The 53,693-nt window shown below is 69.9% G+C and carries 58 protein-coding genes and 1 tRNA gene (2 of these 59 cut by a window edge); 36 read left to right on the top strand and 23 right to left on the bottom strand.

The genetic code is table 11. The features are described from left to right. The 3 genes in view from ACO06I_RS08540 to ACO06I_RS08530 are tightly spaced (each overlapping or abutting the next) and all read right to left on the bottom strand, a layout consistent with a single transcriptional unit that may run on beyond the window. Nucleotides 1-239, bottom strand: the beginning of a protein-coding gene (locus ACO06I_RS08540) for an MlaD family protein (protein ID WP_421932152.1). The gene continues 700 nt to the left of window position 1, outside the view; the window shows 239 of its 939 coding nt (coding positions 1-239); the start codon lies at nt 237-239; its stop codon lies beyond the left edge, outside the window. Next, a complete protein-coding gene (locus ACO06I_RS08535) occupies nt 239-1,075 on the bottom strand; it encodes an ABC transporter ATP-binding protein (RefSeq protein WP_421932151.1) in 837 nt (278 codons plus the stop codon). The genes ACO06I_RS08540 and ACO06I_RS08535 overlap by 1 nt, the downstream gene beginning before the upstream one ends. Continuing rightward, nucleotides 1,072-2,187, bottom strand: a complete 1,116-nt coding sequence (locus tag ACO06I_RS08530; RefSeq protein ID WP_421932150.1) for an MlaE family lipid ABC transporter permease subunit — start codon at nt 2,185-2,187, stop codon at nt 1,072-1,074. The genes ACO06I_RS08535 and ACO06I_RS08530 overlap by 4 nt, the downstream gene beginning before the upstream one ends. 247 nt (nt 2,188-2,434) lie before the next feature. Here ACO06I_RS08530 and ACO06I_RS08525 point away from each other — a divergent pair, with 247 nt between their 5' ends. Both ACO06I_RS08525 and ACO06I_RS08520 read left to right on the top strand, forming a co-directional pair. Further along, complete coding sequence (locus ACO06I_RS08525) at nt 2,435-2,749, top strand: hypothetical protein (protein ID WP_304700541.1); 315 nt, start codon at nt 2,435-2,437, stop codon at nt 2,747-2,749. A 32-nt stretch (nt 2,750-2,781) separates the two neighbouring features. Then, on the top strand, nt 2,782-3,294 hold the full coding sequence (locus tag ACO06I_RS08520; RefSeq protein ID WP_421932149.1) for a YdcF family protein: 513 nt from the start codon (nt 2,782-2,784) through the stop codon (nt 3,292-3,294). 9 nt (nt 3,295-3,303) lie between these two features. Here ACO06I_RS08520 and ACO06I_RS08515 read toward each other — a convergent pair whose 3' ends face one another. Then, nucleotides 3,304-3,930 (bottom strand): HAD hydrolase-like protein, encoded by a 627-nt coding sequence (locus ACO06I_RS08515; protein ID WP_421932148.1) that lies wholly within the window; start codon nt 3,928-3,930, stop codon nt 3,304-3,306. A gap of 142 nt (nt 3,931-4,072) precedes the next feature. On the opposite strand from ACO06I_RS08515, the gene ACO06I_RS08510 reads away from it, so the two are divergent. Beyond that, entirely contained in the window at nt 4,073-4,723 is a 651-nt protein-coding gene (locus ACO06I_RS08510; RefSeq protein WP_421932147.1) for a class I SAM-dependent methyltransferase, read from the top strand. On the opposite strand, the gene ACO06I_RS08505 is transcribed toward ACO06I_RS08510, so the two are convergent. The 3 genes from ACO06I_RS08505 to gph form a co-directional block, all read right to left on the bottom strand. Continuing rightward, nucleotides 4,720-5,655 carry a phosphotransferase family protein gene (locus ACO06I_RS08505; protein WP_421932146.1) on the bottom strand — a complete coding sequence of 312 codons (936 nt, stop codon included), beginning with the start codon at nt 5,653-5,655 and terminating at the stop codon, nt 4,720-4,722. The two genes, ACO06I_RS08510 and ACO06I_RS08505, sit on opposite strands and share 4 nt — an antisense overlap. A 42-nt stretch (nt 5,656-5,697) precedes the next feature. Next, nucleotides 5,698-5,772: transfer RNA gene (locus tag ACO06I_RS08500), tRNA-Val, on the bottom strand. 16 nt (nt 5,773-5,788) lie between these two features. Next, nucleotides 5,789-6,502 carry a phosphoglycolate phosphatase gene (gene gph / locus ACO06I_RS08495; protein WP_421932145.1) on the bottom strand — a complete coding sequence of 238 codons (714 nt, stop codon included), beginning with the start codon at nt 6,500-6,502 and terminating at the stop codon, nt 5,789-5,791. 85 nt (nt 6,503-6,587) lie between these two features. On the opposite strand from gph, the gene glmU reads away from it, so the two are divergent. From glmU to ACO06I_RS08470, 5 genes are all read left to right on the top strand, one after another. Beyond that, nucleotides 6,588-7,937 carry a bifunctional UDP-N-acetylglucosamine diphosphorylase/glucosamine-1-phosphate N-acetyltransferase GlmU gene (glmU, locus tag ACO06I_RS08490; protein WP_421932144.1) on the top strand — a complete coding sequence of 450 codons (1,350 nt, stop codon included), beginning with the start codon at nt 6,588-6,590 and terminating at the stop codon, nt 7,935-7,937. 38 nt (nt 7,938-7,975) lie between these two features. Then, the gene (gene rpiA / locus ACO06I_RS08485; protein WP_421932143.1) at nt 7,976-8,665 is read left to right on the top strand and encodes a ribose-5-phosphate isomerase RpiA; all 690 of its coding nucleotides are present in this window, start codon (nt 7,976-7,978) and stop codon (nt 8,663-8,665) included. Between the two features lie 93 nt (nt 8,666-8,758). Beyond that, nucleotides 8,759-10,138 (top strand): glutathione-disulfide reductase, encoded by a 1,380-nt coding sequence (gene gor / locus ACO06I_RS08480; RefSeq protein WP_421932142.1) that lies wholly within the window; start codon nt 8,759-8,761, stop codon nt 10,136-10,138. Then, a complete protein-coding gene (locus ACO06I_RS08475; protein WP_421932141.1) occupies nt 10,135-11,379 on the top strand; it encodes an O-antigen ligase family protein in 1,245 nt (414 codons plus the stop codon). Before gor ends, ACO06I_RS08475 begins: the two co-directional genes overlap by 4 nt. 44 nt (nt 11,380-11,423) lie before the next feature. Then, complete coding sequence (locus tag ACO06I_RS08470) at nt 11,424-12,803, top strand: class II 3-deoxy-7-phosphoheptulonate synthase (protein ID WP_421932140.1); 1,380 nt, start codon at nt 11,424-11,426, stop codon at nt 12,801-12,803. A 10-nt stretch (nt 12,804-12,813) separates the two neighbouring features. Here the strand turns inward: ACO06I_RS08470 and ACO06I_RS08465 are convergent, their stop codons facing one another. Next, the gene (locus ACO06I_RS08465) at nt 12,814-14,241 is read right to left on the bottom strand and encodes a hypothetical protein (RefSeq protein WP_421932139.1); all 1,428 of its coding nucleotides are present in this window, start codon (nt 14,239-14,241) and stop codon (nt 12,814-12,816) included. 214 nt (nt 14,242-14,455) lie between these two features. Between ACO06I_RS08465 and ACO06I_RS08460 the strand changes: the two genes are divergently transcribed. From ACO06I_RS08460 to ACO06I_RS08450, 3 genes are all read left to right on the top strand, one after another. Then, nucleotides 14,456-14,950: a hypothetical protein gene (locus tag ACO06I_RS08460; protein ID WP_421932138.1), complete on the top strand. Its 495-nt coding sequence runs from the start codon at nt 14,456-14,458 to the stop codon at nt 14,948-14,950. A gap of 125 nt (nt 14,951-15,075) precedes the next feature. Beyond that, nucleotides 15,076-16,452 carry an MATE family efflux transporter gene (locus tag ACO06I_RS08455; RefSeq protein ID WP_421932137.1) on the top strand — a complete coding sequence of 459 codons (1,377 nt, stop codon included), beginning with the start codon at nt 15,076-15,078 and terminating at the stop codon, nt 16,450-16,452. 38 nt (nt 16,453-16,490) lie between these two features. After that, nucleotides 16,491-16,910, top strand: a complete 420-nt coding sequence (locus tag ACO06I_RS08450; protein ID WP_421932136.1) for a VanZ family protein — start codon at nt 16,491-16,493, stop codon at nt 16,908-16,910. Here the strand turns inward: ACO06I_RS08450 and ACO06I_RS08445 are convergent. Beyond that, nucleotides 16,907-17,809 (bottom strand): cobalamin biosynthesis protein CbiG, encoded by a 903-nt coding sequence (locus ACO06I_RS08445; RefSeq protein ID WP_421932135.1) that lies wholly within the window; start codon nt 17,807-17,809, stop codon nt 16,907-16,909. The genes ACO06I_RS08450 and ACO06I_RS08445 overlap by 4 nt on opposite strands. A gap of 184 nt (nt 17,810-17,993) precedes the next feature. On the opposite strand from ACO06I_RS08445, the gene ACO06I_RS08440 reads away from it, so the two are divergent. Genes ACO06I_RS08440 through ACO06I_RS08430 form a run of 3 tightly spaced genes read left to right on the top strand, consistent with a single transcriptional unit; the run spans nt 17,994 to nt 21,353 of the window. Beyond that, complete coding sequence (locus tag ACO06I_RS08440; RefSeq protein WP_421932134.1) at nt 17,994-18,920, top strand: Gfo/Idh/MocA family protein; 927 nt, start codon at nt 17,994-17,996, stop codon at nt 18,918-18,920. A gap of 38 nt (nt 18,921-18,958) precedes the next feature. Further along, nucleotides 18,959-19,435, top strand: coding sequence for a glutathione peroxidase (locus ACO06I_RS08435; RefSeq protein WP_421932133.1), 477 nt, complete (start codon nt 18,959-18,961; stop codon nt 19,433-19,435). Nucleotides 19,436-19,442: 7 nt separating this feature from the next. Continuing rightward, entirely contained in the window at nt 19,443-21,353 is a 1,911-nt protein-coding gene (locus tag ACO06I_RS08430) for a tetratricopeptide repeat protein (RefSeq protein ID WP_421932132.1), read from the top strand. On the opposite strand, the gene ACO06I_RS08425 is transcribed toward ACO06I_RS08430, so the two are convergent. Continuing rightward, complete coding sequence (locus ACO06I_RS08425; protein WP_421932131.1) at nt 21,350-22,654, bottom strand: MFS transporter; 1,305 nt, start codon at nt 22,652-22,654, stop codon at nt 21,350-21,352. The two genes, ACO06I_RS08430 and ACO06I_RS08425, sit on opposite strands and share 4 nt — an antisense overlap. A gap of 60 nt (nt 22,655-22,714) precedes the next feature. Then, the gene (locus tag ACO06I_RS08420) at nt 22,715-24,406 is read right to left on the bottom strand and encodes an AMP-binding protein (protein WP_421932130.1); all 1,692 of its coding nucleotides are present in this window, start codon (nt 24,404-24,406) and stop codon (nt 22,715-22,717) included. Between the two features lie 122 nt (nt 24,407-24,528). Here ACO06I_RS08420 and ilvD point away from each other — a divergent pair, with 122 nt between their 5' ends. Both ilvD and ACO06I_RS08410 read left to right on the top strand, forming a co-directional pair. Next, complete coding sequence (gene ilvD, locus ACO06I_RS08415; RefSeq protein WP_421932129.1) at nt 24,529-26,265, top strand: dihydroxy-acid dehydratase; 1,737 nt, start codon at nt 24,529-24,531, stop codon at nt 26,263-26,265. Between the two features lie 4 nt (nt 26,266-26,269). Continuing rightward, on the top strand, nt 26,270-26,953 hold the full coding sequence (locus ACO06I_RS08410) for an aspartate/glutamate racemase family protein (protein WP_421932128.1): 684 nt from the start codon (nt 26,270-26,272) through the stop codon (nt 26,951-26,953). A 197-nt stretch (nt 26,954-27,150) separates the two neighbouring features. Here the strand turns inward: ACO06I_RS08410 and ACO06I_RS08405 are convergent, their stop codons facing one another. From ACO06I_RS08405 to xth, 7 genes are all read right to left on the bottom strand, one after another. Further along, nucleotides 27,151-27,477 carry a hypothetical protein gene (locus ACO06I_RS08405; RefSeq protein ID WP_421932127.1) on the bottom strand — a complete coding sequence of 109 codons (327 nt, stop codon included), beginning with the start codon at nt 27,475-27,477 and terminating at the stop codon, nt 27,151-27,153. Nucleotides 27,478-27,528: 51 nt separating this feature from the next. Then, entirely contained in the window at nt 27,529-28,221 is a 693-nt protein-coding gene (locus ACO06I_RS08400) for an NnrU family protein (RefSeq protein ID WP_421932126.1), read from the bottom strand. An 84-nt stretch (nt 28,222-28,305) separates the two neighbouring features. Next, the gene (locus ACO06I_RS08395; RefSeq protein ID WP_421932125.1) at nt 28,306-28,995 is read right to left on the bottom strand and encodes a hypothetical protein; all 690 of its coding nucleotides are present in this window, start codon (nt 28,993-28,995) and stop codon (nt 28,306-28,308) included. 43 nt (nt 28,996-29,038) lie between these two features. Then, a complete protein-coding gene (locus ACO06I_RS08390; RefSeq protein WP_421932124.1) occupies nt 29,039-29,848 on the bottom strand; it encodes a DUF2145 domain-containing protein in 810 nt (269 codons plus the stop codon). Continuing rightward, a complete protein-coding gene (locus ACO06I_RS08385; protein WP_421932123.1) occupies nt 29,845-30,204 on the bottom strand; it encodes a hypothetical protein in 360 nt (119 codons plus the stop codon). The genes ACO06I_RS08390 and ACO06I_RS08385 overlap by 4 nt, the downstream gene beginning before the upstream one ends. 96 nt (nt 30,205-30,300) lie before the next feature. Then, a complete protein-coding gene (locus ACO06I_RS08380) occupies nt 30,301-31,287 on the bottom strand; it encodes an NAD-dependent epimerase/dehydratase family protein (RefSeq protein WP_421932122.1) in 987 nt (328 codons plus the stop codon). A gap of 4 nt (nt 31,288-31,291) precedes the next feature. Then, nucleotides 31,292-32,071, bottom strand: a complete 780-nt coding sequence (gene xth / locus ACO06I_RS08375) for an exodeoxyribonuclease III (protein ID WP_421932121.1) — start codon at nt 32,069-32,071, stop codon at nt 31,292-31,294. A gap of 157 nt (nt 32,072-32,228) precedes the next feature. Here xth and ACO06I_RS08370 point away from each other — a divergent pair, with 157 nt between their 5' ends. After that, nucleotides 32,229-32,567: a hypothetical protein gene (locus tag ACO06I_RS08370; protein ID WP_421932120.1), complete on the top strand. Its 339-nt coding sequence runs from the start codon at nt 32,229-32,231 to the stop codon at nt 32,565-32,567. On the opposite strand, the gene ACO06I_RS08365 is transcribed toward ACO06I_RS08370, so the two are convergent. Next, a complete protein-coding gene (locus ACO06I_RS08365) occupies nt 32,554-32,979 on the bottom strand; it encodes an SRPBCC family protein (protein ID WP_421932119.1) in 426 nt (141 codons plus the stop codon). The two genes, ACO06I_RS08370 and ACO06I_RS08365, sit on opposite strands and share 14 nt — an antisense overlap. Continuing rightward, nucleotides 32,976-33,311 carry an ArsR/SmtB family transcription factor gene (locus ACO06I_RS08360; protein WP_421932118.1) on the bottom strand — a complete coding sequence of 112 codons (336 nt, stop codon included), beginning with the start codon at nt 33,309-33,311 and terminating at the stop codon, nt 32,976-32,978. The genes ACO06I_RS08365 and ACO06I_RS08360 overlap by 4 nt, the downstream gene beginning before the upstream one ends. Nucleotides 33,312-33,425: 114 nt before the next feature. Here ACO06I_RS08360 and ACO06I_RS08355 point away from each other — a divergent pair, with 114 nt between their 5' ends. Further along, entirely contained in the window at nt 33,426-35,549 is a 2,124-nt protein-coding gene (locus ACO06I_RS08355; protein ID WP_421932117.1) for a TonB-dependent receptor, read from the top strand. After that, on the top strand, nt 35,549-36,595 hold the full coding sequence (locus ACO06I_RS08350) for a PepSY-associated TM helix domain-containing protein (protein ID WP_421932116.1): 1,047 nt from the start codon (nt 35,549-35,551) through the stop codon (nt 36,593-36,595). Before ACO06I_RS08355 ends, ACO06I_RS08350 begins: the two co-directional genes overlap by 1 nt. A 44-nt stretch (nt 36,596-36,639) precedes the next feature. On the opposite strand, the gene erpA is transcribed toward ACO06I_RS08350, so the two are convergent. Next, nucleotides 36,640-36,972, bottom strand: coding sequence for an iron-sulfur cluster insertion protein ErpA (gene erpA / locus ACO06I_RS08345; protein WP_421932115.1), 333 nt, complete (start codon nt 36,970-36,972; stop codon nt 36,640-36,642). A 79-nt stretch (nt 36,973-37,051) separates the two neighbouring features. Between erpA and ACO06I_RS08340 the strand changes: the two genes are divergently transcribed. The 8 genes from ACO06I_RS08340 (at nt 37,052) to tatC (ending at nt 43,442) form a co-directional block, all read left to right on the top strand. After that, nucleotides 37,052-38,230 (top strand): deoxyguanosinetriphosphate triphosphohydrolase, encoded by a 1,179-nt coding sequence (locus ACO06I_RS08340; RefSeq protein ID WP_421932114.1) that lies wholly within the window; start codon nt 37,052-37,054, stop codon nt 38,228-38,230. A gap of 100 nt (nt 38,231-38,330) precedes the next feature. After that, entirely contained in the window at nt 38,331-39,104 is a 774-nt protein-coding gene (locus ACO06I_RS08335) for an SPOR domain-containing protein (RefSeq protein ID WP_421932113.1), read from the top strand. Next, on the top strand, nt 39,101-40,123 hold the full coding sequence (gene nagZ, locus ACO06I_RS08330) for a beta-N-acetylhexosaminidase (RefSeq protein ID WP_421932112.1): 1,023 nt from the start codon (nt 39,101-39,103) through the stop codon (nt 40,121-40,123). Before ACO06I_RS08335 ends, nagZ begins: the two co-directional genes overlap by 4 nt. Beyond that, nucleotides 40,120-40,929 (top strand): segregation and condensation protein A, encoded by an 810-nt coding sequence (locus tag ACO06I_RS08325; protein ID WP_421932111.1) that lies wholly within the window; start codon nt 40,120-40,122, stop codon nt 40,927-40,929. The genes nagZ and ACO06I_RS08325 overlap by 4 nt, the downstream gene beginning before the upstream one ends. Further along, nucleotides 40,926-41,567, top strand: coding sequence for an SMC-Scp complex subunit ScpB (gene scpB, locus ACO06I_RS08320; RefSeq protein WP_421932110.1), 642 nt, complete (start codon nt 40,926-40,928; stop codon nt 41,565-41,567). The genes ACO06I_RS08325 and scpB overlap by 4 nt, the downstream gene beginning before the upstream one ends. 117 nt (nt 41,568-41,684) lie before the next feature. Further along, on the top strand, nt 41,685-41,888 hold the full coding sequence (gene tatA, locus ACO06I_RS08315; RefSeq protein WP_421932109.1) for a twin-arginine translocase TatA/TatE family subunit: 204 nt from the start codon (nt 41,685-41,687) through the stop codon (nt 41,886-41,888). 73 nt (nt 41,889-41,961) lie between these two features. Then, nucleotides 41,962-42,477: a Sec-independent protein translocase protein TatB gene (gene tatB, locus ACO06I_RS08310; protein ID WP_421932108.1), complete on the top strand. Its 516-nt coding sequence runs from the start codon at nt 41,962-41,964 to the stop codon at nt 42,475-42,477. Next, a complete protein-coding gene (gene tatC, locus ACO06I_RS08305) occupies nt 42,474-43,442 on the top strand; it encodes a twin-arginine translocase subunit TatC (RefSeq protein WP_421932107.1) in 969 nt (322 codons plus the stop codon). The genes tatB and tatC overlap by 4 nt, the downstream gene beginning before the upstream one ends. On the opposite strand, the gene ACO06I_RS08300 is transcribed toward tatC, so the two are convergent. Beyond that, nucleotides 43,439-44,164, bottom strand: coding sequence for a hypothetical protein (locus ACO06I_RS08300; RefSeq protein ID WP_421932106.1), 726 nt, complete (start codon nt 44,162-44,164; stop codon nt 43,439-43,441). The two genes, tatC and ACO06I_RS08300, sit on opposite strands and share 4 nt — an antisense overlap. 134 nt (nt 44,165-44,298) lie before the next feature. Here ACO06I_RS08300 and serS point away from each other — a divergent pair, with 134 nt between their 5' ends. The 4 genes from serS to ACO06I_RS08280 all read left to right on the top strand — a co-directional run bounded on the left by serS (nt 44,299) and on the right by ACO06I_RS08280 (nt 49,069). Further along, nucleotides 44,299-45,633 carry a serine--tRNA ligase gene (serS, locus tag ACO06I_RS08295; RefSeq protein ID WP_421932105.1) on the top strand — a complete coding sequence of 445 codons (1,335 nt, stop codon included), beginning with the start codon at nt 44,299-44,301 and terminating at the stop codon, nt 45,631-45,633. Further along, complete coding sequence (surE, locus tag ACO06I_RS08290; protein WP_421932104.1) at nt 45,630-46,406, top strand: 5'/3'-nucleotidase SurE; 777 nt, start codon at nt 45,630-45,632, stop codon at nt 46,404-46,406. Before serS ends, surE begins: the two co-directional genes overlap by 4 nt. After that, entirely contained in the window at nt 46,407-47,078 is a 672-nt protein-coding gene (locus ACO06I_RS08285) for a protein-L-isoaspartate(D-aspartate) O-methyltransferase (RefSeq protein ID WP_421932103.1), read from the top strand. 104 nt (nt 47,079-47,182) lie between these two features. Beyond that, nucleotides 47,183-49,069, top strand: a complete 1,887-nt coding sequence (locus tag ACO06I_RS08280; RefSeq protein ID WP_421932102.1) for a LysM peptidoglycan-binding domain-containing protein — start codon at nt 47,183-47,185, stop codon at nt 49,067-49,069. 144 nt (nt 49,070-49,213) lie between these two features. On the opposite strand, the gene ACO06I_RS08275 is transcribed toward ACO06I_RS08280, so the two are convergent. Further along, a complete protein-coding gene (locus ACO06I_RS08275) occupies nt 49,214-50,053 on the bottom strand; it encodes an ATP-binding protein (RefSeq protein ID WP_421932101.1) in 840 nt (279 codons plus the stop codon). Between the two features lie 118 nt (nt 50,054-50,171). Here ACO06I_RS08275 and yajC point away from each other — a divergent pair, with 118 nt between their 5' ends. The 5 genes in view from yajC to ACO06I_RS08250 are tightly spaced (at most 25 nt apart) and all read left to right on the top strand, a layout consistent with a single transcriptional unit that may run on beyond the window. Continuing rightward, nucleotides 50,172-50,522, top strand: coding sequence for a preprotein translocase subunit YajC (gene yajC / locus ACO06I_RS08270; RefSeq protein WP_421932100.1), 351 nt, complete (start codon nt 50,172-50,174; stop codon nt 50,520-50,522). Nucleotides 50,523-50,533: 11 nt separating this feature from the next. After that, nucleotides 50,534-52,132, top strand: coding sequence for a protein translocase subunit SecD (secD, locus tag ACO06I_RS08265; RefSeq protein WP_421932099.1), 1,599 nt, complete (start codon nt 50,534-50,536; stop codon nt 52,130-52,132). Nucleotides 52,133-52,143: 11 nt separating this feature from the next. Continuing rightward, entirely contained in the window at nt 52,144-53,088 is a 945-nt protein-coding gene (secF, locus tag ACO06I_RS08260) for a protein translocase subunit SecF (protein ID WP_421932098.1), read from the top strand. A 3-nt stretch (nt 53,089-53,091) separates the two neighbouring features. Further along, on the top strand, nt 53,092-53,451 hold the full coding sequence (locus ACO06I_RS08255) for an Mth938-like domain-containing protein (protein ID WP_421932097.1): 360 nt from the start codon (nt 53,092-53,094) through the stop codon (nt 53,449-53,451). Between the two features lie 25 nt (nt 53,452-53,476). Beyond that, nucleotides 53,477-53,693 carry the start of an aldo/keto reductase gene (locus ACO06I_RS08250; protein WP_421932096.1) on the top strand. The gene runs 737 nt beyond the window's last position, so the window shows 217 of its 954 coding nt (coding positions 1-217); it begins with the start codon at nt 53,477-53,479; the stop codon falls past the right edge of the window.

Below are 53,693 nucleotides of genomic sequence, written 5' to 3'. Positions count from 1 at the left end.
ACGTTCTTGGGGTTGTCGCGGGCCAGCTCGATCTTGGTGACCTCGCCCACCTTGATGCCGTTGAACCGCACCTCGCCGCCTTGGGTCAGGCCGTTGATCGGGCCCTGGAAGACGATGTCGTAGAGCTGGTAGTCGCGGCTGAACTGGACCTTGGCCAGCCACACGCCGAAGATCACCAGACCCAGGAACAGGATCAGGGTCGAAAGGCCCACCAGGGCGTAATTGGCGTCTTTTTCCATTAGCCCACTGTCTCGGCTTTTGTCGCTGAACGCACGGCGGCCCGGCCGCGCGGCCCCAGGAAATACTCACGAATCCACGGATGCTTGGACTTTTCCAGCGTCCGCACCGGCGCGTTGGCCACCACCTTCTTGTCGGCCACCACGGCCACCCGATCGGTGATCGCATAGAGGGTGTCGAGGTCGTGGGTGATCATGAAGACGGTCAGGTCCAGGCTGTCGGAGAGGTCCTTGATCAGCTCGTCGAAGGCCGCGGCGCCGATGGGGTCGAGGCCGGCGGTCGGCTCGTCGAGGAACAGCAGCTCGGGGTCGAGGGCCAGGGCGCGGGCCAGGCCGGCGCGCTTGCGCATGCCCCCCGACAGCTCCGAGGGCTTCAGGTGGGCGGCGTTGGCCGGCAGGCCCACGAGGGCGATCTTCAGCTCCGCCAGCTCCATCACCACCCGCTTGGGCATGTTGGTGTGCTCGTACATGGGGGCCGCGACGTTCTCGCGGACCGTCAGGTTGGAGAACAGGGCGCCCTGCTGGAACAGCACCCCCCAATGGCGTTCGATGGCCGACCACTTGCGGCGGGAGGCCTGCTGGATGTCCTGGCCGAACACCTGGACCGTGCCGCCGTCCGGGGTCTTCAGGCCGATGATGGTGTTGAGCAGCACCGACTTGCCGCTGCCCGATCCGCCCACCACGCCCTGGACCTCGCCGCGCTTGACCACCAGGTCCAGGCCATCGTGGATGACCTTCTCGCCGAACCGGGAGACCAGGCCCTTCACCTCGATGGCGGGGCCCGTGGTCGGCAGCTCGTCCTCGGTCAGTTCGATGGCGTCCGGCGTCTCGAGGCTCACAGGTCGAGCTCCATGTAGATCAGGGCGAAGATCGCATCGATCAGGATGATGGCGAAGATCGCGTGCACCACCGCGGCCGTCACCCGGCGGCCGAGGGACTCCACGTCGCCGCCGACCTCCAGGCCCTGCCGGCAGCCGATCCCGGCCACCACAGCGGCCATGACCGGCGCCTTGGAGAGCGCGATCCAGAAGTGGGTCGCCCCCACATTGTCGACGATCCGCTGCAGGAAGAAGGAGGGGCCCAGGTTCAGCACTGACCAGGTGATCATCAGGCCGCCCGCCAGGCCCGCCAGGGTGGCCACGAAGGTCAGCAGAGGGATGGTCACCAGCAGGGCCACGAAGCGCGGCAGCACCAGCGCCTCGAAGGGATCGACCCCCATCACCTTCATGGCGTCGATCTCCTGGCTCATCTTCATCGAGCCGATCTCGGCGGCGAAGGACGAGGCTGAGCGGCCGGCCAGCAGGATGGCGGTGATCAGGATGTTGAATTCGCGGGTCACGGCGATGCCGATCAGCTCGACGGCGAACACCTCGGCGCCGAACTGCCGCAGCATGTTGGCGCCCAGCAGGCCCACCACCGCGCCGATGAAGAAGGAGGTGGTGACCACGATCGGGATGGCGTCCAGCCCCGCCCGCTCGGCCAGCGACACGCAGGCCGCCCAGCGGATACGGCGGGGATCGAGGATCGCCCGGAACAGCACCACCAGCAGGTGGCCGGCGAAGGCCAGGGTGTCGATGATCTCCTTTGAGAGGTCCACCACGCCCTTGCCGATGCGGATGGTCAGTTCGTGGAAGCCGCGCGGCTTGGGCTTGGGGGGCGGCTTGACCACGGCGGCCTGGCTGACCAGCTCGATCAGTCGCTGCGTCTCCGGGCGCGCCTTGACGCTGGCGGCCTCGAACCGGTCGCCGGCCGCCTGGATGACCGCATAGGCGCCCGCGGTGTCCATGCGCCCGACCTGGGTGAGGTCCAGATGCACGGAACTGCGTCCGGCCAGCTCGTCGCGCAGGCCGCTGGCGGCGGGCCCGATGAGCGCGGCGGTCCAGTCGCCGGTGAGTTCGATGACCCCCTGATCGCGGGCGTCCTTGACGGTGAAATCGGCGGGTCGTTCCATCGGCTCGCGCGTCTTCGCCTTCCTGGAGAGGGGTGGCTCGTTCGAGTCGAGCCTGGGAGCGAACCTACCAGAGCTCGCTCCCCACGCCGAACGCCTTATGGCGCCGGTTGTTCCGTGCCCCGTGGCTTATCGGCGGCCATGCTCGCGCTCTGGTGATCGCTGATTGTCGACATAGCCTATCTTTCGCCCAATTCCCTCGGGTATCAGAGGCCCCATGTTCAGTCGTCCAACTGCCGGGAGCGTCCCGTTGACCCGCCAGATCGATTTCGCCGGCAAGTCCGGATCGGTTTACCGCTATTCCGCCCTCGAGGAGGAGCGGACCCTTCCGCCCGTCGGGGCCAACTATGTCATCGCCCAGGTGACCCCCAAGGGCGCCAGCATCCTGTTCGCCGGCGAGACCGAGTGCCTGTCGGCCCGCGACTGGCAGGCGGCCCTGGACGAGGCCCACGCCCGCTACGGCGCGACCGAGGTCCTGATGCGCCTCAACGTCCGCGGCGCGGTGCGCAAGGCCGAGCGCGAGGACATCATCGAGGAACACAGCCCGCCGATGAACGCGGGCTAGCCGCGAACGGTCGCGCCCGCCATCATGGCTCCATGGCCTGGGCGATCGTGATCTTCGGGGCGGCGGTCTGGCCGGACGGCGGACCCAGCCCCACCCTGCGCCGGCGCGTCGCCTATGGCCGCCAGGCCGCCGCTGATCATCCCGACGCCCTGGTCTTCTGCTCTGGCGGCGTCGGCCGCCACGGAGCCTCCGAGGCCTCCCTGATGGCCGATCTGCTGATCGGACACGGGGTCGATCCCGCCCGCCTGATCCTGGACGAGCTCAGCCGCGACACACTTGAAAACGTCGCCGCCGCCGCCCGCTTCATCCGCGCCGAGGGGCTGGAGGGCGCGGTGGTCTGCACCGACGGTTATCACGTCCCTCGCGCCCGCATGCTGTTCCGCGCCCTGGGGGTTCCCAGTCGCCCGGGCCCGCTGCGCCGGGGTCCCGCCGGATCACGCGTCTACTGGTTGAAGATGCTGGCCCGCGAGACCCTGGCCTATCCCTACGACCTGGCCCTGGCCGTCGCGTCGCGCCGCAGACTTCTGCGCGATCTCGAACCTTGAGGGCGCAACCTAGCCGGCGATCCCGGCGATGTCGTCCACCGTGGCGAAGGTGAGCTTGGGATTGTGGGCGATCAGGCTCTCTGGGGTCGAATAGCCCCATGTGACCGCGCCGAAGTCGATGCCGGCCTTGGCCGCCGCCCGGGCGTCCCGGTCCTCGTCGCCGATGCAGATGGTCTGGGTCCGGGTCATGGAGAGCTTGCGCAGCACGCGGCGGAACTTCCGCGCCTTGCCGAACAGCGAGGCGCCGCAATCGAAGTGGACAAACAGGGCCGACAGCTCCGGTCCCAGGCCGATCCGCACGCTGGCCTCGGTGTCGGAGGACACCAGGGCCAGGACCACCCCGCGCTCGTGCAACTCGCGCAGCATCTCCGGGATGCCGGGGAACAGCGGGATGCCGGAGGAGGCGTCCTTCTTCATGGCCCGGAAGTCCTTGGCGATCCGCGCCAGCTTCCAGGTCGAGACCCCCATGGTCTTCATGATGACGCGCGCGCTCGCGCCGCGCAGCGATTCCCGCTCCTCGGCGTCGATGGCGCGGAAGTTGTGCCGCGCGGCCATGTGATCGAGGACGCTGGTGAACCACGGATAGGAGTCCGCCAGGGTGCCGTCGAAGTCGAAGATCGCGAGTCGATAAGCCACGGAAGTTTCGTAGCCCGTGGCGGCCCCGGCTGGAAGGGACCGATTGCGGGGCACGACCCTGCGTCGAAGTTGCCGCCTTGCCGAATCAATCGCGGGCACGTCGTCTCTCCGCGCGTCCGCCTTCCGCCGCCGAGACACCGCCATGACCCCGCAAGAGTTCCTCTCCCAGCTCACGCAGAACATCGAGCGGTTCGAGAAGGTTGCGGCCTTCCTCAGCGTTCCCGGCTACCTCTCCTGGCACGAGGGCTTCACCCTGCTGAGCCTGGCCGAGGTCTGGCCGGTGGAGGGCGACATCGTCGAGATCGGCAGCTTCAAGGGCAAGTCCACCTGTTTCCTGGCCCAGGGCCTGCTGCGCTCGGGCCGCGGCAAGGTCCACGCCGTCGACCACTTCCAGGGCTCCCCGGAGCACCAGAAGGGCGGGCACGAGGAGACCGCCGAGATCGTCGAGTCCGGCTCCACCTACGAGCAGTTCCGCGCCAATCTGGCCGCCTTCGGCCTGAGCGGCGTGGTGGAGGCCATCGTCTCGGGCTCCCAGGAGGCCGCGGCGGCCTGGAGGGGATCGGCGCGGATGATCTTCATCGACGGCGACCATTCCTACCAAGGGACCAAGAGCGACTTCGAGGCCTGGTTCCCCCACGTGGCCGAGACCGGCCTGATCTGCTTCCACGACTACCAGAACAGCCACTACCTCGACGGCGTGACCAAGTTCATCGAGGAGGAGGTCAATGTTCACCCCAACATGCGCTTCCTGCACCGGGCCAACAGCCTGATGACCTACATGAAGGTGGCCTAGAGGCCCACCTCGTCCAGGCGCCGGGTGACTTGGGCGATCAGGGCCGCGGCCTCGTAGTCGGGTTCACCCCTTAGGGCCAGGACGAGGCGGCTGGCGGCGTAGCGGATGAAGGCCCATCGCGAGCGCTCCAGGAACCCCTCCGGATCGTCCACCGGCCCGTAGGCGGCCATGGCGAAGGGCGCCGCCCAATCGGCCAGGCCCCAGAAGAAGGTGAAGTCGTAGGCTGGGTCGCCGTGGACCGCGTCGCCGAAGTCTATGATCCCCGCCATCCGGTCGGCGTCGGCCGCCAGCAGCAGGTGAGCCTCGCGGAAATCGCCGTGGATCACGGCGCCGCGCCGCCAGCCGATCTCGGGATAGCGCTCATGGGCCCGGTCCAGGCGGCCGATTAGGTCCGGGGCCAGGGCGCCCACCAGCTTGGGACGGCGGCGTTCACGATAGCTGCGCGCGTCGGTGGCGGCCCAGCCTTCGTCCGTGCGGACCGCGCCGTCCTGTCCGCGCATCAGCTCTGGGGACAGGCCGTGCAGGTCGCGCAGGAAGCCCGCCAGCTCGGTGAGAATCTGTTCCTGGGCCGGCCTGTCCATCCGCGCGAACACCGGCGCGGTCAGCGCCCGGCCCTGGATCAGGCGATAACCCCCGAAGTCCGGGGCCACCCGCGAATAGTCGGGGACCTCCAGGGTCGTCAGCGGCTTCAGGGCGGCCAGCAGCCGAAGCTCGACGGGAAAGGAGGCGACATAGTCCGCCTGCCGCGGAAACCGGAACACCCACGCGCCGTCCAGCACCACCACGGCGTGGTCGTAGCCCTCCTCGATCAGCTCGACCTGATCGAAGGCGAGGTCCGGAAAGGCCGCGCGGAGGCGGGCCAGCAGCTGGCCGAGGTCAGCCTTGGGCGCGGGGCCGCCCCACGGGGCGCCGGTCGGCTCGGGCGATGACATGGAAACTCCCCGGTCAGCGTCTCACGACGGGCGGGAAGGAAATGGTGGATGCGACAGGGATTGAACCTGTGACCCCCTCGGTGTGAACGAGGTGCTCTCCCGCTGAGCTACGCATCCTCCGGAAGGGATGCGCCTATAGCTCGCCGCTTCCCGCCGGGCAAGCGGTGAGAAGCCGCAGACACGCATCCGTCAACTGATCGAAGTGATCGATGAGGATGTCGGCCCCCAGTTCGGCCACCGGGATCTGGGTGTAGCCGAAGCTCACCAGCACCAGGGGAACCCCCGCGGCGCGGGCCGCCCCGGCGTCCGGCGCGGCGTCGCCCACCATCACCGCCCGGTCGATCCGGCCCCCGGCGGCGGCGATGGCCGTGGTCAGGTGGCTGGCGTCGGGCTTCTGTTTCGGCGCCAGGTCGCCGCCGATCACCGCGTCGAAGAAGGGGCGCAACTCCAGGGCCTCAAGGATGGGAATCGACAGGCCCGTGGGCTTGTTGGTGCAGACCGCCAGCTTCGCCCCGGCGGCCTTCAGGGTGGTGAGGCACGCGATGACCCCCGGAAAGGGCCGCGTGTGGTCGGCGCAGTGGGCGCCGTAGTGGGTGATGAAGCGGTCGAACAGGGCCGGCATGCGCTCGGCGGGGACCGGGTGGCCCTGGGCGGTGAAGCCGCGCTCGATCAGCCACCTGGCGCCGTGGCCGATGAAGGGGCGGGCCTCGGCCAGGGGCAGGGGGGCGACCCCTTCCTCGGCCAGCAGGACGTTGAGCGTGCCGATCAGGTCGGCGGCGGAATCCACCAGGGTCCCGTCCAGATCGAAGGCCATGGTGGCGCCGGCAAGCACGGTAAGGTCGGACACGGGCGCACGCTCCATCGAAAGCGCTCGCCGTTTCGGCTAAACGCCGCGAGATTGCAATGTCTTCGCCGATTCCAGGACCACGCCCATGACCGCACGCGCCGCCGTTATCCTCGCCGCCGGCCAAGGCACGCGCATGAAGTCGCCGGTTCCCAAGCTGCTGCACAAGGTAGGGGGGCGCACCCTGCTGGACCGGGTGATCGACACCGTCCAGGCCTCGGGCTGCGAGCGGATCGTCGTCGTGGTGGGAAACCATAGCCCGGGCGTCCGCGAGCTGGTGGTCAAGCGCCTGGGGGAGGGCGCGGTGGCGGTGCAGGACCCGCCGCTCGGCACCGCCCACGCGGTGTTGGCGGCCAAGCAGGCCCTGGCCGACTTCAATGGCGACGTGCTGGTGACCAATGGCGACTGCCCGCTGCTGCAGGCCGCCGACCTCGATCCGCTGTTCGCCCTGCGCGCGTCGGGCACGGACCTGGCCATCATGGGCTTCAAGCCGGTGGACGGCCTGCTCTATGGCCGGCTGATCCTGGGGGCCGACGGCCACGTGATCCGGGTCGTCGAGCCCAAGGACGCCACGGCCGAGGAGTTGGCGGTGAAGGCCTGCAACGCCGGCATGTACTGCGCCGACCGCGCGGCCCTGTTCGCCTGGCTCGACCGGGTCGACAACAACAACGCCAAGCAGGAATTCTACATCACCTCGATCGTCGGCCTGGCCACCGCCGAGGAGAAGAAGGTGCGGGTCAATTTCGCGCCGGAGAACGCGGTGATGGGCGCCGACACGCCGGCGCAGCTCTCCCAGGCCGAGGCCATCTTCCAGGCCCGGGCCCGCGCCCACTTCCTGGCCGAAGGCGTGGCCATGGCGGCGCCGGAGACCGTCCACTTCAGCTGGGACACGCAGCTCCAGCCGGGGGTGCAGGTGGAGCCGTTCGTGGTCTTCGCGCCAGGGGTCATGGTCGAGACGGGCGCGGTGATCCGCGCCTTCAGCCATCTGGAGGGTTGTGTGGTCCATTCTGGGGCCCTGATCGGCCCCTATGCCCGGCTGCGGCCCGGGGCCGACATCGGCGAGGAGGCCCACATCGGCAACTTCGTCGAGGTCAAGAAGGTCAAGGTGGGCGCCGGCGCCAAGGCCAATCACCTGTCCTATCTGGGGGATGGCACGGTGGGGGCGAAGGCCAACATCGGGGCTGGCACCATCTTCTGCAACTACGACGGCTTCGACAAATACGAGACCCATATCGGCGAGAACGCCTTCATCGGCTCCAACACCGCCCTGGTGGCGCCGGTGAAGGTCGGCGCCGGGGGCATGACCGGCTCCGGATCGGTGGTCACCGCCGACGTCCCGGCCGACGCCCTGGCCCTGGCCCGCCCGCCCCAGCAGATCAAGGAAGGCTGGGCGGCGAAGTTCCGGGCCATGAAGATGGCCGGTCGCGCGAAGAAATAGCGTCGCGGGCGAGGCGAGCTTCGCCTATGTCAGGACCCATGAGCGCAAATCCCGACGATCAGAAACGCGCCGCGGGCGAGGCCGCCGCGGCCCTTGTCGAAGCCGGCATGACCGTGGGCCTGGGCACGGGCTCCACCGCGGCCTGGTTCGTGAAGGCGCTCGCCGCCCGCAAGCTGGACGTGGTGGGGGTGGCGACCTCGGTGGCCACGGCCGAACTGGCCGCCAGCCTGGGCATGAAGCTCAAGGAGCTGGGGGAGGCCAAGTCCATCGACCTCACGGTCGACGGCGCCGACGAGATCGGCCCGGCCCTGTCCCTGATCAAGGGCGGCGGGGCGGCCCTGCTGCGGGAGAAGCTGGTCTGGGAGGCCTCCCGGCGTTGCGTGGTCATCGCCGACGCCGCCAAGCGGACGCCGTTCCTGGGTAAGTTCCCCCTACCGATCGAGGTGGTGGCCTTCGGTCACGAGACCACCATGCTGCGGATCTGCGACGCGCTCACCGAATGCGACCTGGGCATCGCCCCGCGCCTGCGGATGAAGGACGGCGCGCCGGTCCGCACCGACGGCGGCAACGTGATCTATGACGCCGCCTGCGGACGTATCGAGGAGCCGGCCCTGCTGGCCGCGGCCCTGAAGAGCGTCACCGGCGTCGTGGACCATGGCCTGTTCCTGGACCTGGCCGACCTGGCCCTGGTGGGGACGGCCGATGGCGTGGTGAGGGTGGAGCCCTAGGCCCCGCTAAGGCCCAGGTTTATTTGATCTGACGTGTTCCCGCCGGACGGCCCGAGGGCCATTTCCAGTGGAAACGCTTCGAAGGAGTTTCACTTGGCGAGCTACGACTACGATCTCTTCGTCATCGGCGCGGGTTCGGGCGGCGTGCGCGCCGCGCGGCTGGCGGCCATGTCCGGGGCCAAGGTGGCGGTGGCCGAGGAGCACCGCGTCGGCGGCACCTGCGTCATCCGCGGCTGCGTGCCCAAGAAGTTCATGGTCTACGCCTCGGAGTTCGCCAGCTACGCCAAGGTGGCCGAGGGCTATGGCTGGTCCCCCAGCCAGTCGACCTTCGACTGGCCCAAGTTCCTGGAGGCCAAGGACCGCGAGATCGCCCGGCTGTCGGGGATCTACGTCACCAACCTCAGCAACGCCGGCGCTGAGCTGGTCCATGCCAGGGCAACCCTGAAGGACGCCCACACCGTCGAGATCGTCGGCAAGGGGACCGTGACCGCCGACAAGATCCTGGTGGCCACCGGCGGCCGGCCCTGGATGCCCGCCGATCTGCCGGGCGTCGAGCACGCCATCACCTCTGAAGAGGCCTTCCACCTGCCGGAGCTGCCAAAGTCGATCCTGATCGTCGGCGGTGGCTATATCGCCGTGGAGTTCGCCGGCATCTTCGCGGGCCTGGGGGTGGACACCACCCTGATCTATCGCGGCGCCAACATCCTGCGCGGCTTCGACGACGACGTCCGTTCCCACCTGGCCGAGGAGATGAAGAAGCGCGGCATCAAGGTGATCCTGGGCTGCAGCCACGTCAGCATCGAGAAGACCGACGCCGGCCTGGTGAGCCACCTCTCCAGCGGCCACGACGTCGTCACCGACCAGGTGATGCTGGCCACCGGGCGGACGCCCCATACCAAGGGCCTGGGCCTGGAGGCCGCCGGGGTGAAGCTGGCCGAGAGCGGCGCGGTGGCGGTGGACAGGTTCTCCAAGACCAATGTGGACAACATCTGGGCCGTCGGCGACGTCACCGACCGCATCAACCTGACCCCGGTGGCGATCCGCGAGGGGGCGGCCTTCTCCCAGACCGAGTTCTACAACAACCCCACGACCTTCGATCACGACATGGTGGCCTCGGCGGTCTTCTCCCAGCCGCCCGTCGGTTCGGTGGGGCAGTCGGAAGCCCAGGCGCGGCATGAGCACGGCAAGGTCGATATCTACCTGTCCCGCTTCCGGCCGATGAAGACCACCTTCTATGGCGGCGACGACCGCTGCCTGATCAAGCTGGTGGTGGCCCAGGACAGCCAGAAGATCGTCGGCTGTCACGTGGTGGGGCCCGACGCGCCGGAGATCATCCAGATGGCCGCCATCGCGCTCAAGATGGGGGTCACCAAGGCCCAGTGGGACTCCACCTGCGCCGTCCACCCGACGCTGGCCGAGGAACTGGTGACCATGCGCGACAAGCACGCGCCGGCGGGCCTGAGCGCGGCATGAGCCCCACCCCCGCCCGGCCGGGCGCCAAGCTCGCCGCCTGGTGCGGCTGGGTGCTGGCGGGCGGTTTCGTCCTGACCCCGATCATCGGCTGGTTGGCGCCCCTGACCTTCGCGCCCCTGCTGACCCTGATGGGCCTGCTGACCCTGCCGGCGGTGCGGGTCGAGGACGAGGACCGGCCCGTGGGCATCGCCGTGGTGACCCTGGTGCTGTGGGCGGCCGGCTCCTCGGTCTGGAGCCCCTTCACCGCCAAGGGCCTGGGCGACTCCACCGCCGCCAAGCTGATCGCCGAGACTGTGGTCTACTTCGCCGCCGTCTGCGCCGCCCGCGCGGCCGCCCCGGGCGGGCGAACCGTGGCCCTCAACATCCTGGCCTACGGGACGGCCCTGCTCGGGGTGCTGATGCTGGTGGAGGGGCTGACCGGCGCCATGCTCTATCGCGCCGTCCGCGACGCCATCCACGATCCGATCCGGCCCGACCTGGGGATCAAGAACGCCGCCCAGGGCCTGTTCATCCTGGCCATGCTCGCCCCGCCCGCCGCCCTGGCGGCCGTGCGGGTGGCTCGGGCGCCCTGGCTGATCGCCCCCATGCTGACCGGTCTGGTGGTGACCTGCGTCACCTTCGGCTACGACGCCCCGCTGATCGCCCTGGCGGCCTGCCTGCTGGCGGGTCTGGCCGTCTGGCGCTGGCCGGGGGGAGCGCCCAAGGTCCTGGCGGCGGTGGCCGCGACCTTCTTCCTCACCGCCCCGGCCATCGTCTGGGCCGTGCGGCGGTCGGGCTGGTACGCGGTGCTGGAGCGCGACGTGCCGCTCTCCTGGTCGCAGCGCATGGGCTACTGGCGCCACGCCGCCGACTGGATCAGCGACCACCCCCTGCGCGGCTGGGGCCTGGACGCCAGCCGGATGTTCAATCCCGGCATCAAGCTGCACCCCCATGACGCGGCCCTGCAGATCTGGCTGGAGCTGGGCCTGATCGGCGCCATGGCCGCCGCGGTCTTCTGGGTGGCCCTGCTGGCGGGCATGAGCCGCAAGGTCCGCGACCCGGCCCTGGCGGTCTCGGCGGCCACCGCGACGGCCTACCTGACCTTCAACGCCTTCTCCTTCGGGGTCTGGCAGGAATGGTGGCTGGCCACCGGGGCCCTGGCCGCCGTGGCCTGCGCGGCCCTGCAGCGCCAGCCGGCCGTGGCGAAAGCCCGCGCCCCTGTGGCCGCGCGGCCATCGACGCCGGCGGTGTTCTCGGAGTAAGAACGCCGCGCCCGCCTGACCAAGCGGGAGCGGAGCGTGGATTTATGACCGAACACTGGACGCCGGCCTCCTGGAGAGCCAAGCCGGCCAAGCACCTGCCGACCGATTATCCGGATCCCGCGGCCCTGGCCGCGGTGGAGCAGACCCTGCGCGGCATGCCGCCCCTGGTGTTCGCCGGCGAGGCCCGGCGCCTGAAGACCCTGCTGGGGGAGGTGGCCGAGGGCCGCGCCTTCCTGTTGCAGGGCGGCGACTGCGCCGAGAGCTTCAAGGAATTCCACGCCGACAACATCCGCGACACCTTCCGGCTGATCCTGCAGATGGCCGTGGTCCTGACCTTCGCCGGCGGCAAGCCGGTGGTGAAGGTGGGCCGCATGGCCGGCCAGTTCGCCAAGCCGCGCTCGTCGCCCACCGAGACCATCGGCGGGGTGGAGCTGCCCTCCTATCGGGGCGACATCATCAACGGCATGGACTTCGACGCCGCCTCGCGGATCCCCGATCCCCAGCGGCTGCTGCAGGCCTATTCCCAGTCGGCCTCGACCCTGAACCTGCTGCGCGCCTTCGCCGGCGGCGGCTATGCCGACCTCTACAACATCCACCGCTGGACCCTGGGCTTCGTCGCCGACAGCCCGCAGGGCGCGCGCTACCGCGAACTGTCGGAGAAGATCAGCGAGGCCCTGACCTTCATGGCCGCCATCGGGGTCACCCCCGAGAGCCAGCCTGATCTGCACCGCGTGGAGTTCTTCACCGCCCACGAGGCCCTGCTGCTGGGCTTCGAGGAGGCCATGACCCGCGTCGATTCGACCTCGGGCGAATGGTACGACACCTCGGCCCACCTGCTGTGGATCGGCGAGCGCACCCGCCAGCTGGACGGCGCCCACGTGGAGTACTTCCGCGGCATCAAGAACCCCATCGGCGTCAAGGTCGGCCCCACGGTGGAGCCCGACGAACTGCTGCGCCTCATCGACGTGCTCAACCCCAAGAACGAGCCCGGCCGCCTGACCCTCTACGGCCGCTTCGGCTCCGACAAGATCGCCGACCGCCTGCCGCGCCTGATGGAGGCCACCAAGCGCTCGGGCCGCAGCCTGGTCTGGGCCATCGACCCGATGCACGGCAACACGCTGACCGCCGCCAATGGCTACAAGACCCGGCCCTTCGACCGCATCCTGTCGGAGGTGAAGAGCTTCGTGGAGATCGCCAAGGCGGAGGGCGTGCACCCCGGCGGCGTGCACCTGGAGATGACCGGCCAGAACGTCACCGAGTGCCTGGGCGGCGCGCGCGCGCTGAGCGAGGGTGACCTGGCCGACCGCTACCACACCCATTGCGACCCGCGGCTCAACGGCGAACAGGCCCTGGAACTGGCCTTCCTGGTGGCCGAAAAGCTGAAGGAAGACCGGGTCGACGCGGCGTTGCGCGCCGCGGTCTGACCCCAAGCCCCTAGCCCGAAACCGGGTCTCGGGTCGCGGCGAACTTGCGCAGGGCCTCGGCCGCGCGTTTGGCGGCGGGGCCCGGGGGCGCGGTCTTGCCCTCGGCCATGGCCTGGAGCGCGGCCAGCTTCCTGGCCCTGGGCATCAGCCCGTCGGTCAGGCCGCGAACCACGGCGCCCTCGGTTTCCAGGGCGCCGCCCACCTCGCTGAGACGTTCGAGGAGCGGCTCGATCCCGACTAGGCCGGAGCCCTTGTGGGTGAGCTTCCCATAGGCGCGGGCAAGGGCCTCCAGCGCGGCTTCCGGGCTTCCGGTGGCGTCGAGCAGGTCGGTCTTGAACTGGGGCGGGGTCACCGTCGCCTCGATGAAGCGCAGGGCGCGCCGGCGATTGGCGTCGCCGGTGACGTTCTTGAGCACCGTCAGCAGCCCGTCGAGGCCCGCCACCAGGGAGACCTGCTCGTGCAGCAGGGTGGCGATGAAGTTCGGCTCCACCAGCCGCTGCGAGCGAAGCAGGATGGCTTCGGCGACATCCTCGGCCGGCAGGCAGGGGCCGCTGGCGGCGGTCAGGGCGACGGCGAGCCCGCGCACGGCGGTGATCTCGCCCATGGCGCTGCCGGGCGACAGGCGGCGCTTGGTGTCGAGCTCGGTCAGGATGCGGCGGCTCAGGGCCAGCTGGAGATTCGGGAAGTCCCCCCGGTCGATGCGACGCGCCAGCCGGGCGCCGGCGGCGGGCAGGGGCGAGGCCAGGGGCCGCAGGGAGGCGTGGGCCTGGAAGACCGCGTCGATGATCCCGCCGTGGGCCAGGCGCGTCACCCCCAGCAGGAAGGCGCCGAGATCGAGGTCCGGGCCCAGCAGTTCGGCCATCCCAAGGGGGGAGCGGCAGACGTCCTCCAGCGCCTGTTCCAGGACGGTGAGGGCGAGGGTCCGGGCGGGGCCGTCGGCGGGCGCGGCCTCCGCGAGGTCCATGAGCAGGGCCACCTTGCCGCCCCAGCTGTCGGCGGTGGCGATGAAGCCCGCGACGCCCGCCGCCAGGCGGTAGCTGTGTTCGGGGTCCGCCGGGCCGGCCGCGCAGGCCGGGGCGAAGGTCGCGCCGTCGATCCGTGGCAACAGCCCCTGGCGCTCGTCGCGGAGCATGCGGGCGATCGCCTGGTCGGCGACGCCGTGCAGGCTGCGCATCACCTCGTGGACGCTGGCGCGGCGCGCCAGGGCCATGGGGACGGCCACCTTCTGGAAGGCGTGCTGAAGATCGCGGCTGGAGGCCTCCAGCTTCTTGATGAGGTCGGGTCGATGCAGCAGTTCGAAGGGGGTGGCCAGGTTGTGGGCCAGCCAGCTGTCGAGGACCTCGCCGATCTGCGCGCGCGCCGGGGCGGTGTACAGGTCCGCGGCGTTCGAGCAGAGCGGTTCGAGACTGCGCCTGGGGGGGGGCGTTTTCGAAGTCACTGATTCTTCGGGTGGGCCGGATCGCTTCGGCGCGCCCTATGCCTTTTCGAGTCGGATTGACGTTGAGGCGATCTTCGCGGGGAAGTCCGTACGAAATCCTAAGGCGATCCCAGATTATTTACCCTGCGCGTCAGCGTCGCAGGCCGTAAAATTACAGATGTAGTTTTTCTTCCCGGTCGCCTCTAGCATGTCCCTCCGGCAGGGAGGGCGGAGCGTGCGACGCAGCAGCGACTATGGCGGCCAACCCATCCGGCGGGGCGCGCGGCTCGCCTTCGCGGTGGCCGGCGTCTGCACGGCTACGCCGCTGCTGGCGGTGACGGTGGGCCACGAGATGTCCCTGGCCGCCGCCGAGCGGGCCCAGGCCCGCGCCCTGACCGGGGCCCTCACCCGTCCGGGCCCCGCCTGCCCGGAGCTCGCCCGGGCCGAGTTCGAGGCGCGCCATCGCCCCCTGAAGAACGTGTTTGACTATGGCGGGGTCGCCTTCGCCCGCCGGTTCGGCCACGCCGACTGCACGATGATCGGCCGCTCCGAACCCGGCGGCGGTGAAGCCTATCCCGTCTGCCGGTTCACGGCGCCCGCAGTGTTGCGAGTCACGCCCGACCGGGGGCGGGCGGTGATCTTCGAGGTCGGCGTCGGTCGCGCGGCCCGGGTTATCGTCCGCGATGGTCGCGTCCGTTGCGTCCTGACCGGCCCGTTCGGCTTTTCCTGATCCACCTGCGGATGTGCCATTGTTGTCACCGGCGCCGGGAAATCTGGCCCCGTGGCCTAAGCTTCGCTTGCGAGGCGAGGGGGGCGGCGGCAGGTTCCGCGCCTCTTTGAAAATTGGTGATCCCAATGGCCGGCCCCTCGGCCCCCGCGAACTCCCCGTCGGGAGGGCGCGCACAAGTCGTCCGCACCGAACTGGCCGAGCTGCTGCAGCTCTCCTGGCCGGTAGTGCTGTCGCGCCTGGGCATCATGGGCATGGGCCTGTCGGACGCCATCGTCGTGGGGCGCTATTCGGCGACGGAGCTGGGCTATCACGCCATGGCCTGGGCCCCCACCAGCGTCATCGTCACCATGACCGTGGGCCTGCTCAGCGGCATCCAGGTGATGACCTCCCGGGCCAATGGCCAGGGGCGGCCGGAGATCACCGGCGCGGTGCTGCGCCGGGGGCTTTCCTACAGCCTGTGGATCGGCCTGGCCTCGACCCTGATCCTGGTGGCGGCGGGACCGGGGTTCCTGCACATCCTGGGGCTGGAGACGGATCTGGCCGACGGCGCCTCGCGCCCCCTGATCATCTTCGCCCTGTCCATGCCGGGCTACGCCTTCAGCGTCGCCGCCAGCTTCTGGCTGGAGGGGCAGGGACGGCCCAAGCCGGCGGCCGTGATGATGTGGCTCGCCAACGGGGTGAACCTGGCCCTGGACCTGCTGCTGGTGCCGGGAACCTTCGGCCTGCCGCCGCTCGGCGCCGTCGGCGGCGCCTGGGCCACCACGGGCGCGCGGACCTTCCTGGCGGTCGCCCTGCTGGTCTACATCGCGCGAATGCCCGACGCGCGGGCCCTCGGAGTCTTCACCAAGCCCGAACCGGATCTCGCCGCCGAGGCCGAGCAGCGGCGGATCGGCTATGGCGCCGGCGCCTCCAACTTCTTCGAGGTGGCCTCCTTCGCCGGCATGAACGTCATCGCCGGCTGGATCGGCGGCCTGGCGGTGGCGGCCTGGGCCATCACCCTCAACGTGGTGGCGATCATCTTCATGGTCCCCCTGGGCCTGTCGACCGGGGCCGCGGTCCTGGTTGGCCGGGCCTATGGCGCGCGGGAAACCGGGGCGGTCAATCGGGCCGGCGCCATCGCCTTCGGGGTGACGGCGGCCTTCGGCCTGCTGGTGAGCCTGATCGTCTGGCCGGGCGCGCGCCTGATCGCCGGCGCCTACACCCATGATCCCCTGACCCTCGCCATGGCCGCCCCCGCCGTGGCGCTCTCCTGCCTGTTCCTGATCCCCGACGCCGTCCAGGTGGTGGCCGCCCAGGCCCTGCGGGCCCGCGGCGAGGTCTGGATTCCCACCTTCACCCACCTGGCCAGCTACGCGCTGGTCATGGCGCCCCTCGCCTGGTGGCTGGCCATTCCCATGGGCCTGGGCCTGAACGGCATCGTCTGGGCGGTGGTCGCCGCCAGCTTCCTGTCGGCGGGCCTGCTGCTGGCCCGCTTCCACTGGTTGAGCCAGCGCGGGCGCTAATCAACGGAGTTTTCACGGGCGTCGGCTAGGTCTGGCCCATGGAACGCACCGTCCCGCCCAAGATCCTCGCGCGCGGCCTGCTGCTGTTGGCCGCCCTGGTCTGCGGGATCGGGATGGTGGGGCCCTTCCAGGGCGCCGAGCAGGCCCTCGTGCCCTGGGACAAGGCCGCCCACTTCATGGCCTTCTATGGCCTGACGATCCTGCTGTTCTCAGCCTTCCCGACCCGCCGGCGGCTGGACCTCGCGGTCCTGGCCATCTTCGCCGGAGCGGCCATCGAGGTGGCCCAGACCCTCACGGGCCGCGACGGGGAGATCGGGGACCTCTGCGCCGACGCCCTGGGCGCCCTGGCGGTGCTGGCTCCGGTCTGGCTGGAACACCTGCGCTTCCCGCGCGTCGAGCGGCGGATCTCGGCCCTGCGCCAGGTCGAGCCGCAGGCGATGGTTCGCGAGGCCGCCTAGGCCTCGACGCCCAGGATCCAGCCCTCTTCGGTCTCCGCGTCCGCCACCACCGCCGGATCGGCGGTCTTGGACGGTCCGAAGACGGCGCCCAGCTTGCCCGCCTCGTCCAGCTTGGCGAAGTGTTCGGCGGTGACCCGCACCTGGGCCTGGTCCTTGACCTCGCCCGGCATCGGCTGGGCCTTGTAGAGGCTCGGATAGACCTCGGTGACCACCACGTCGACGCCGGCCAGGTCGGCCTCGGTGAGCGCCTTGAAGCCAGTCTCGAAGGGATAGGCCTTGAGGGCTTCGCCCCGGGCCAGCTTCAGCCGCCGCACCGCCGGGATGCCCAGGATCGCCTGACCGCCCACCGAGCCGTTGTAGTAGAGCTTCCAGATCGAGGCCGCGCCCTTGGCGGCGATATCGGCGTGGCGGAACTCCGGCAGGTCGTCCGGCCCGTGGGGCCGCGTGCGCTTGGGCTGCAGGGTGGTCAGAGCGTCCTTGGGCGGGCAGCCCCAGAAGGGGAAGGGCCCGCCGGTCATGCGCCGGTTGATCTCCGACCCCACGCCGAAGCGGTTGTTGGTGTTGTCGGCCTTGTCCTTGACCATCTTGTCGAGCTGGTCCCAGACCGCGCGCCAAGGATGCTCGCCCGCAAGGTTCAGCGCCTTGGCGAAGCCGCGCGGGAAGCCCAGGGGGAAGTCGAAGCCCACCAGGGCGCGTTCCGAGCGCTTCTTGAAGTCATCGAGGATGGCGCTCAGCAGCTTCTCGGCCTCAGCGCGGGTGGCCGGGTTGTGGCTTTCGAAGGTGAGGCGGAAGCGGACGTCGCGCTTGGCGACGCCGATCCAGACGGAATCGGCCCCCGTGGACGGCTTGGCCGCCGCGCTCCAGTCGACGATCACATAGGCGCTGAACAGACGGGACACGGTGGGCTCCGGGGGAGGGAAGTCGGGAGGCTTGTAGACCTTCCCTTCCAACCGGCCAACGGCGCAGGCGTTCACATCGAAGGTGTTGTGGCTCGGCGCCGCGAATAGAGGTCGCAGACGGCCACGCACCGGTGGCGTCGGCCGCCTCGCCCCTGTATGCGCAGGCGAGCTTTCGGAGTGAATCATGGCGGAAATCTTGCGGGGCGGCGTGATCGGGGCCGGCGTGTTCGGCGGCTATCATTCGCGTCAGTACGCCAACCAGCCGGGCGCGCGCCTGGCGGCCGTCTATGATCCCCACCACACCGCCCGCGCCCAGGAGATCGCCCAGAGCCATGGCGGCCAGGGCTTCGGCGACCTGGCGGCCTTCCTGAGGGAGGTCGATGTCGTCACCGTCGCCTCGCCCGGCAGCTATCACGCCGAGGGCGCGCTGGCGGCCCTGGCGGCGGGCAAGCCGGTCTATGTGGAAAAGCCCCTGGCGGTCAGCCTGGCCGACGCCGACAGGATCATCGACGAGGCGGCCAGGCGCAGCCTGATCCTGGCCTGCGGCCACCAGGAGCGGGTGGTCTTCCAGGCCATCGGCCTCTTCGACGTCCCCGAGCAGCCCCTTCGGCTGGAGGCGGTGCGCCACGGCCCGCCCTCGGAGCGCAGCCTGGATGTCTCGGTGGTGCTGGACCTGATGATCCACGATCTCGACCTGGCGCTCTCCCTCTCGGCCGGCCAGCCCCTGGCGGTGGAGGCGGCCGGCGTCCGCGATTTCAGCGGCGGTTGGGACCAGGCCCGCGCCGAGGTCAATTTCGACAACGGCTTCCTGGCGGTGTTCGACGCCTCGCGGATGGCGCCGGCCCGCAAGCGCACGATGAAGGTCGTATATCCCTCCGGCGAGTTGGAGATCGACTTCCTGACCCGGGAATTCCGCAACACCACCGGCTTCCCCCTCAACCCCGACTTCGCCGAGACCCCAGGCGCCAAGGATCCCCTGGGCGCCAGCGTCGCGGGCTTCCTGGCCGCCGTGCGGGGCGAGGCGCCGCGACCCGTGGTCACTGGCGAGGAAGCGGCCCGGGCGCTGGATCTGGCCCTGGCGGTCGAACAGGCGTTGGAGGACGCCGGGTAAGCGGGTTAGCTTGCTCCGCCTGTTCCGGGAGAAACGCCATGTCCGACGCCTACGACTTCTCGTTCAAGTCCATCGACGGCGCGCCCCTGCCGCTGACCACCTTCAAGGACAAGGTGGTCCTGGTGGTGAACACCGCGTCGAAGTGCGGCCTGACCCCCCAGTATGACGGGCTCGAAAAGCTCTACAGCGACTACAAGGACAAGGGCCTGGTGGTGCTGGGCGTGCCCTGCAACCAGTTCATGGGCCAGGAGCCGGGGACCGAGGAAGAGATCAAGGACTTCTGCGAGACCAAGTTCAACATCGACTTCCCGCTCACCTCCAAGGAGGACGTGAAGGGCGAGAGCGCCCACCCGTTCTACAAGTGGGCCCTGGCCGAGCTGGGGGAGTCCGCCGATCCGGCCTGGAACTTCCACAAGCTGCTGGTGGGCAAGGACGGCAAGCTGATCCGCGCCTTCGGTCCGCGCACCGAGCCCCAGGCCGACGAGATCACCGCGGCGGTCGAAGCCGCCCTCTAGACCGCCGATGACGAACGAGGCTCCGCCTCTCGGGGCGGCGGATACGGCGCGCGCCAACTTCTCCGAGGCGGCCCGGCTGCACGGCCAGGGGCGCCTGGAGGAGGCCGAACCCCTGTACCGGGCGGTTCTGGCCTTCGATCCGACCCAGCGCGACTGCCTGTACAATCTGGGCCTGTTGCGAAAGGCCCGCGGCGACCTGGCCGGCGCCCTGGAGCTCTGGCGGACCTCCATCGCCCACCACCCCGGACATCCGGCCGCCAACATCGCCATGGGCAAGGTCCTGGGGATGCTCGGCCGGGTCGGCGAGGCCCTGGCCGCCTTCGACGCGGCCCTGGCCGTCAGCCCCCGGGACATCGACGCCCTGAACTGCCGGGGCAATGTCCTGGCCCGGATGGGCCGTCACGCCGAGGCCCTGGAGAGCTATGATCAGGTCGTGACCCTGAAGCCGACCTACGCCCTGGCGGTGCTCAACCGCGCCAATGTGCTGGGGGCCCTGGGCCGCCCCGAGGAGGCGGTGGCGGCCTATCGCGCGGGCCTGCTGCTGACCCCCGACAACGACGAGGTGAAGGGCGCCAAGCTCTTCCAGCAGCTGCAGATCTGCGACTGGTCCGACTATCAGGCCGCGAGCGACCTGATCGTCCGCCGGCTGGGGGAGGGGGCGCCCGCCGACCTGCCCTTCACCCTCCTGGCCCATTGCGACGATCCCGCGGCCCAGCTCACCGCGGCCAACCTGCACCTGAAGACCCGCTTCCCCGTCGCGCCGCAGGTGCTGTGGCGGGGCGAGCCCTACGCCCACGACAGGATCCGCGTGGCCTATGTCTCGGCGGATTTCCGCAACCACGCCGTGGCCCACCTGATCGCGGGCCTGTTCGAGCGTCACGACCGCCACCGCTTCGAGATCAGCGGCTACGCCCTGGGGCCCCGCGTCGAGGACTCCAAGCGCGACCGCATCCGCGCCGCCTTTCCGGTCTTCCATGACGTGGCCCAGGTCGGCGACCTGGAGGTGGCCAGGATGATCCGCGCGGCGGAGACCGACATCGTCGTGGACCTGAACGGATTCACCGCCCATTGCCGGCCGGGGATCTTCGCCCACCGCCCGGCGCCGATCCAGATCAACTATCTGGGCCATCCGGGGACTATGGGCCGCGGGATCATGGACTACATCCTGGCCGACAGGGTGGTGATCCCGTCGGGGTCGGAGGCCTTCTTCGGCGAGCAGGTGATCCGCCTGCCGCACAGCTACCAGGTCAATGACCGCGACCGGGCGATCGCCGCCCGGACCCCCAGCCGGGCCGAGGCGGGCCTGCCGCAGGACGGCTTCGTCTTCGCCTGCTTCAACGCCAATTACAAACTCAACCCGCCGGTCTTCGACGTCTGGATGCGGCTGCTGGCCAACGTTCCCGGCAGCGTGCTGTGGCTGCTGGAGGGCAAGGAGCCGGTGGGCCGCAACCTGCGGGCCGAGGCCCAGGCCCGCGGCGTCGATCCCGGCCGGCTGATCTTCGCCCCGAGGGCCGCGCCCGAGGATCACCTGGCCCGCCACCGCCTGGCCGACCTCTTCCTCGACACCTTGCCCTACAACGCCCACACCACCGCCAGCGACGCCCTGTGGACGGGCCTGCCCCTGGTCACCTGCGCGGGCCGCGGCTTCGCCGCCCGGGTGGCCGCCAGCTTGCTGACCGCCGTGGGCCTGCCGGAGCTGATCACCGGCAGCCTGGAGGCCTACGAGGCCCTGGCCCTGGATCTTGCGGGGAACCCGGGGCGGTTGTCGGCGATCAAGGCCAGGCTCGCCGCCAACCGCGAAATCGCGCCCCTGTTCGACACCGACCTGTCCCGCCGCCACATCGAGGCGGCCTACGCCACCTCCTGGGAGCGCCAACGGCGCGGCGAGCCTCCCGCGAGCTTCGACGTTCCCGCCTAGTCCTCGACGATGCGGCTGTGCTTCCGGGTGTCGCGCATGAACAGGTAGACCAGCAGCGAGACCCCGATCACCACGGTGACGTAGGTGAAGAACCAGGTCTCGTGGCCCTTGGACTTGAACCACAGGGCGACATATTCCGCCGTGCCGCCGAACAGGGCGTTGGCCAGGGAATAGGGCAGCGAGACCCCCAGGGCGCGGACCTCGGTGGGGAAGAGCTCGGCCTTCACCACCCCGTTCACTGAGGAATAGGCCGCCACGATCAGCAGGGCGCCGGCGGTGATGGCGAAGGCGGCCAGGGGGTCGCGGGTGACGGCCAGGGTCGAGAGGATCGGCCAGGTCAGGGTCACGCCGGCCAGACCGAAGGCGATCAGCAGCGGGCGTCGTCCGACCCGGTCCGACAGCATGCCGAACAGCGGCTGGGCCAGCATGAACACCACCAGGGCGCAGGCGGTGACCCCGGTGGCTGCGTCCTTGGAGAAGCCCGATGTATTGACCAGGAACTTCTGGATGTAGGTCGAGTAGGTGTAGTAGCCGAGGGTCCCGCCGGCGGTCAGGCCCATCACCAGCAGGCTCTCGCGGGGGTGGCTGACGATCAGTTTCCAGGTGCTGGCCCGCTCGCCGGACCGCGCGTGGAAGGAGGGGGTCTCGTGCATCCCCCGCCGGAACCAGAAGACGGCCAGGGCCAGGGCGCCGCCGATGAAGAAGGGCACACGCCAGCCCCAGGCCTGCATGTCCTCCTTCGACAGCGCCGCGCTCAGCACCAGCAGGGTGGCCACCGCCAGCAGCTGGCCGGCGATCAGGGTGGAGTAGAAGATCCCCGACCAGAAGCCGCGGTTGGTGCGGCCGGCCATCTCCGACATGTAGGTGGCGCTGGTGCCGTACTCGCCGCCCATGCTGACCCCCTGCAGGATGCGGGCGGTGACCAGGACGACCGGCGCCCAGACCCCGATCTGGGCGTAGCCGGGGCACAGGGCGATGATCAGGGAGCCCAGGCACATCAGGCTGACCGAGGCGACCATGGCCGCCTTGCGGCCGACGCGATCGCCGTACAGGCCCATCAGCCAGGCCCCCACCGGGCGGGCGAAGAAGCCCACCCCGAAGACGGCGGCGGCGTTCAGGAGCTGGGCGGTCTGGTCGCCGTCGGGGAAGAAGACCTTGGCGAAGTAGAGGGCGAAGGCGGCGTAGACGAACCAGTCATAGGTCTCCACCAGATTGCCCGCCGACCCCGCCAGGATCGATTTCAACCGGTCGGCGGCCCGCACAGGCGCCGCGCCGGGCGTTTCCGCCGTGATGTCCGCCATGTGTCCGCCTCCCCAAGCGGGCGGATACGAGCCGGTTTCGGCGTCGAGTTCAATGGCTGGCTAGGCCGTCTGCGCCACGGTCAGGCCCAGCTCGACGATCATCTGCTCGCGGATCACGAACTTCTGCACCTTGCCGGTGACGGTCATCGGGAAGGCGTCGACGAAGCGGAGGTAGCGGGGGATCTTGTAGTGGGCGATCTGGCCGCGGCAGAACTCGATGAGCTCTGCGTCGGTGGCGGTCTCGCCCGGCTTGAGGCGGATCCAGGCGCAGAGCTCCTCGCCGAAGCGGGGATCGGGGACGCCGACGACGGTGACGTCCTCGATCTTGGGATGGCGGTAGAGGTACTCCTCCACCTCGCGCGGATAGACGTTCTCGCCGCCGCGAATGACCATGTCCTTGATGCGGCCGACGATGTTGCCGTAGCCCTGCGCGTCGATGACGGCCAGGTCGCCGGTGTGCATCCAGCCCTCGGCGTCGATGGCCTCGGCGGTCTTCTCCGGATCGTCCCAGTAGCCCAGCATCACCGAGTAGCCCCGGGTGCAGAGCTCGCCGGTCTCGCCGCGGGGGAGGGCGTTTCCGTCCAGGTCCACCACCTTGCACTCCAGGTGCGGCTGGACCCGGCCGACGGTGGAGACGCGGCGGTCGAGGGGATCGTCCAGGGAGCTCTGGAAGCTGACGGGGCTGGTCTCGGTCATGCCGTAGGCGATGGTGACGTCGGACATGTGCATGCGGCCGATCACCTGCTTCATCACCTCGACGGGGCAGGGGGAGCCGGCCATGCAGCCGGTCCGCAGGCTTGAGAGGTCGTAGCGGTCGAAGTCGGGGTGGCCCAGCAGGGCGATGAACATGGTGGGCACCCCGTAGAGGCCCGTGCAGCGCTCGGCCTGGATCGTCTCGAGCACGGCAGTGGGGTCGAAGCCGTCGGAGGGATAGACCATGGCCGCCCCGTGGGTCAGGCAGCCCAGATTGCCCATCACCATGCCGAAGCAGTGGTAGAGCGGCACCGGCAGGCAGAGGCGGTCGCCGGGCCGCAGGCCGATGGCCTCGCCGACGAAGAAGCCGTTGTTGAGGATGTTGCGGTGCGACAGGGTCGCGCCCTTGGGCAGGCCGGTGGTGCCGCTGGTGAACTGGATGTTGATGGGGTCGCCACTGTCGAGCCCACCTTCAATCGCCTTCAAGCGCAACGTGTCGGTGGTCGTGGAGAGACCAGGAACGGCCTCGAAGTCGAGCCAGCCCGACCTGGGGTCGCCGCCGATCTTGATTGCAGTTTTAAGTTGTGGAAGGCGGGCGGAGACGAGCTGGCCGGGGGCGCTTGCGGCGATCTCGGGGGCGAGGGTGTCGATCATGTCGGCGTAGAGGCTGGTCTTGAAGCTCTCGGCCGCCACCAGGGCCTTCACCCCCACCTTGTTGAGCGTGTATTCGACCTCGGAGAGCCGATAGGCGGGATTGATGGTCACCAGGATCAGCCCGGCCCGGGCGGCGGCGAACTGAGTCAGGGCCCATTCGGCGCGGTTGGGGGACCAGATGCCGATCCGGTCGCCGGGCTCGAGGCCGAGCGCCAGCAGTCCGGCCGCCATGGCCGACACGTGACCGTCAAGGTCCCGCCAAGTCCAGCGGACGCCCTGGTGGACCGAGACCACCGCCTCCTGGTCGGGCCAGAGCCGGGCGGCCTGCGCCAGGGCCTGGCCGATGGTGTCCTCGCGCAGGGGCGGGTGATCGGCGCCGCGGGCGATCGGATCGGTCTGGGGCATGGCGTTTCCTCCGGCGGTCTTGGGAGCGAGTTTCGCGCAAGTTCATGCCCGTGACCATGCCGGGGCTTCCAACCTCGGCCCCCGCCCGTTAGGGAAGGCGCAGTTTGAACGGAGGCGTCACGATGACCCGCAAGCCCGACGGAACCTGGGACAAGTCGAACCTCCCCAGCCGCCATGTGACGGAAGGCCCGGCGCGCGCGCCGCACCGGTCCTACTATTACGCCATGGGGCTCGGGAGCCGGGAGATCGCCCAGCCGTTCGTAGGGGTCGCCTCCTGCTGGAACGAGGCCGCGCCCTGCAACACCGCCCTGATGCGCCAGGCGCACGCGGTGTCCGAGGGGGTCAAGAAGGCCGGCGCCACGCCGCGCGAGTTCTGCACCATCACCGTCACCGACGGCATCGCCATGGGCCACGAGGGCATGCGCTCGTCGCTGGTCAGCCGCGACGTCATCGCCGACTCGGTGGAGCTGACCATGCGCGGCCACGGCTATGACGCGCTCGTTGGCATCGCCGGGTGCGACAAGTCCCTGCCGGGGATGATGATGGCCATGCTGCGGCTCAACGTCCCCAGCGTCTTCCTCTATGGCGGCTCCATCCTGCCCGGCCAGTGGCAGGGCCGCGACGTCACCGTGGTGGACGTCTTCGAGGGCGTCGGCATGCACTCGGCCGGCAAGATGAGCCTGGAGGACCTGTGCTCCCTGGAGCAGCACGCCTGTCCGTCGGACGGCGCCTGCGGCGGCCAGTTCACCGCCAACACCATGGCCTGCGTGTCGGAAGCCATCGGTCTGGCCCTGCCGCTCTCGGCCTCGCTGCCCGCGCCCTACCTGACGCGGGACGCCTATGCCGTGGCCTCGGGCGAGACGGTGGTGCGGCTGATCGCCGAGCAGCTTCGCCCGCGCGACATCGTCACCCGCAAGTCCTTCGAGAACGCCGCGGCCGTGGTCGCCGCGACGGGGGGCTCCACCAATGGCGGCCTGCACCTGCCGGCCATGGCCCATGAGTGCGGCATCGAGTTCACCCTGCGCGACTTCGCCGAGATCGCCCAGCGCACCCCGCACATCGCCGACCTGAAGCCGGGCGGCCGCTTCGTGGCCAAGGACATGGGGGAGGCGGGCGGCATGCCGATGCTGCTGAAGACCCTGCTGGAGGGCGGCTTCATTCACGGCGACTGCATGACCGTCACCGGCAAGACGATCGCCGAGAACGTCAAGGACGTGAAATGGCGGGATGACCAGGTGGTGATCCGGAAGGTCTCCGAGCCGCTCTCGCCCACCGGCGGGGTGGTGGGCCTTTGGGGCTCGCTGGCCCCCGACGGCGCCATCGTCAAGGTGGCCGGCATGACCAGCCACCGCAGCCATCGCGGCCCCGCCCGCTGCTTCGACGGCGAGGACGCCTGCTTCGCCGCTGTCGAGGCCGGCGACTATCAGGACGGCGACGTCCTGGTGATCCGCTATGAGGGCGCCCGCGGCGGGCCCGGCATGCGCGAGATGCTGTCCACCACGGCGGCGCTCTCGGGCCAGGGCCGGGGCGACAAGGTGGCCCTGATCACCGACGGCCGGTTCTCGGGCGGCACGCGCGGCCTTTGCGTGGGCCATATCGGCCCGGAAGCCCAGATGGGCGGCCCCATCGCGCTGATCCAGGACGGCGACATCATCCACATCGACGCCGACGCCGGGATCCTGGATATCGAGGTCGATCCCATCGAGCTGGAGAACCGCCGCCGCCACTGGCAGCCCCGGGTGACCAACTACGGATCCGGCGCGCTGTGGAAATACGCCCAGATCGTCGGCCCGGCCCACAAGGGGGCGGTGACCCATCCCGGCGCGGCGGGGGAAACCCACGTCTACGCGGACCTCTAAGGCGGTGCGCACGCTTGGCCTGCTGGGCGGGATGAGCGCCGAGAGCACGACGCTCTACTATCAGGAGCTCAACCGCCTGGTGCGCGAGCGGCTGGGCGGGCTGCATTCGGCCCAACTGCTGGTGTGGTCGGCAGACTTCGCCGGCATCGCGGAGCTGCAGGCCAAGGGTGACTGGTCTGCGGCGGGCGCGGTGCTGGCCGACGCCGCCCGGCGGCTGCAGGGAGCCGGCGCCGACGCCATCCTGATCTGCGCCAACACGATGCACCTGGTGGCCGACCAGGTGCAGGCCGCCGTGAGCGTGCCGGTGATCCACATCGCCGACGCGACGGCCGACGCGGTCAAGGCGGCGGGCTGTTCGCGGCCGCTGCTGCTGGCGACGAAGTTCACCATGGAGAAGGACTTCTACCGTGGGCGGCTGGCGGCCCAGGGCGTCGAGGCCCTCGTGCCCGACCAAGCCGACCGCGATCGCCTGCACGCCATCATCTATGACGAGCTCTGCCAGGGGGTGATCTCGGCGGCGTCGAAGGGCGAGGTGCTGGCCATGATCGCCAAGGCCGGCGAGGCCGACTGCGTGATCTTCGGCTGCACCGAGATCGGGCTGCTGCTGGCGCCGGGGGATCTCACCGTGCCGGTGGTGGACACGGCGCTGGTGCATGCGGCGGCTGGCGTGGCGTTCGCGCTGGGGTAGTTCCTCCCCCAGCGCGAAGCGCGGTTCGGGGGAGGTGGCGCGCGCAGATATGCGCGTGACGGAGGGGGCTGGGGGCGGGGCGAGTTCACCCCGTACGGTATAGATGTGGGCGAGGGCCTAGCCCCCTCCGTCTCGGCGCGAGCGCCGATCCACCTCCCCCGAACCGGCCTGCGGCCTGAGGGAGGAACTCTTAAGCCCTACTTCTTCGCCGCCGCCTTCCGCGCGATGGCGTCCTGGCTTTCCTCGAAGCCGCTGGCCTTGACGGCGCGGGTGTCCAGGGAGGGGCCGGCCGTCAGGTCGGGGGCGGTGGGGGTGAAGGTGGCGGCGTCGCCGGAGGGCTTGGGGGCCGCGACGCCGAAGGACGCCGGGTCCTGCTTGGCCCTGTGGGCGAGATAGTCGGCCTGTTCGTCGTCGGTGACGACGCCGTCCTTGTTGGCGTCGGCGGGTTTGAACAGCTTCATGGGCTGGGCGACGACGGGCCCGGCCAGGGCGACCGCGACGGCGGCCAACAACGCGATACGCATACGAAACTTCCCCTCAACTGGCGGGCAATCTGACGGCGCCCGCCGCGGGGATCAAGAGACCGCCGAGACCCCGAACAGGAAGGGGTGGGCCAGCGCCAGGGCGACATAGACGACGATGGCCGCCAGGATCCGCCACAGGCCGATCTCGCCGAGCTTCAGGGACTGGCGGCCGGCGACGATGGCGCCGAAGGGGATGTTGGAGGTCTGGGCGGCGAAGGCGTTCCACGTGTCGCCGAGCGCCCGCTTGCGCTTGGCGTCGATGCTGGCCGTGCCGAACAGGGCCAGGACCAGCAGGCCGCCGAACAGCACGATGCTGGCGCGGTCGCCGTTCACCAGCAGGTGGCCCGCCGCCCACAGGGCCACGCCCCAGAGGAAGGGATGGCGGGTGACCCGCAGCATGCCCTTGACCACGTCGGGACGATCCAGGGTCCCCTCCTGCTTGACGCTGGTGGGGTTGGGGGTGGTCAGGCCCACCACCACGAACAGGAAGGCCAGGGCTTGGAGGGCCACCTGGATCTTCCAGGTGACCGGGGTGATGTCCCAGTAGGCGAGGTTCCAGTCGGCGGTGCGGCTGCCGGCGAAGGCCAGGCCCAGCCAGGCGAGGCCGGCGACGGAGGCCAGGGAGAACAGGCCCATATAGGGCCCCTCGCCGAGGGTCCCGACGAGGGCGCCGCGCAGGCGCGTGCCCGAGACCAGCAGGTGGAGCAGGATGAAGAAGGCCGCCGCGGCGAGCAGATTGGTCATGGAAACCTCCCCTTGGGTTGAGGGGAGGGTGCGCGTGTTAATTTACAGCGTCAAGTTAGCGTCGGTCCTGCCCCAGGAACTGAATCAGCGTTCGTCGTCCAGCTCGTCCTCGTCCAGCTCCCAGGGCGGGGGTTCGGCGCCGGCGCGGGGCTGGGGCGGCGGGAGGGGGAGTTCAGCCTGGGGCGCTGGGGCTGGCGGCGCCAGGGGGGCGGTCACCGCGGCGGCGGCGGCGGCCGTGGGCTGCAGCGCCCGGGGGCGGCGCAGGATGGCCTCGCTGCGGGCCAGCCAGCGGTTGGCCTCCAGCACGGCGGCGCCCGGCGAGGCGGCCACGCGGCGGGCCTCGTCCCCGCTGACCCAGAGGTCCAGTTCGAAGTCGGGGTTGCGCGGGTCGTCGAAGATCAGCCGCAGGGTGACGCGGGCGGCGTGGCTGACCCGCTGGTCCAGGGCCCGGCGCGGCTCCTCGCGGTGGACCCGGGCCACCACCTGGCCGTCGATGATCAGCTCGGCGCCCACCAGCTCGTCGATGCGGTAGATCAGGCACCAGGCGCCGGAGTCCCAGGCCACGGCGGCCAGACCGGTGGCGAAGGAGAAGCCGACCCCGCGCCCGCGGCCCTTGGCCACCAGCATGGCCTCGGGCTCGCCCTTCAGCACGCGCTTCAGGGCGCGGCCGATGCGCCGCTCCTCGTCGAAGAACCAGATGGCCGCCGAGCCCGCGAAGGTAACGGCGGTCCCGGCCAGGGCGAGCAGTAGGAGGAGCCGGACGACGTCGTTCATGGCGCCAAGCTAGAGCGCTTCGCGGCGTGCGAGAAGCCTCGCCTCAACGGGCGTAGTTGATGGAATAGGTCGCTTCCAACAGATTGTTTTGGCGCATGAATTCGGCCATGGACTCATAGGTCGCGGTGCGGATCGGCCCCTGCTGGTCGTCGGTGCGCAGGCGCTGGTCGGCGATGGGGCCGAACAGGCGCAGGACGGCGTTGGCCTTCACCAGGGTCGGCTTGTAGTGGGCCTTGAGGTCGGCGGTGATCTGGTCGGGATCGCTGGTCTGCCAGATCGCCGCGGCGATGACGTTGAGCATGAAGTTGTTGCAGTTCTGGTAGGTCCGCTTCCACGGATTGGCCACCAGGGAATAGTGCGGGTTGTGCACCGCCTGATAGGTGGGGCTGTCGATCACCGCGATGATCCGGCGCTGCATCTCCGGCGAGGGGATGATCACCGCCATGTCGTCGACGGTGGAGCCGCGGGTGAAGTCGAAGGGATAGTCCTGGACCAGCCGGCTCTCGATCTTGGGCCAGGCTACGCCGTCGCCGGCATAGAGATTGTAGACGGCGTAGCCCTGCTGGGTCTTGCCGTCGGCGGTCTTGATTGTCCGGTGCACCCAGAAGCCGCCGTGGGTGTAGCTAATCCCCTCCGGAAGCTGGCTGCGGGGCCGGCCGGTGCGGAAGACGATGGCCAGCTTGGCGCCCCGCGCGGCCAGGTCGCGCTCCACCTGCTTGGAGAAGCCGGCCGCCTCGGCCGCCGTGAAGTGGGGCGCGACAGCGTGGGCCGAGGAGTCCTGGGCGGCGGCGGGCAGGGCGCCCGTGGTCAGGACGGAGGCCGCGGCGGCGGCGATCAGGACGCGGCGGATCATTTCTTGGCCGGGGTGTTGTAGGGCACGGCCGGGGCCGGATCGGGGGAGACCACCACCTTGTCGTCCACCACCAGCTTGCCGGACTCGGCGGCCGAGTCGGCGACCGAGGCGCCCGCGCCGACCGAGGCCGCGCCGCTGGCCATCACCGCCGAGCCGCCGGCCATGGAGCCGGCGCCCACGACGCTGGCGGGGACCGCGGAGACGCCCACGGCGGTCTTCACCCCCGAGGCGGCCAGCAGGCCCACGGCCTCCGAGGTCGCGGCCGAGGCGCCCGAGGCGTCGGTGGCGCTGTCCTGGGCGAAGGCGGGGGCGGCCATCAGGGCCAGGGCGAGAGCGGCGGGCAGAAGCGAACGCATAACGGGTCTTTCCTGTTGAGGGCGGCCTCTTAACCATGCCGTCCTGATTTCGATAGTTAAGCTTTCGCAAGCTGAACGGCAGCTGACAGCGGCGGCTTATTTCGCCGGTGGCGCCTCGAACATCTGCGGGGGATAGGCGGCCAAACCCGGAAAGGCGGTCAGCCAGTCCTTGCCTCGGACCTGTTCCAGCAGGGCGGCGCACAGGGCCGGTGCGGCGGCGGCATAGTCGGTGACGGGGCGATAGCCGAGGGCCGCGGCGGCGCTCATGTCGGCCACCAGGGGCGCCTCGACGCTCCAGGGCGTGCGGCCCTTCCAGCCCTTCGGCGGGCCGGGGAAGGGGGCGAGGGTGGCCGAGGAGCCCATGGCGGACAGGATCGCCTCGCCGATCTCGGTTACGGTAGGGGCGTCGGGATCGGCGGCGTTGAGGACGTGGAGGCCGGGCTGCTCCAGGGCGACGCGGGTGAGGTCCGCGAGGTTGGCGGTGGCGGTCGTGTGGAAGCGGCTCTGGCCGTCATAGGCCAGCGGGATGGCCTGCGCGCCGCGCAGGATCTGGGTCAGGAACCACCACTCGCGGGGCGCGCGGCTGCCCGGCCCATGAACGGCGAAGGGGCGCAGGATCTTCAAGGGGACGCGGGCGCCGTCCAGGAGGGCGTCCTCCATCGCCACCTTGTTGCTGGAATAGTCGGCGGTTCCGGGCGGGGCGCGGCGCTGGTCTTCGCGCAGGGGGATGGGATAGCGGGCGCCGTCACCCAGGGTGCGGCCCTCGTCGTCCACATAGACGCTGCCGGTGGAGATCACCGCCAGGGCGCCGATCCTGTCCTGCAGGGCCAGCCACTGGCGGGCGTGGAGGGCGGTGTAGGCCACGGTGTCGACGACGGCGTCGAAGGGGAGGGTCAGCGCGTCGGCGAGGGCGGTGTCGTCCTCGCGGTCGAGGATCGTGACCGCGACGCGGCCCTGGAGTTCGGCGGAAAGCTCGCCGTGGCGCTGGCCGACGGTGACGTCCCAGCCGTGCTCCAGCAGGTTGAGCGCCGCCGCCCGGCCGATTTGGCCCGAACCTCCCAGGATGAAGGCGCGGCGGCTCATCGCCCTAGAGGTCCAGCTCGATCACCACCGGCACGTGGTCGGAGGGCTTGTCCCAGCCGCGGACGTCGCGATGGATGACGCAGGCTGTGAGCTTGTCGGCGGCCTGGGGGGAGAGCAGGGCGTGGTCGATGCGGATGCCGTTGTTCCGCGGCCAGGCGCCGGCCTGGTAGTCCCAGAAGGTGTAGCTCTCCGGCGATCCGTCGACCTCCAGGAAGGCCTCGGTGAGGCCCAGCCATTTCAGCGCCCGGAAGGCCTCGCGGCTCTCGGTCTGGAAGAGGGCGTCGCCGGTCCAGTTCTGCGGATTGGCGGCGTCACGGGGCTCGGGGATGACGTTGTAATCCCCCACCAGGGCCAGCGGCTCCTCAAAGGCCAGCAGCTCGCGGGCGTGGGCGTTGAGGCGCGCCATCCAGGCCAGCTTGTAGGCGAACTTGTCGGTTCCGATGGGGTTGCCGTTGGGCAGGTAGATCGAGGCCACCCGAACCGGGGTGGGGCCGGAGATCACCGCCTCCAGATAGCGGGCGTGGTCGTCGGCGTCGTCGCCGGGCAGGCCCTTGCGGACGTCCTCCAGCGGCGTCTTCGACAGGATCGCGACGCCGTTATAGGTCTTCTGGCCGTTGACCGCGATGTTATAGCCAAGGCGTTCAAAGGCTTCGGCGGGGAACTTCTCGTCGACGCATTTGATCTCCTGCAGGCAGGCGACGTCCGGGGAGACCTCCTCGAACCAGCGCAGGACGGTCTCCAGCCGGGCGTTGACCGAGTTGACGTTCCAGGTGGCGATCTTCATGGGCGTCCTTGGGCTTGGCTTGGATCTTGCGTCTAGCCCCTCGATGCAGGGATCGCCAAGCAATCTAGGACACCCCGCTAGCCTGGGGGGCGAACAAGACGCCGCCCGCGCGGCGATTCAGTTTGACGCGTGGCGGGGCGACAGGGACCTTGCCCGCATGTCAGGGGCCACCAAGCCGGGCCGACGGCTCTCGCGCCGCGCCAAGATGATCTGGATGGGGGTGGCGACCGCCGCCTGCCTGGCCCTGGCGCCGGTCGGGGCCGTGGGCGCCCTGTTCTCGCCGCTGGTCTTCGATCACCAGGGCAACATCCTCAATCCCCTGGCCTGGATCGCCTTCCTGCTGATGGTCCTGTTCTGGATCGTCTGCCTGATCGGCCCTTTCCTGGCCTGGGTGCTGTTCAAGCGCGACCGCGAGCCCCTTGCCTGGGCCGCCATGGCCGCGCCGCTCGCCTGGCTGACCGTGCTGGTGGCGATCCTGCAGTTCATTCCGGGCTGAGAGCGGCCGCGGCGGCCTCCAGGATCATCGTCCAGCCCTGGCCGGTCTGCTCGCGATATTGGTCGTCGACGCCCTCGTGGGTGAGGGTCAGGACGGCGCCGTCGCCGTCGGCGGCGATCTCCAGCCGCACGGTGGTGAAGCGCGGATCGTATTTCGGCACGGCGAACTCGAAGACCAGGCGGTGGGGGCGGTCCAGCTCCAGGATGCGGCCCACATGCTCGATGTCCTGGCCGTCGCGGCGGTCGACGAAGCTGTAGACGCCGCCGACCCGGGGCTCGATGTCCACGCGCACCATCTCGCCCGTCGGAGTCGCGAACATGAAGCGGCCGGCGATGGCCGGGTCGAGGAAGGCGTCGAACACCCGCTCGGGGCTGACCGTGAAGCGGCGGGTGACGGTGACGGTCCGGGTCATGTCGGGGGCTCCTGGGCGTCCTGCGCACTGAAGATCGCGTCCAGGGCCTCGAGGCTTCGCGTCCAGAGGGCGCGCTGGGTCTCGATCCAGGCCTGGGCGGCGTCGAGCGGGGCGGGGTTGAGGGTCAGCAGGTGCTCGCGGCCGGCGCGGCGGCGGACCACCAGGTCGGCGCGCTCCAGCATGCGGATGTGCTTGGAGACCGAGTTCAGGGAGATGTCGAAGGGGGCGGCGAGCTCGGTCACGCGGGCCTCGCCCCGGGTCAGCCGCGCCAGGATCGCCCGCCGGGTGGGGTCGGCCAGGGCGGCCAGGGTGTTGTCGAGCTGGGCGGACATTCACCCATTTGGATGAATAATTCACCTCAGGTCAAGCCCGGCGGGCGGTTGACCCGTCCGCCAGCCTCTGCCATGGGAGCGATTGAGAATTAATCGCAAGAATGGATCGCGCTTATGGGACGTCTCGGCAGGCTGTTGTGCGGCGGAACGGCCTTGGCCCTGCTGGGGGCGATCACGCCGGCTCAGGCCCAGGAGGCGGTGGCGGTCGACGAACTTGTGGTCACCGCCATGCGCTCGGAGGCGCCGCGCGCCACAGTGCCCTCCACCATCCAGATCATCGGCGAGACCGAGCTGCGGGTGCAGCAGGCCCTGGCGATGAGCGCGGTGGAGGCGGTCTCGGCCCTGGTGCCGTCCTTCTCGCCGACCCGGCAGAAGCTCTCGGGCGCCGGCGAGACCCTGCGCGGCCGCTCGCCGCTCTATCTGGTGGACGGCGTGCCGCAGTCGACGCCGCTGCGGGACGACAGCCGCGACGGGTTCACCATCGACCCCTTCTTCATCGACCGCGTCGAGGTGGTGTTCGGCTCCAACGCCATCCAGGGGGTCGGCGCCACCGGCGGGGTGATCAACTATGTCACCGCGCCGACGCCCAAGTCCGGCCAGGGCTGGACCGGCAAGGTCATGGCCCAGACCAGCTTCGACGACGGCGTGCTGGACGACAGCTTCGGCTACAAGGCCGCCGGCCTGGTGGGCCGCGACTTCGGGACCTGGGACTTCGTGGCCGGCGCGGCCTACGAGGCCCACGGCGGCTATTACGACGCCGAGGGCCGCCGCATCGGCATCGACGCGACCCAGGGCGAGCTGCAGAATTCCGACAGCTGGTCGCTCTTCGGCAAGGCGGGGGTCGATCTCGGCGACGAGCGGCGCCTGGAGGCCATGGTCAACCACTTCGAGCTGGAGGGGGGCGACGACTTCGTCCTGGTCAATGGAAACCGCGCCACCGGCCTGCCGGCGACCGCGCGGCCGGGCGTCCAGCCCGGCCTGCCCACCGCCAACGAGGTGACCTCCGCGGCGATCACCTACAAGGACCGCGACCTGTTCGGCGGGGTCCTGACGGCCCAGGGCTTCGCCCACGACTATCACGGCGTCTTCGGGGGCTCGATCACCGGCACGTTCCAGGACGTCCGCCTCGCCCCGCTGAACACCCTGTTCGACCAGTCGGCCAACAACTCCCAGAAGCAGGGGTTCAAGCTGGATTACGAGCGCGGCTTCGCGGCGCTGCCGGGCCTGAAGATCCTCGTGGGCCTCGATGGGCTGAGGGACAAGACCTACCAGGAACTGGTGCTGACCAACCGCGTCTGGGTGCCCAAGACCACCTACAAGAGCCTCTCGCCCTTCCTGCAGGCCCACCAGGCCCTTTGGGACGACCGCATCCACCTGTCGGCTGGGGTGAGGCAGGAGAACGCCACCCTGGAGGTGGGAGACTTCACCACCCTGGCCTCGTCGGGCTCCACCCGGGTCGCCGGCGGCGCGCCCAGCTTCACGGAGGTGCTGACCAATGTCGGCGGCACCTTCCGGGTGGTGGACGGGGTGGTGGCCTACGCCTCCTATGCGCAGGGGTTCACCATGCCGGACGTCGGCCGGGTGTTGCGGGCCATCAACACGCCAGGCCGTGACGTCGACACCTATCTGGACGTCGCCCCGGTGGTCTCGGACAACCTGGAGCTGGGGGTCGAGTTCGCCCACGGGCCGGTGAACGGGTCGCTGGCCTGGTTCTCCTCGGCCTCGGACAAGGGCGCCCTGCTGGTGCTCAACGCCGGGGGCACCTTCGACGTCCAGCGCCAGCGCACCGAGATCGAAGGCGTCGAGGCGACCCTTCGCTGGAAGGCCAAGGACTGGCTGACCCTGGGGGCGGCCTATTCCCACCTGAAGGGCCGGACCGACGGGAACGGCGACGGTCGGGTCGACCAGGACCTGGACGGGGCGAACATCTCGCCCGACCGGCTGACCCTGACCGCCGACGCCACCTATGGCGACTTCAACTTCCGCCTGCAGGGCCAGGTCTTCGAGGCCCGCAGCTTCCAGGGTCAGCCGGCGGCCAACGCCTTCGAGGGCTATGAACTGCTGGACGCGGTGGCCGCCTGGAACGCGCCTTTCGGGGTCGTCAGCCTGGGCGTCCGCAACCTGCTGGACGAGCAGTACATCACCTATAACAGCGACACGACCAACCCGACGGACAACGCCCGCTACTTCGCGGGCCAAGGCCGGGCGGTGACGCTGGGGATCGTGCGGGCCTTCTGATGGGCCTGATCCGCACCCTGCACGCCTGGGCCGGGGCGATCCTGGCCCTGATCCTCGTGGTCCTGGGGCTCACCGGCGCCCTGCTGGTGCTGCGCGAGGACTGGGTGAAGCTGACCGTGCCGGAAGCCCGCGCCGTGGTGACGGCCTCCCCGGCGGTGCTGGGGGCGGCGGCCGAGGCCGTGGAGGCGAAGGGGACACCCCGCAGCATGATGTTCGCCGGGCCGCGCCTGGGGGTCCATCGGCTGACCTATGCGAAGGACGGCATGGCCTATGCCGCCGCCGACGGCGCCGTCCTGGCCCGCTGGACCGACACCGAGCGGGCCGAGCAGTGGGTCTTCCAGCTGCATCACCGGCTGCTGGCCGGAGAGAGCGGCGAGATCGTCGTGGGAACGGCGGGCCTGGCCGGTGCGGTGCTGTGCCTGACCGGCGTGATTGTCTGGTTTCCCGCCTGGCGCAGCTTCGCGGGGAAGGTATGGCCGAAGTCGGCGACCCGGCGGGACATCGTCGCCTCGCACCGCGACCTGGGCGTCCTGATGGCCGTCCCGGTCTTCGTCCTGTGCCTGACCGGCGGGATGATCGTCTTCAACGACACCAGCAAGGCGCTTCTGATCGGACTGGCGCCCGGCGGGGTTCAGCCGGGCAAGCCGCCCCAGGCCGGGGCGGGGGACATCGACTGGCCCGTGGCCCTGGCCGGCGCCCAGGCGGCGTTTCCGCAGGCGACCCTGAGGCTGGCGAGCTGGCCGTCTGCGCCTGGGGCGCCCGCCGTCATCCGCATGAAGCAGCCAGCCGAATGGCATCCGAACGGCCGCACCCTGGTCTATATCGACCCCGCGACCTCCAAGGTGGTCGGCACGTTGGACGCCCAGGCCTTGGGCCCCGGCGCCCGGCTCCAGAACGCGCTCTATCCGATCCACGCCGCCTCGGTGGGAGGCCGGCTCTACGAGCTGGTGGTGTTCCTGGGCGGCGTCGCCCTGGCGGCCCTGGGCGGGCTGGGCCTCTGGTCGTTCCTGATCCAGCAACGACGCAACTGGACGCGGGGGCGGTAAGGCGAACCCGCTCGCCCCGGCCTCGGCCGGAATGCGGGAAACGATCAGATGGAGAAGCTGACGCCGCAGCCGCAGCTGGACTTGGCGTTGGGGTTGCGGACGCGGAACTCGGCGCCGGCCAGTTCGTCGACATAGTCGATCACCGAACCCTTGAGCAGGATCAGGCTCATCTCGTCCACCAGGGCCGCGGCGCCGTCATGCTCCACCACCAGGTCGTCGGCCTGCCGCTCGCTGACCAGGGCGAACTGGTACTGGAAGCCCGAGCAGCCGCCGCCCTCCACCGCCACGCGGAGCATGACGGGGTGGCCCTCGGTCTTGCTGAGGTCGTGCAGCCGCTGGGCGGCGGTGGGCGAGAGCGTGAGGTCTGATGTGGTCATGATGCGTAAAACCCTGGTCTGGCCTATATGAGGGTGACTGGGCTCTTGACCAAGGGGCCACCGCAGATTGCGAGCATACATGGCTTTGACGGTTCCGCCCCGCGTCTCCTACGCCGAAGACCCCGGCCTGTCCCTGGGCCGCAAGGTCGTGGAGCCGGAAAGCCGCAACCGCACCCCCTTCGCCCGCGACCGCGACCGCATCATCCACGCCACCGCCTTCCGCCGCCTGAAGGAGAAGACCCAGGTCTTCGTGGCCCACGAGGGCGACCACTTCCGCACCCGCCTGACCCATTCCCTGGAGGTGGCCCAGGTGGCTCGGTCCCTGGCCACGGCGCTGGGGCTGGACGCGGATCTCGCCGAGACCATCGCGCTCGCCCACGACCTGGGCCATCCGCCCTTCGGCCATGCCGGGGAGGATGAGCTGCAGGTGCAGATGGAGCCCTATGGCGGCTTCGACCACAATGTGCAGACCTTCCGGGTGGTCACCAAGCTGGAGCGCCGCTATCCGCGCTGGGACGGGCTGAACCTCACCTGGGAGACCCTGGAGGGGGTGATCAAGCACAACGGCCCGGTGACGGCCAAGCTCAGCCAACCCTCGTGGAAGGCGATCTCCGAGTTCGACGCCGAGTACGACCTGGGCCTGGACACCTGGGCCTCGGCGGAGGCCCAGTGCGCGGCCCTGGCCGACGACATCGCCTACAACAACCACGACGTGGACGACGGGGTGCAGGCGGGCCTGTTCCACCTGAAGGAGCTGCTGGACGTGCCCCTGATCGGCCCGATCCTCGCCAGCGTCTACAGGGACTATCCCGACCTCGACCCGGGCATCGTGCGGCTGGAGGCGGTGCGGCGCATGATCGGGGCGATGATCGACGACGTCCTGGCCGAGACCGAGCGGCGGGCCGTCTCGTCCAAGGTGGCCTCGGCCGACGACGTGCGGCATCTCGACCACGCCCTGGTGGCCTTCTCCCGCGACATGCTGGAGGATCTGGGGCGGTTGCGGGAGTTCCTGATGAACCGGATGTACCGGCACTGGAAGGTCAATCGCACCCGCTCCCAGGCCCGCCGTATTCTGGCCGAGATGTTCCAGTTGTTCATGAGCGAACCCGATGTCCTGCCGACGGAGTGGTTCGCCCGGTCGCAGAACCGCGACGACGCCGGCCGCGCCCGGGTGGTGTGCGACTACATCGCCGGCATGACCGACCGCTTCGCCATCGAAGAGCACCGCAGGCTTTTCCACCTCGACGTCTGGAATTAGGGCGTCGCGGCGGTTCGAAGCCCGCCGCCCTTCGGTACACTGACCACGACGCCGTGCGATTCGTTTCGCGCGCGCTTTTCGATTCCCTTGGGAGCCTTCGATGACCAACCCCGATCGCGGCGCCTACACGCCCCCGACCGACGCGCCCCTGGCCTTCGACGCGCGCCAGCCGGTGCGCGGAACCCGGCCGGCCCCGATGATGCTGATCATCTCCGCCCTGGTGCTGATCGGCCTGGTGGTGGCGATCTTCGTCTTCTATCGCTCCGGCGTGCGCCAGGCCGGCGCCGCGCCGCAGGCGGTGGGCACCCCCGTGGGCGCCATCAAGGGTCCCGCGCCCGCCGAGGACCAGCCGGTGGACCCCGCCGCGGGCCTGCAGATCTACCAGTCCTCCGAGGGCGCGGCCGCGCCGACCACCCCCAACTTCACCGCCCCGCCGGAACAGCCCGCGGCCCGCGCCGCCCCGCCGGTGGCCGTGGTCACCCCGCCGCCGGCCCCCAAGCCCGCGCCGACCCTTCCGGTGGCCGCCGGGCCCGCCCCCGGTCCCGTGGCGGCTCTCCCCGTCACCCCGGCGCCCAAGCCTGTCCCGGCCCTGAAGCCCAACCTTCCGGCCCCCGCGCCCGTGGCCGCCGCCGGCGGCGCGGCCGCGGTGCAGATCGGCGCCTTCTCCTCCCAGGCCCTGGCCGACAAGGGCTGGAACGACGCGGCCAAGATCGCGCCGGGCGCCACGGCCGGCAAGGGCAAGCGGGTCGAGGCCATCCAGAAGGACGGCGCCACCCTCTACCGGACCGCGGTCACCGGCTTCGCCAGCCGCGCCGACGCCGCGGCCTTCTGCGACCAGCTCAAGGCCGCCGGCAAGTCCTGCTTCGTGAAGTGAGCGTCAACGCCGCCATCCTCGGCTGCGCAGGCCTGAGCCTCTCGAGCGAGGAGCAGGCCTTCTTCCGCGACGTGCGTCCCTGGGGGTTCATCCTCTTCAAGCGCAATGTCGACAGCCCCGACCAGGTGCGGGCCCTGACCGCGCAGCTGCGCGCCTGCGTGGAGCGCCCCGACGCGCCGATCCTGATCGACCAGGAGGGCGGCCGGGTCGCCCGCCTCGGGCCGCCGCACTGGCGGCGCTATCCGCCGGGCCGGGCCTATGGCGAGCTGCCGGCCAATGATCCGCTGCTGCGGCGGGAGATCACCCGTCTCGGCGGCCGCCTGCTGGCCCACGATCTCGCCGCCCTGGGGATCAATGTCGACTGCGTGCCGGTGCTGGACGTGCCGAGCGAAGGCGCCCACGACATCATCGGCGACCGGGCCTACGCCAGGACCCCCGAGGGCGTCGCCCAGCTGGGCCGAGCGGCCTGCGAGGGGCTGATCGCCGGGGGCGTCCTGCCGGTGATCAAGCACATCCCCGGCCACGGCCGGGCCATGGCCGACAGCCACCTGGACCTGCCGGTGGTGGACGCCGCCTATGAGGACCTGGACGCCCACGACTTCGCGCCCTTCCGGGTGCTGTCGGACATGCCCATGGCGATGAGCGCCCACGTCGTCTACACGGCCGTCGATCCACGGGGCCCGGCCACGACCTCCAAGCGGGCGATCAGCACGGTGATCCGCAAGGCCATCGGCTTCGACGGCCTGCTGATGACCGACGACCTGTCCATGAAGGCCCTGGGAGGCGACTTCACCACCCGCGCCAAGGCCGCCCTGTCGGCCGGCTGCGACGTGGTCCTGCACTGCAACGGCGACATGGCCGAGATGAAGGCGGTGATCGTCGGGACCCGCGCGCTTTCCGGCCGCGCCGCCCAGCGGGCCCGCGCGGCGCTGGGCCGCATCGCACGGACCCCCGAGCCCTTCGATGCTGAGGAAGGGCGCGCGCGATTCGACGCGGCCTTCGCGGGGCAGTGGTCTTGAGCAACACCTTCCAGCCCAATCTCGACTTCGAGGCCGCCGCCACCGCGGCCGAGGACGGCGAGGCCCTGATCATCGACCTGGAGGGCTACGAGGGCCCGCTCCATGTGCTGCTGGCCCTGGCCCGCAGCCAGAAGGTCGACCTGATGAAGCTGTCGATCACCCGCCTGGCCGACCAGTACCTGGCCTTCGTTCACCAGGCCCGGCGCATCCGCTTCTCGCTGGCCGCCGACTATCTGGTGATGGCCGCCTGGCTGACCTATCTGAAGTCCCGCCTGCTGCTGCCCAAGCCCGAGCGCCCCAAGGCCGAAGAGCCGCCGGCCGAGGAGATGGCCGCGCAACTGGCCTTCCGCCTGGCCAAGCTCGACGCCATGCGCCGGTCCGCCGACGCTCTGCGCGACGGCGCCCAGCTGGGCCGCGACGTCTTCCTGCGCGGCGATCCCCAGGCGATCCAGATCATCCCCTCCAACCGCCTGGAGGGCGACCTCTATGGCCTGATGAGCGCCTATATCGCCCAGCGGAAGAAGGAACAGGACCGCCACTACACGCCGCGCACGCCCCAGGCCTATCCGCTGGAGGCGGCCCGCGAGCGGCTGCGGGACATGCTGCCCGACCTGTCGCGATGGACCGCCCTGGAGGGCATAGCGCCGATGCGCCCCAGCAGTGAGCCCGGCCCGAGCCGCGCCTCCTATGTCGCCTCCACCCTCTCGGCCAGCCTGGAGCTGGTGAAGGAGGGGGCCATGGAGGCCCGCCAGCTGGAGGCCTTCGCCGATATCTTCCTGCGCGCCCGACGGGGAGCCGCCGCGTGACCGATCCCGCCGAGCGCCAGGTCGAGGCCCTGCTGTTCGCCGCCGCGGGCCCGCTCAGCCTGGACGACATCGCCAAGCGCCTGCCGGCCAATTCCGACGTCGAGGCCGCCATCGCCGCCCTGCAGGCGACCTATGCTGGGCGGGGCGTCGAGCTGGTCTGCGTGGCCGACCGCTGGCGCTTCCAGACCGCCCCGGACCTCGCCTTCCTGATGACCGAGGAGCGGGAGGAGCCCCGGCGGTTGTCCAAGGCCGCCCAGGAGACCCTCGCCATCATCGCCTACCACCAGCCGGTGACCCGGGCCGAGATCGAGTCCGTGCGCGGGGTGCAGGCCAGCCGCGGCACCCTGGACGTGCTGCTGGAGCTGGGCCTGGTGCGGATGCGCGGCCGCCGCCGCACTCCGGGCCGCCCGGTCACCTACGGCACCACCGACGCCTTCCTGGAGCACTATGGCCTGGCGGCGCTCGCCGACCTGCCGGGCATGGCCGAGATGAAGGCCGCCGGCCTGCTCAGCCTGGACCTGCCCGCCGACTTCGCCATCCCCAATCCGGGCGGCGTGGACCTGGAAGAGGACCCGCTGGAGGACGACGCGGCGCCCGAATTCCACACAGACTTCCTCGGGGAGGAGGAAGAGCGCTGATTGGACGCGCAGGCTCTTGCGAACCGATTGGCGCGCGGTCACCTAAACGACTATATTCGATTGGAATATCGCAACTGGCGCGCGCCCCCTCGGGCGCCGGCGCAAAGGAGTAAGGTCATGGGTGCTTTCGGGCCCATCCACTGGATCATCGTGGCGGTGGTCGTGCTGCTGCTGTTCGGCGGCCGCGGGAAGCTGTCGGGGATCATGGGCGACGCCGCCAAGGGTATCCGCGCCTTCAAGGACGGCCTCAAGGACGGCGACGAGGTGGCCTCGACGACCGCCAAGCCGCTGCCCAGCGAAAAAGACGAAGCCCGCAGCTAGTCGGCTGCCGTTCCCGGATTTCCGCCCACGCCGGTCCTGATCGGCGTGGGTTTTCATCGTTTAGGCGTGGGCAATGCTTCCTGAAGTCGGCGGGATGGAACTGCTGGTCATCGCCGCGGTCGCTCTGATCGTGGTGGGGCCCAAGGATCTGCCCATGCTCCTGCGCAAGCTGGGGCAGTTCGTGGCGCGTCTGCGCTCCATGGCCGACGACTTCCGCGCCAGCTTCGACGAGATGGCCCGCCAGTCGGAGCTCGACGACCTGCGCAAGGAGGTCGAGGCCATGCGCCGCGGCCAGCTGGTGGACCAGGCGGCGGCCGAGGCCTCCAACGTCGAGATCAACCAGGTTTTCAATGAGATCGGCGACAGCCTTCAGGGCTCGGGGATCCAGTTCCACCCGCCCATGAGCCACCAGTACGGCGAGGCCGAAGGCGCCGAGGGTGCCACCTCGGAACCCGTCGTGGCCAAACCCAAGGCGCCCCGCAAGCCCCGGGCGCCGACCGCGGCCACCACCAAGCCCAAGGCCGCGCCGAAGAAGAAGCCCGCCACCGTCGCGGCCGCGCGCCGCGCGCCCAAGGGGACGGTCTCTTGAGCGACGAGATCGACGACGAGATCGAGGCCTCCCGCGCGCCTCTGCTGGATCACCTGATCGAACTGCGCTCGCGCCTGATCATCTGCGTCGGCGCCCTGGCGGTGGGCTTCGCGGTCTGCTTCGCCTTCTCCACCCAGATCTACTACCTGCTGCTGCACCCCTATCAGGTGGCCGCCCAGCTGATGGCCGCCCAGCGCCTGGCCGAGCACGCGGGGCCGCACGCCGGCTTCGTGGACGGCATCCTGCAGTTCCTGCACATCAAGCCGACGCCGCCGAACCAGGCGAGCTCGGCCGGTCCCTTCGACCTGCTGCTGGCCCTGGTGGGCCTGAAGGAGGTCCCGAACCTCGCGTCCGGCGCGCTGAAGCTGGTCTATACCGCGCCGCTGGAGTTCTTCTTCACCAAGGTGAAGCTCTCGGGCTTCGGGGCGGTGATCCTGACCTTCCCGGTCCTGGCCGCCCAGATCTATGGCTTCGTGGCGCCGGGCCTCTACAAGAAGGAGCGGCACGCCTTCCTGCCCTTCCTCGTCGCCGCCCCGGTGCTGTTCGCCCTTGGCGCGGCGCTCGTCTATTTCATGATCCTGCCGTTCGTCCTCTGGTTCTCGCTCTCCCAGCAGATCACCGGGGTGGGCGCGATCTCCGTCGAACTGCTGCCCAAGGTCTCCGACTACCTGACCCTGGTGACCACACTGCTGATGGCCTTCGGCCTCTGCTTCCAGCTTCCGGTGGTGCTGACCCTGCTGGGCATGGCCGGGATCGTGGACTCCAAGATGCTGCGGGCCGGGCGCCGCTACGCCATCGTCGGCATCTTCGTGGTGGCCGCGGTGGTGACCCCGCCCGACCCCATCAGCCAGACCCTGCTGGCGACCCCCATCATCCTGCTCTACGAGATCTCGATCTGGTGCGTGGCCCTGATCGACCGCCGCCGTGCCCGCGAGGACGCCGCCACGGCCGTTGCGGTGGTCTAGTCGCCATTGGCCTTGATGAGGCGACGCACCTCCGCCTTGGTCAGGGCCAGGACGGCCGCGATGTCGCCGAGGGTCTGTCCCGGGGCATAGAAATAGTAGGCGATGACGTGGCCTTTGATCGTGGTCAGCACGCCGGCGAAGCAGACCTGGAAGGTCTGGGTTCCGGCGCTCCCCTGGCCCGTGCCGGTAATGTAGTAGCCGTACTCATCAGCGGCGACGGGCTGGATGTTGACGCCGATCTCGGTCTTGGCGCCGAGGACCTCGCTGGCGGATTTGGACGCCTCCTTGCCCAGGTTTTCGGAGTTCATCAGCGCGGCGAGTTCCGAAGGCGGAATCGCGCCCATCTCGGCCAGCAGTTCGCTGCGGCTCGCCTTGACCAGCAGCAGCTTCCTCGGCGTCTTGACCAGGGCATAGCGCGTCGGCGCCGTATCCGACGCGATGTCGTCGCAAAGATAGAGCGACGCGGTGGTCAGGTTTTCCTTATCCGCCGCGGCCGTCAGCTGGGCGATTCCCTCGAAACGTCCGCTGGCCGGGCAGTAGCCCGCGGGCAAGGGAACGATGATGTTGTCGCCGATAAGATTGAAATCGGTGGTCCGCAACGGCGGCAAAGCAGCCACGGGCGTCGAGGTTCTGGGAACCGGCGGCGTCGCGGCGTGGGACGATCCGGCCAACATGGCCAGTCCCACCGCGATGGTCGCCAAGGTGATGAAGTGTCGTCCCATGGCTGCGTCCCCCCCGGAATGGCCGCCACCTTATAGTCAGGCTTGCAGCCTGGACCTAGAGCTGGCCGGGAGTCTCGGCCTTGGCGCCCCCGCCAACGCGCTCTAGAGAAGCCGCTTACCTTACGGCGGACCCCATGCACGACATTCGAGCCATTCGCGAAACCCCTGAGCTTTACGAAAAAGCCTGGGCTGCGAAGGGCCGCTCCGGGGCGGCCGCCCAGGCCATCGAGCTGGACGCCAAGGTCCGCGCGGCCAAGACCGCCGCCGAGACCGCCCAGGCCAAGCGCAACGAACTCTCCAAGCTGATCGGCCAGGCCAAGGCTCAGAAGAACGAGGCCGAGGCCCAGCGCCTGCTGGCCGAGGTCGAGGCCCTGAAGGGCGCCGGCGCCGCCCAGGCCGAGGCCGAGCGGGCCGCCAGCGCCGAGCTGTTCGACCTGCTGGCCTCGCTGCCCAATATCCCCGCCGAAGACGTGCCGATCGGCAAGGACGAGCACGACAATGTCGAGGTGCGCCGCTGGGGCGAACCGAACCACGTCGCCGCGCCCAAGGACCACGTGGACCTGGGCGAGGCGCTCGGCCTGATGGACTTCGAGGCGGCCGCCCGGATGAGCGGCGCCCGGTTCGTGGTGCTGCGCGGCCAGCTGGCGCGGCTGGAACGGGCGCTGGGCCAGTTCATGCTGGACATCCAGACCCAGGAGCACGGCTACACCGAGGTCTCGCCGCCGCTGATGGTGCGCAGCGAGGCCATGTTCGGCACCGGGCAACTGCCCAAGTTCTCCGACGACCAGTTCGTGGCGATCCCCGGCCTGGAGAACGCCCGGGCGCTCGGACCCGGCGACCTGGCGCAGGCCTCCGACATCCGCTGGCTGATCCCCACCGCCGAGGTCTCGCTGACCAACCTGGTGCGCGAGCAGATCACGGCCGAGGAGGAGCTGCCGCTGCGGCTCACGGCGCTCACCCCCAGCTTCCGCGCCGAAGCCGGCGCCTCGGGTCGCGACACCCGCGGCATGATCCGTCAGCACCAGTTCTACAAGGTCGAGCTGGTCTCGATCACCGCGCCCGACCAGTCGGAAGCCGAGCATGAGCGCATGGTGGGCTGCGCCGAGGCGGTGCTGAAGGCCCTGGAGCTGCCGTTCCGGACCATGAAGCTGTGCAACGGCGACATGGGCTTCTCGGCCCGGCGGACCTATGACCTGGAGGTCTGGCTGCCGTCGGAGGGCCGCTATCGCGAGATCAGCTCCTGCTCCAACTGCGGCGACTTCCAGGCCCGGCGCATGGACGCCCGCACCAAGGCGGCCGGCGAGAAGGGCACGCGCTTCGTCCACACCCTGAACGGCTCGGGCCTGGCGGTGGGCCGCACCCTGGTGGCGGTGATGGAGAACTATCAGGACGAGAAGGGCCGGATCGCCATTCCCCAGGCCCTGCATCCCTACCTGCCGGGCCTGACCCATATCGGTGGCGAGGCGTGAGAATCCTGCTGACCAATGATGACGGCATCCATGCCGAGGGTCTGGTCGCGCTGGAGAACATCGCCCGGGCGCTGTCCGACGACATCTGGATCTGCGCCCCGGAATACGAGCAGTCGGGCGCCAGCCGGGCTCTGACCCTGTCGGACCCGGTGCGGGTGCGGAAGCTGGACCCCCGCCGCTTCGCCACCAGCGGCACCCCCACCGACTGCGTGATGCTGGCCATCTTCGAGCTGATGGAGGGCGCCAAGCCCGACCTGGTGCTGTCCGGCGTCAATCGCGGCGCCAACCTGGCCGAGGACGTGACGCTATCGGGCACGGTGGCCGGCGCCATCGAGGGCATGGCCATGGGGGTTCCCTCCATCGCGCTCTCCCAGACCGGCTGGCCCACCGGCAATGAGGACATCTTCGCGCCTGCCGAGCACTTTGCCCCGGGCATCATCGCCAAGCTGGTGGAGACCGGCTGGCCCAAGGACGTGATCATCAACGTGAACTTCCCGGCCGCGCCGGTGGAGAAGATCACCGAGGTGGAGGTCACCCGCCAGACCTTCCGCGACATCAATGTGCGCCACGCCGAGAAGCGCACCGACCTGCGGAACCGGGACTACTACTGGATGGGTTTCCGGCAGGAGCGATCCTCGCCCGCCGACGGAACCGACCTGAAGGCGATTTACGAGGGAAAGATTTCGGTGACGCCCTTGCACATCGACCTGACTCACCTTGAGACGGTCAATCGGCTGAAGGGCGTGCTGGGCGGCACGCCGCCCAGGGCGTAGATGAGCGTGGACATGACCAAGACGGAGAAGGACTCGCCTGAAACGCGGCTGGCGCGCCTGATCCTGAATCTGCGTTCGCAGGGGGTCAGCGATCCCGGCGTGCTGAACGCCATCGAGTCGACCCCGCGCGACCTCTTCACGCCCGACCTGTTCCAGGAACGCGCCTGGGAGGATTCGGCCCTGCCCATCGCGTGTGGCCAGACCATCAGCCAGCCCTTCATCGTCGGCCTGATGACCCAGGCCCTGTCCCTGGAGCCCCGCGCCCGGGTCCTGGAGATCGGCACCGGCTCGGGCTACCAGACCACCGTGCTCTCCAAGCTCTCGCGGCTGGTCTACACCGTGGAGCGCTACCGGACCCTGATGGGGGAGGCCGAGGCCCGCTTCAAGGCGCTCGGTCTCACCAATGTGATCACCCGCTTCGGCGACGGCGGCCTGGGCTGGCCCGAGCAGGCGCCTTTCGACCGCATTTTGGTCACGGCGGCGGCGCCGGAGGAGCCCAAGGCTTTGCTTTCGCAGTTGAAACCCGGGGGGGTGCTGGTGGCGCCGATCGGCAAGGGACCCGTCCAAAGCCTGAAACGCTATACCGGCGACGGCAAGGGCGGCTTCACCGTCGAGGCCCTGACCGACGTTCGGTTCGTACCCCTGCTGGACGGCGTGGCCCGGGAGCTTTAGCCGTCCACAACCTTACGAGTTTGTGGGTTGGCGGTGATGGGGTCCTTAACCCATCATTAACCCCGACGCCTCGACTGATTCCGAACCCATAGAGCGGAGCGGCGATGACGCTTTCTTATTCCCGAACGGCCTTGATCCTGTTGGCGGCGACGTCCCTCAGCGCCTGCACGACCTATGCGCCGTTCGGCGAGGACGCCCAGGCGCCCCGGCCCAACTTCCCCACCCGGCTGCCGCCCCCCGGCGCCCAGGCGCCGCCGCCGGTCCAGGCGCCCCAGGACCAGGGACCCGCGCCGCAGCCCGGCCCGGGGCAGGTGGAGAGCCGTCCGCTGGAGCCCGTCCCCGGCGGCCCGGCCTATGTGACGCCCTCGACCCCGCCCTATACGCCGCCGCCGGCCTACCAACCCCCGGCCTACCAGCCGCCGTATCAGCCGCCGCCGCCGGTGATGCAGACGGTCACCCGCCAGACGGTGACCGGCAAGGTGGTGGACGCCGCCGGCCCGCCCAAGACCCACACGGTCAAGAGCGGCGACAACCTGGACGCCATCGCGCGGTCCATGGGCACGACCCGCAAGCAGCTGGCCGAAGACAACGATCTGAAGGAGCCCTACGTCCTGCGGCCCGGCAAGACGCTGAAGGGGCCCTCGAGCGACGCCAAGGCCTATGTGGTGGGGCAGGGCGACACCCTCTACGCCATCGCCCGGCGCTTCTCGGTCACCGGCCAGGCCCTGGCCGACGCCAATGACATGAGCGTCGACAAGCCGCTGACCGCCGGCAGGAAACTGATCCTGCCCGACGGCTTCAAGGACAAGGGCCCCACCACGGTGACCGTGCGGGTCCAGGTCCCGGGCTCGGGCGCTCAGGCGCCGGCCCCCACGCCCTTCCAGCCCCAGGCGCCGGCCCAGCAGCAGCGGCCGCCGGCTTACACGCCGCCGCCCGCCGTGACCCCGGAGCCCGAACCCGAGGCCCCGCGGACCACCACGACCACCACCACCAAGACCATGGTCACCGGCAAGCTGGTGGAGGTGGCCGGCCCGCCCCAGGTCTACACCGTCAAGAACGGCCAGAACCTGGACGCCATCGCGCGCGCCATGGACACCACCCGCAAGCAGCTGGCCGACGACAACAAGCTCAAGGAGCCCTACGTCCTCCATGCCGGGGACAAGCTGAAGGGCCCCAAGACCACGGTGAAGGCCTATGTGGCGGTGTCGGGCGACACGCTCACCCTGATCGCCAAGCGCTTCAGCGTCACCCCCAAGGCCCTGGCCGCCGAGAACGACATGAAGGTCGGCGACGCCATCAAGGCCGGCCGCAAGATCAGCCTGCCCGACGGCTACAAGGACAAGGGGCCGATCAAGGAGACCACCCGCACGACGGTGACCCTGCCGCCCGAGCCGCGGCGCGACACGACGCCCGTGACCCCGCCGCCGAGCCGGCCCACCCCGCCGCCGGTCTCTCAGCCGGTGACGCCGCCGCCGTCAAACAACGACTACCGGCGGCCGACCTCGCCGCCGCCGACCCAGCCCAACCGCACCTTCCCGATTCCGCCGGCGGCGACCTCCGGTCCGCTCAGCGACGCCCAGATCACCAGCCAGGGCCGCGGCCGGTTCAACTGGCCGCTGCGGGGCGACATCATCTCGGACTTCGGGCCCAAGGGCACGGGCCAGCGCAACGACGGCCTGAACATCCGCGCCAACGCCGGGGAGGCCGTGCGCGCCGCCGCCGGCGGGGACGTGGTCTATGCCGGCGACCAGGTGCCCGGCTTCGGGAACCTGGTGCTGATCAAGCACGCCGACGGCTGGGTCACGGCCTACGGGCACCTCGCCCGCGTGGACGTGAAGATGCAGCAGAAGGTGGTCCAGGGTCAGCAGATCGGCCAGGCCGGCACCAGCGGCGGGGTCTCCGAACCCCAGCTGCACTTCGAGGTCCGCTACGCCCCGGCGCCGACGGAACGCGCCCGGCCCATCGATCCGAAGCTGGTGCTGGGACGGTGATCGGTCCCCTCTCCCCCTTGGGGGGAGAGGGTAGGGTGAGGGGGCGCGCAGCAGGGCTGCGCGTCTCGACCTGGGGGTAATCACGGAAATTCAGGAAGAGCCCTCACCCTATCCTCTCCCGCAAGCGGGAAAGGGGAAGAGTCTCTACATCGGCAGGGTCTTGCCCAGCTCCCCCGCCAGGTCGCGGATGAACTGCCAGGCGACGCGGCCGGAGCGGCCGCCGCGCAGCTGGGCCCATTGCAGGGCCCGGCGTTCCAGATCGGCGACGATCAGGCCGTGGGCGCGGGCGTAGGCGGTCACCGCCTCCAGATAGGTCGCCTGGTCCATCGGCGGGAAGCCCACCCACAGGCCGAAGCGGTCGGACACGCTCACCTCCTCCTCGGCGTCCTCGGCCGTGGCGATCAGGCCGCGGTCCTCGCCGTGGCCGCGGGGCATCAGGTGGCGGCGGTTGGAGGTGGCCACGAACAGCACATTGGCCGGCGGGCCGGAGACCCCGCCCTCCAGGGCCGACTTCAGGGCCTTGGCCGCCGCCGCCCCCTCCTCGAAGGAGAGGTCGTCGCAGAGCACCACGAACCGCTCGGGGCGTTCGCGCAGGGTGTCGAACAGGGCGGGCAGGGCGGTGACCTGGTCGCGGTCGACCTCCACCAGCTTCAGGTCCGGGGCGTCCTGGGCCACCGCCATGAAGGCGGCCTTGGCGAGGGAGCTCTTGCCCGTGCCGCGCACGCCCCAGAGCAGGGCGTGGTTGGCCGGCAGGCCGGCGGTGAACCGCTGCAGGTTCTCCAGGAAGCGGGCCTTCTGGGCGTCCACCCCGATCAGGGCGGCCAGGGGCAGGGCGTAATCGGGCGCCGGATGGAAGGCGTGGGTGGCCGGATCGTGGCGGAAAAGCCGCGCCCCTTCGAAGTCCGGAGTTACGCGGGCCGGGGGCGCCAGGCGCTCCAGGGACGAGGCGATGCGCTCGAGAACGGATTTCAGCTCAGATTCCATGGCCGTGGTGCTTAGCGGTCCTGCCGTTCCATTGCAAAACGAGGGGCGAACGCATAGCTTCCGCCGACTTGAAAACCGGCGGCTTTTCGCACGCCCGACGACGAACTTCGGAGAGACCATGTTCGCCACCCCCGCCTTCGCTCAGACCGCAGGCGCCGCCGCCGGCGGCGGACCGCAGGAAATGCTGATGCAGTTCCTGCCGCTCATCGGCCTGGTCGTGCTGTTCTACTTCCTGATGATCCGCCCGCAGCAGCAGCGGATGAAGGCCCATCAGGCCATGATCACCAATGTGAAGCGCAACGACACCGTGGTGCTGAACTCCGGCGTCATCGGCAAGGTGGTTCGCGTCGAGGACAAGGAAGTCGGCGTCGAGATCGCCCAGGGCGTCACCGTCAAGGTGGTCAAGACCATGATCTCCGACGTGCGGGTCAAGGGCGAGCCCGCCCCGGCCAACGACTCCAAGGCCTGAGAGCCCCGTAAATGATCGCTCCGTCCCGCTGGAGGACGATCGCCGTCCTGATTTCGGTGATCTTCGGCATCCTGTTCAGCCTGCCGAACGTGATTCCGCAGAAGACGCTCGACACCTTGCCGAGCTTCCTGCCGCACAAGAAGCTCAACCTGGGCCTCGATCTCCAGGGCGGCTCCTACCTGCTGCTGGAGGTCGACACCAAGGCCCTGCGCGCCGAGAAGCTGACGAACCTCATCGAGGACGTCCGCACCACGCTGCGCGAGGACAAGATCGACTTCACCGACCTGGGCCAGGTCGGCGGCGCGGTGTCGGTGCGGATCACCGATCCCGAGCAACTGACGGCGGCGACCAACCTGCTGCGCCGGAGCGTCGGTTCGCCGCTCGCCGGCGCGGTCGGCGGCCGTGACGTCACCATCAACTCCGGCGACGACCAGCGGATCCGCATCGTCTTCGCCGAGCAGGCCCTGGCCGCCGAGGCCGGTAAGGCGGTGGAGCAGTCCATCGAGATCATCCGCCGCCGGATCGACGAGCTGGGCACCAAGGAGCCCGACATCCGCCGTCAGGGCGTCGACCGCATCGTGGTCCAGGCGCCGGGCGAGAGCGACCCCGAGAAGCTCAAGAACATCATCGGCCAGACCGCCAAGCTGACCTTCCAGATGGTGGACGACAGCGTCACCCCGGAAGAGGCCGCCGCTGGCCGCATTCCTCCGGGCTCGCAACTGCTGCCCTACGAGGAGGGCGGCGGGGCGATCCTGATCAAGAAGCGCGCCCTGGTCACCGGCGAGATGCTCACCGACGCCCACCAGGCCTTCGACTCCCAGACGGGCCAGGCGGTGGTCAATTTCCGCTTCAATGGCCAGGGCTCCCGCCGCTTCGGCGACGCCACCGCCCAGAACCTCGGCAAGCGCTTCGCCATCGTGCTGGACAACAAGGTCATCTCGGCCCCGGTCATCCAGAGCGCCATCACCGGCGGGTCGGGCCAGATCAGCGGCAACTTCACCGCCGAGAGCGCCAACAACCTGGCCATCCTGCTCCGCGCCGGCGCCCTTCCGGCGCCCCTGAACGTCGAGCAGCAGAACACCGTGGGCGCCGAACTGGGCGCCGACGCGGTCAAGGCCGGGGCCCTGTCCCTGGCCGTGGGCGCCGCGGCGATCATCATCTTCATCGTGCTGGCCTATGGCCTGTTCGGGGTGTTCGCGGCGCTGGCCCTGATCGTCAACATGCTGCTGATCTTCGGCGTCATGTCGCTGTTCCAGTTCACCCTGACCTTCCCCGGCATCGCGGGCCTGATCCTGACCCTGGCGGTGGCCGTCGACGCCAACGTGCTGATCTATGAACGGGTGCGGGACGAGGCCCATGCGGGCCGATCCCCGATTTCGGCCCTGGAACACGGCTATCAGCGGGCCTTGGTCTCCATCCTCGACGCCAACATCACCAGCGCCATCTCGGCCCTGATCATGTTCCAGTTCGGGGCCGGCCCCATCCGCGGCTTCGCCTTGACCCTGCTGATCGGGGTCGTCACCTCGGTGTTCACCGCCGTGGTCATCACCCAATTGCTCATCGGCTGGTGGTTCCGCGCCACGAAGCCGAAGACGCTGCCGATCGTTTGAAGGTTTTCCGCATGCGTTGGCCCCTGATCCGTCTTCTCCCGCGTGAATTCCACTTCAACTTCGTGGGGCTCGCGCCCTATGCGGCGGTGTTCTCGGCGATCCTCATCGTCCTGTCGGGCGTCTCCTTCTTCACCAAGGGCCTGAACCTGGGCATCGACTTCATCGGCGGGTCGCTGATCGAGGTCCGGACGACGGGCGATGCGCCCATCGGCGAACTGCGCACGGCGCTCGCCGCCGCGGGCGGCGAGGACGCCAAGGTCCAGGCGCTGGGGGATTCCCACGGCGCCATGCTGTCCTTCCGCACCGCCGAGAACGTCAACGCGGTGGCCGGCGCGACCCGCATCCAGAACGAACTCACCAAGCGGTTCCCCGGCATCCAGTTCAAGAAGGTCGAGGTGGTGGGGCCCAAGGTCTCCGGCGAGCTGATGCAGGGCGGCTTCATGGCGCTCGCCATCGCGCTGGCCCTGATGCTCGCCTACATCTGGTTCCGCTTCCAGCTGCAGTTCGGCCTGGGCGCGGTGGTGGCCGTGTTCCACGACGTGCTGCTGACCCTGGGGGTGCTGTCGGTCACCGGCTTCGAGTTCTCCATGACCTCGATCGCGGCCCTGCTGACCGTGATCGGCTATTCGATGAACGAGAAGGTCATCACCTTCGACCGGCTTCGCGAGAACCTGCGCAAGTACAAGACCACCCCCCTGGCCGAGGTGATCAACAAGTCCGAGAACGAGCGTCTGTCGCGGACCCTGATCACCGGCTCCACGGCGATCCTGGCCCTGTCGGGCGCCCTGGTCCTGGGCGGCGTGGTCCTGCGGCCCCTGGTGGTGACCATGGTGTTCGGGATCATCATCGGCACCTATTCCTCCATCTATGTCGCCCTGCCGATCATCCTGCTGTGGGGCGTCAAGCGTGGCGACGAGCCGGCCGAGCCGCTGAAGCCGGCCAACGCCCGGCCGTAAGCCATGGCCCGCGACGCGCCCTCCATCGACGCCTATGGCGACGGCGGGTTCCGGCTCTCCGGCGCGCGTCACGAGGGGTCTGTCCTGATCGTCCAGGACAAGGCCCGACCCTGGCCGGTGACCCGCCTGGCGGACCTGACGCCGGAGGCCCTGGCCCCGGTGCTGGAGGCGGGCCCGCGGGAGGTTGAGTTCGTGCTGCTCGGCCTAGGCGCCGCCAACGCCCTGCCGCCCCGGGCGGTCCGCGAGGCCCTGTCCAAGGCCGGCATCGGGCTGGAGTTCATGGACACCCCCACCGCGGCGCGGATGTACAACGTGCTCACCGCCGAAGGCCGCAGGCTCGCCGCGGGCCTGATCGCGATCTAGTCTGGCTCCCCTAGGGAGCCTGACCATGCAGACCGTCCGTCTCGGCCGAACCAACGCCGTCGTCAGCGCCGCGGGGTTGGGCTGCGGCGGCCATTCCCGACTGGGCATGGGCGGCGGCGCCAGCGCCGAGGAAGCCTCCCGGGTGGTCAGCGCGGCCATCGACCTGGGGATCACCTTCATCGACACCGCCCGGCTCTATGGCACCGAGGAGGCCGTGGGCCTGGGGGTCAAGGGGCGGCGCG

Source organism: Phenylobacterium sp. (assembly GCF_965229015.1).
GTDB lineage: Bacteria > Pseudomonadota > Alphaproteobacteria > Caulobacterales > Caulobacteraceae > Phenylobacterium.
Note: the sequence above shows the minus strand (reverse complement) of the source record. Positions and strands in the feature narration are given on the sequence as shown.

Coding starts and splice junctions, on each gene's coding strand:
- serS (WP_421932105.1), top strand. CDS start 44,299: ATGCACGACATTCGAGCCATTCGCGAAACCCCTGAGCTTTACGAAAAA.
- ACO06I_RS08455 (WP_421932137.1), top strand. CDS start 15,076: ATGGCCGGCCCCTCGGCCCCCGCGAACTCCCCGTCGGGAGGGCGCGCA.
- ACO06I_RS08340 (WP_421932114.1), top strand. CDS start 37,052: ATGGCTTTGACGGTTCCGCCCCGCGTCTCCTACGCCGAAGACCCCGGC.
- ACO06I_RS08280 (WP_421932102.1), top strand. CDS start 47,183: ATGACGCTTTCTTATTCCCGAACGGCCTTGATCCTGTTGGCGGCGACG.
- ACO06I_RS08390 (WP_421932124.1), bottom strand. CDS start 29,848: ATGATCCGCCGCGTCCTGATCGCCGCCGCCGCGGCCTCCGTCCTGACC.
- ACO06I_RS08450 (WP_421932136.1), top strand. CDS start 16,491: ATGGAACGCACCGTCCCGCCCAAGATCCTCGCGCGCGGCCTGCTGCTG.
- yajC (WP_421932100.1), top strand. CDS start 50,172: ATGTTCGCCACCCCCGCCTTCGCTCAGACCGCAGGCGCCGCCGCCGGC.
- ACO06I_RS08355 (WP_421932117.1), top strand. CDS start 33,426: ATGGGACGTCTCGGCAGGCTGTTGTGCGGCGGAACGGCCTTGGCCCTG.
- tatB (WP_421932108.1), top strand. CDS start 41,962: ATGCTTCCTGAAGTCGGCGGGATGGAACTGCTGGTCATCGCCGCGGTC.
- ACO06I_RS08335 (WP_421932113.1), top strand. CDS start 38,331: ATGACCAACCCCGATCGCGGCGCCTACACGCCCCCGACCGACGCGCCC.
- ACO06I_RS08430 (WP_421932132.1), top strand. CDS start 19,443: ATGACGAACGAGGCTCCGCCTCTCGGGGCGGCGGATACGGCGCGCGCC.
- ACO06I_RS08440 (WP_421932134.1), top strand. CDS start 17,994: ATGGCGGAAATCTTGCGGGGCGGCGTGATCGGGGCCGGCGTGTTCGGC.
- secD (WP_421932099.1), top strand. CDS start 50,534: ATGATCGCTCCGTCCCGCTGGAGGACGATCGCCGTCCTGATTTCGGTG.
- xth (WP_421932121.1), bottom strand. CDS start 32,071: ATGAAGATCGCCACCTGGAACGTCAACTCGGTCAACGCCCGGCTGGAG.
- ACO06I_RS08420 (WP_421932130.1), bottom strand. CDS start 24,406: ATGCCCCAGACCGATCCGATCGCCCGCGGCGCCGATCACCCGCCCCTG.
- ACO06I_RS08475 (WP_421932141.1), top strand. CDS start 10,135: ATGAGCCCCACCCCCGCCCGGCCGGGCGCCAAGCTCGCCGCCTGGTGC.
- ACO06I_RS08435 (WP_421932133.1), top strand. CDS start 18,959: ATGTCCGACGCCTACGACTTCTCGTTCAAGTCCATCGACGGCGCGCCC.
- ACO06I_RS08405 (WP_421932127.1), bottom strand. CDS start 27,477: ATGCGTATCGCGTTGTTGGCCGCCGTCGCGGTCGCCCTGGCCGGGCCC.
- ACO06I_RS08255 (WP_421932097.1), top strand. CDS start 53,092: ATGGCCCGCGACGCGCCCTCCATCGACGCCTATGGCGACGGCGGGTTC.
- rpiA (WP_421932143.1), top strand. CDS start 7,976: ATGAGCGCAAATCCCGACGATCAGAAACGCGCCGCGGGCGAGGCCGCC.
- ACO06I_RS08365 (WP_421932119.1), bottom strand. CDS start 32,979: ATGACCCGGACCGTCACCGTCACCCGCCGCTTCACGGTCAGCCCCGAG.
- ACO06I_RS08530 (WP_421932150.1), bottom strand. CDS start 2,187: ATGGAACGACCCGCCGATTTCACCGTCAAGGACGCCCGCGATCAGGGG.
- ACO06I_RS08520 (WP_421932149.1), top strand. CDS start 2,782: ATGGCCTGGGCGATCGTGATCTTCGGGGCGGCGGTCTGGCCGGACGGC.
- ACO06I_RS08300 (WP_421932106.1), bottom strand. CDS start 44,164: ATGGGACGACACTTCATCACCTTGGCGACCATCGCGGTGGGACTGGCC.
- ACO06I_RS08370 (WP_421932120.1), top strand. CDS start 32,229: ATGTCAGGGGCCACCAAGCCGGGCCGACGGCTCTCGCGCCGCGCCAAG.
- secF (WP_421932098.1), top strand. CDS start 52,144: ATGCGTTGGCCCCTGATCCGTCTTCTCCCGCGTGAATTCCACTTCAAC.
- ACO06I_RS08285 (WP_421932103.1), top strand. CDS start 46,407: ATGAGCGTGGACATGACCAAGACGGAGAAGGACTCGCCTGAAACGCGG.
- ACO06I_RS08425 (WP_421932131.1), bottom strand. CDS start 22,654: ATGGCGGACATCACGGCGGAAACGCCCGGCGCGGCGCCTGTGCGGGCC.
- ACO06I_RS08380 (WP_421932122.1), bottom strand. CDS start 31,287: ATGAGCCGCCGCGCCTTCATCCTGGGAGGTTCGGGCCAAATCGGCCGG.
- ACO06I_RS08275 (WP_421932101.1), bottom strand. CDS start 50,053: ATGGAATCTGAGCTGAAATCCGTTCTCGAGCGCATCGCCTCGTCCCTG.
- ACO06I_RS08395 (WP_421932125.1), bottom strand. CDS start 28,995: ATGAACGACGTCGTCCGGCTCCTCCTACTGCTCGCCCTGGCCGGGACC.
- ACO06I_RS08505 (WP_421932146.1), bottom strand. CDS start 5,655: ATGTCATCGCCCGAGCCGACCGGCGCCCCGTGGGGCGGCCCCGCGCCC.
- ACO06I_RS08470 (WP_421932140.1), top strand. CDS start 11,424: ATGACCGAACACTGGACGCCGGCCTCCTGGAGAGCCAAGCCGGCCAAG.
- ACO06I_RS08385 (WP_421932123.1), bottom strand. CDS start 30,204: ATGCGTTCGCTTCTGCCCGCCGCTCTCGCCCTGGCCCTGATGGCCGCC.
- ACO06I_RS08360 (WP_421932118.1), bottom strand. CDS start 33,311: ATGTCCGCCCAGCTCGACAACACCCTGGCCGCCCTGGCCGACCCCACC.
- erpA (WP_421932115.1), bottom strand. CDS start 36,972: ATGACCACATCAGACCTCACGCTCTCGCCCACCGCCGCCCAGCGGCTG.
- ACO06I_RS08400 (WP_421932126.1), bottom strand. CDS start 28,221: ATGACCAATCTGCTCGCCGCGGCGGCCTTCTTCATCCTGCTCCACCTG.
- ACO06I_RS08510 (WP_421932147.1), top strand. CDS start 4,073: ATGACCCCGCAAGAGTTCCTCTCCCAGCTCACGCAGAACATCGAGCGG.
- ACO06I_RS08350 (WP_421932116.1), top strand. CDS start 35,549: ATGGGCCTGATCCGCACCCTGCACGCCTGGGCCGGGGCGATCCTGGCC.
- tatA (WP_421932109.1), top strand. CDS start 41,685: ATGGGTGCTTTCGGGCCCATCCACTGGATCATCGTGGCGGTGGTCGTG.
- ilvD (WP_421932129.1), top strand. CDS start 24,529: ATGACCCGCAAGCCCGACGGAACCTGGGACAAGTCGAACCTCCCCAGC.
- glmU (WP_421932144.1), top strand. CDS start 6,588: ATGACCGCACGCGCCGCCGTTATCCTCGCCGCCGGCCAAGGCACGCGC.